The sequence below is a fragment of the Bacillus sanguinis genome (assembly GCF_018332475.1).
GTDB classification, from domain to species: domain Bacteria; phylum Bacillota; class Bacilli; order Bacillales; family Bacillaceae_G; genus Bacillus_A; species Bacillus_A sanguinis.
The window spans coordinates 1-54,240 of record NZ_BOQB01000104.1 but is presented as its reverse complement, the minus strand read 5'-3'; the positions used below and the strand labels follow the sequence as shown (position 1 = coordinate 54,240).

The 54,240-nt window shown below is 36.0% G+C and carries 61 protein-coding genes, 2 pseudogenes and 1 other annotated feature; of the genes and pseudogenes, 20 read left to right on the top strand and 43 right to left on the bottom strand.

Annotated elements, in window-relative coordinates; translation table 11 throughout:
- The first annotated feature begins 216 nt into the window (after positions 1-216).
- On the top strand, positions 217-651 hold the full coding sequence (locus tag KI369_RS13245) for an NUDIX hydrolase (RefSeq protein ID WP_212956247.1): 435 nt from the start codon (positions 217-219) through the stop codon (positions 649-651).
- Positions 652-679: 28 nt separating this feature from the next.
- Here the strand turns inward: KI369_RS13245 and ackA are convergent, their stop codons facing one another.
- From ackA to KI369_RS13220, 5 genes are all read right to left on the bottom strand, one after another.
- Positions 680-1,873 carry an acetate kinase gene (gene ackA / locus KI369_RS13240; RefSeq protein WP_000034570.1) on the bottom strand — a complete coding sequence of 398 codons (1,194 nt, stop codon included), beginning with the start codon at positions 1,871-1,873 and terminating at the stop codon, positions 680-682.
- A 299-nt stretch (positions 1,874-2,172) separates the two neighbouring features.
- Complete coding sequence (locus KI369_RS13235; protein WP_212956246.1) at positions 2,173-3,159, bottom strand: class I SAM-dependent methyltransferase; 987 nt, start codon at positions 3,157-3,159, stop codon at positions 2,173-2,175.
- A gap of 199 nt (positions 3,160-3,358) precedes the next feature.
- Positions 3,359-3,859, bottom strand: a complete 501-nt coding sequence (gene tpx / locus KI369_RS13230) for a thiol peroxidase (RefSeq protein WP_060632534.1) — start codon at positions 3,857-3,859, stop codon at positions 3,359-3,361.
- A 134-nt stretch (positions 3,860-3,993) separates the two neighbouring features.
- A complete protein-coding gene (ytfJ, locus tag KI369_RS13225) occupies positions 3,994-4,389 on the bottom strand; it encodes a GerW family sporulation protein (RefSeq protein ID WP_000350005.1) in 396 nt (131 codons plus the stop codon).
- Positions 4,390-4,401: 12 nt separating this feature from the next.
- Complete coding sequence (locus KI369_RS13220; protein ID WP_212956245.1) at positions 4,402-5,040, bottom strand: DUF2953 domain-containing protein; 639 nt, start codon at positions 5,038-5,040, stop codon at positions 4,402-4,404.
- 205 nt (positions 5,041-5,245) lie between these two features.
- Between KI369_RS13220 and KI369_RS13215 the strand changes: the two genes are divergently transcribed.
- Positions 5,246-6,049 (top strand): NAD kinase, encoded by an 804-nt coding sequence (locus tag KI369_RS13215; protein WP_000785168.1) that lies wholly within the window; start codon positions 5,246-5,248, stop codon positions 6,047-6,049.
- 107 nt (positions 6,050-6,156) lie between these two features.
- On the opposite strand, the gene KI369_RS13210 is transcribed toward KI369_RS13215, so the two are convergent.
- From KI369_RS13210 to KI369_RS13175, 8 genes are all read right to left on the bottom strand, one after another.
- Positions 6,157-7,725: an amidohydrolase gene (locus KI369_RS13210; RefSeq protein ID WP_212956244.1), complete on the bottom strand. Its 1,569-nt coding sequence runs from the start codon at positions 7,723-7,725 to the stop codon at positions 6,157-6,159.
- Positions 7,726-7,794: 69 nt separating this feature from the next.
- Positions 7,795-8,226 carry a VOC family protein gene (locus tag KI369_RS13205; RefSeq protein WP_212956243.1) on the bottom strand — a complete coding sequence of 144 codons (432 nt, stop codon included), beginning with the start codon at positions 8,224-8,226 and terminating at the stop codon, positions 7,795-7,797.
- 102 nt (positions 8,227-8,328) lie between these two features.
- Positions 8,329-9,915: an acyl-CoA synthetase MbcS gene (mbcS, locus tag KI369_RS13200; RefSeq protein WP_212956242.1), complete on the bottom strand. Its 1,587-nt coding sequence runs from the start codon at positions 9,913-9,915 to the stop codon at positions 8,329-8,331.
- 175 nt (positions 9,916-10,090) lie between these two features.
- Positions 10,091-10,288 carry an alpha/beta-type small acid-soluble spore protein gene (locus KI369_RS13195; protein WP_000124489.1) on the bottom strand — a complete coding sequence of 66 codons (198 nt, stop codon included), beginning with the start codon at positions 10,286-10,288 and terminating at the stop codon, positions 10,091-10,093.
- A gap of 80 nt (positions 10,289-10,368) precedes the next feature.
- On the bottom strand, positions 10,369-11,583 hold the full coding sequence (gene thiI, locus KI369_RS13190; RefSeq protein WP_212956241.1) for a tRNA uracil 4-sulfurtransferase ThiI: 1,215 nt from the start codon (positions 11,581-11,583) through the stop codon (positions 10,369-10,371).
- 6 nt (positions 11,584-11,589) lie between these two features.
- Positions 11,590-12,732: a cysteine desulfurase family protein gene (locus tag KI369_RS13185; protein ID WP_212956240.1), complete on the bottom strand. Its 1,143-nt coding sequence runs from the start codon at positions 12,730-12,732 to the stop codon at positions 11,590-11,592.
- 380 nt (positions 12,733-13,112) lie between these two features.
- Positions 13,113-14,825: a septation ring formation regulator EzrA gene (gene ezrA, locus KI369_RS13180; RefSeq protein WP_212956239.1), complete on the bottom strand. Its 1,713-nt coding sequence runs from the start codon at positions 14,823-14,825 to the stop codon at positions 13,113-13,115.
- Between the two features lie 207 nt (positions 14,826-15,032).
- A complete protein-coding gene (locus KI369_RS13175) occupies positions 15,033-15,875 on the bottom strand; it encodes a LysR family transcriptional regulator (protein WP_212956238.1) in 843 nt (280 codons plus the stop codon).
- 124 nt (positions 15,876-15,999) lie between these two features.
- On the opposite strand from KI369_RS13175, the gene KI369_RS13170 reads away from it, so the two are divergent.
- Positions 16,000-16,944, top strand: coding sequence for a DMT family transporter (locus KI369_RS13170; RefSeq protein WP_212956237.1), 945 nt, complete (start codon positions 16,000-16,002; stop codon positions 16,942-16,944).
- Between the two features lie 11 nt (positions 16,945-16,955).
- Here KI369_RS13170 and refZ read toward each other — a convergent pair whose 3' ends face one another.
- A complete protein-coding gene (refZ, locus tag KI369_RS13165) occupies positions 16,956-17,594 on the bottom strand; it encodes a forespore capture DNA-binding protein RefZ (protein ID WP_212956236.1) in 639 nt (212 codons plus the stop codon).
- Positions 17,595-17,741: 147 nt separating this feature from the next.
- On the opposite strand from refZ, the gene KI369_RS13160 reads away from it, so the two are divergent.
- Complete coding sequence (locus tag KI369_RS13160) at positions 17,742-18,221, top strand: free L-methionine (R)-S-oxide reductase MsrC (RefSeq protein WP_144612242.1); 480 nt, start codon at positions 17,742-17,744, stop codon at positions 18,219-18,221.
- Between the two features lie 62 nt (positions 18,222-18,283).
- Here the strand turns inward: KI369_RS13160 and megL are convergent, their stop codons facing one another.
- Entirely contained in the window at positions 18,284-19,462 is a 1,179-nt protein-coding gene (gene megL, locus KI369_RS13155; protein ID WP_212956235.1) for a methionine gamma-lyase, read from the bottom strand.
- Positions 19,463-19,862: 400 nt separating this feature from the next.
- Between megL and rpsD the strand changes: the two genes are divergently transcribed.
- Positions 19,863-20,465: a 30S ribosomal protein S4 gene (gene rpsD, locus KI369_RS13150; RefSeq protein WP_000135316.1), complete on the top strand. Its 603-nt coding sequence runs from the start codon at positions 19,863-19,865 to the stop codon at positions 20,463-20,465.
- Positions 20,466-20,698: 233 nt separating this feature from the next.
- On the opposite strand, the gene KI369_RS13145 is transcribed toward rpsD, so the two are convergent.
- From KI369_RS13145 to KI369_RS13135, 3 genes are all read right to left on the bottom strand, one after another.
- The gene (locus tag KI369_RS13145) at positions 20,699-21,199 is read right to left on the bottom strand and encodes a hypothetical protein (RefSeq protein ID WP_212956234.1); all 501 of its coding nucleotides are present in this window, start codon (positions 21,197-21,199) and stop codon (positions 20,699-20,701) included.
- Between the two features lie 306 nt (positions 21,200-21,505).
- Positions 21,506-23,251, bottom strand: coding sequence for a hypothetical protein (locus KI369_RS13140; protein ID WP_212956233.1), 1,746 nt, complete (start codon positions 23,249-23,251; stop codon positions 21,506-21,508).
- A gap of 58 nt (positions 23,252-23,309) precedes the next feature.
- Positions 23,310-23,774, bottom strand: a complete 465-nt coding sequence (locus KI369_RS13135) for a Panacea domain-containing protein (protein ID WP_212956232.1) — start codon at positions 23,772-23,774, stop codon at positions 23,310-23,312.
- 708 nt (positions 23,775-24,482) lie between these two features.
- On the opposite strand from KI369_RS13135, the gene KI369_RS13130 reads away from it, so the two are divergent.
- On the top strand, positions 24,483-25,271 hold the full coding sequence (locus KI369_RS13130) for a hypothetical protein (protein ID WP_212956231.1): 789 nt from the start codon (positions 24,483-24,485) through the stop codon (positions 25,269-25,271).
- Between the two features lie 132 nt (positions 25,272-25,403).
- Here KI369_RS13130 and KI369_RS13125 read toward each other — a convergent pair whose 3' ends face one another.
- Both KI369_RS13125 and KI369_RS13120 read right to left on the bottom strand, forming a co-directional pair.
- On the bottom strand, positions 25,404-26,462 hold the full coding sequence (locus tag KI369_RS13125; RefSeq protein WP_212956230.1) for a hypothetical protein: 1,059 nt from the start codon (positions 26,460-26,462) through the stop codon (positions 25,404-25,406).
- A 186-nt stretch (positions 26,463-26,648) separates the two neighbouring features.
- Positions 26,649-26,777, bottom strand: a complete 129-nt coding sequence (locus KI369_RS13120; RefSeq protein ID WP_000050940.1) for a hypothetical protein — start codon at positions 26,775-26,777, stop codon at positions 26,649-26,651.
- A gap of 150 nt (positions 26,778-26,927) precedes the next feature.
- Between KI369_RS13120 and KI369_RS13115 the strand changes: the two genes are divergently transcribed.
- Positions 26,928-27,230: a YjdJ family protein gene (locus tag KI369_RS13115; protein WP_000154652.1), complete on the top strand. Its 303-nt coding sequence runs from the start codon at positions 26,928-26,930 to the stop codon at positions 27,228-27,230.
- 78 nt (positions 27,231-27,308) lie between these two features.
- Here the strand turns inward: KI369_RS13115 and tyrS are convergent, their stop codons facing one another.
- The 6 genes and pseudogenes from tyrS to acsA form a co-directional block, all read right to left on the bottom strand.
- Positions 27,309-28,565: a tyrosine--tRNA ligase gene (gene tyrS / locus KI369_RS13110; protein WP_000512075.1), complete on the bottom strand. Its 1,257-nt coding sequence runs from the start codon at positions 28,563-28,565 to the stop codon at positions 27,309-27,311.
- A gap of 70 nt (positions 28,566-28,635) precedes the next feature.
- Positions 28,636-28,864: a binding site (T-box leader), on the bottom strand.
- Positions 28,865-28,941: 77 nt separating this feature from the next.
- The gene (locus KI369_RS13105) at positions 28,942-29,187 is read right to left on the bottom strand and encodes a hypothetical protein (RefSeq protein ID WP_212956229.1); all 246 of its coding nucleotides are present in this window, start codon (positions 29,185-29,187) and stop codon (positions 28,942-28,944) included.
- Positions 29,168-29,713: an RNA polymerase sigma factor gene (locus KI369_RS13100; RefSeq protein WP_212956228.1), complete on the bottom strand. Its 546-nt coding sequence runs from the start codon at positions 29,711-29,713 to the stop codon at positions 29,168-29,170. The genes KI369_RS13105 and KI369_RS13100 overlap by 20 nt, the downstream gene beginning before the upstream one ends.
- Positions 29,694-30,149: a hypothetical protein gene (locus KI369_RS13095; protein ID WP_071731406.1), complete on the bottom strand. Its 456-nt coding sequence runs from the start codon at positions 30,147-30,149 to the stop codon at positions 29,694-29,696. The genes KI369_RS13100 and KI369_RS13095 overlap by 20 nt, the downstream gene beginning before the upstream one ends.
- Positions 30,150-30,215: 66 nt before the next feature.
- Positions 30,216-30,290: pseudogene (locus tag KI369_RS29870) on the bottom strand (acetyltransferase); the annotation flags it as partial.
- A gap of 137 nt (positions 30,291-30,427) precedes the next feature.
- A complete protein-coding gene (gene acsA / locus KI369_RS13085; RefSeq protein ID WP_212956227.1) occupies positions 30,428-32,146 on the bottom strand; it encodes an acetate--CoA ligase in 1,719 nt (572 codons plus the stop codon).
- A 176-nt stretch (positions 32,147-32,322) separates the two neighbouring features.
- Between acsA and acuA the strand changes: the two genes are divergently transcribed.
- The 4 genes from acuA to KI369_RS13065 all read left to right on the top strand — a co-directional run bounded on the left by acuA (position 32,323) and on the right by KI369_RS13065 (position 35,768).
- Positions 32,323-32,955 carry an acetoin utilization protein acetyltransferase AcuA gene (gene acuA, locus KI369_RS13080; RefSeq protein ID WP_063222474.1) on the top strand — a complete coding sequence of 211 codons (633 nt, stop codon included), beginning with the start codon at positions 32,323-32,325 and terminating at the stop codon, positions 32,953-32,955.
- A 17-nt stretch (positions 32,956-32,972) separates the two neighbouring features.
- On the top strand, positions 32,973-33,617 hold the full coding sequence (locus KI369_RS13075) for an acetoin utilization AcuB family protein (RefSeq protein WP_088121031.1): 645 nt from the start codon (positions 32,973-32,975) through the stop codon (positions 33,615-33,617).
- Positions 33,614-34,780: an acetoin utilization protein AcuC gene (acuC, locus tag KI369_RS13070; protein ID WP_212956226.1), complete on the top strand. Its 1,167-nt coding sequence runs from the start codon at positions 33,614-33,616 to the stop codon at positions 34,778-34,780. Before KI369_RS13075 ends, acuC begins: the two co-directional genes overlap by 4 nt.
- Positions 34,781-34,892: 112 nt before the next feature.
- Positions 34,893-35,768, top strand: coding sequence for an alpha/beta fold hydrolase (locus KI369_RS13065; protein WP_212956225.1), 876 nt, complete (start codon positions 34,893-34,895; stop codon positions 35,766-35,768).
- 51 nt (positions 35,769-35,819) lie between these two features.
- On the opposite strand, the gene KI369_RS13060 is transcribed toward KI369_RS13065, so the two are convergent.
- The 3 genes from KI369_RS13060 to KI369_RS13050 all read right to left on the bottom strand — a co-directional run bounded on the left by KI369_RS13060 (position 35,820) and on the right by KI369_RS13050 (position 38,359).
- Positions 35,820-36,089, bottom strand: coding sequence for a hypothetical protein (locus tag KI369_RS13060; RefSeq protein ID WP_212956224.1), 270 nt, complete (start codon positions 36,087-36,089; stop codon positions 35,820-35,822).
- Between the two features lie 124 nt (positions 36,090-36,213).
- Positions 36,214-36,903, bottom strand: a complete 690-nt coding sequence (locus KI369_RS13055) for a response regulator transcription factor (RefSeq protein WP_063222470.1) — start codon at positions 36,901-36,903, stop codon at positions 36,214-36,216.
- A 1-nt stretch (position 36,904) separates the two neighbouring features.
- Positions 36,905-38,359, bottom strand: coding sequence for a sensor histidine kinase (locus KI369_RS13050; RefSeq protein ID WP_212956223.1), 1,455 nt, complete (start codon positions 38,357-38,359; stop codon positions 36,905-36,907).
- A gap of 149 nt (positions 38,360-38,508) precedes the next feature.
- On the opposite strand from KI369_RS13050, the gene KI369_RS13045 reads away from it, so the two are divergent.
- From KI369_RS13045 to mscL, 3 genes are all read left to right on the top strand, one after another.
- The gene (locus KI369_RS13045; RefSeq protein ID WP_212956222.1) at positions 38,509-39,189 is read left to right on the top strand and encodes an ankyrin repeat domain-containing protein; all 681 of its coding nucleotides are present in this window, start codon (positions 38,509-38,511) and stop codon (positions 39,187-39,189) included.
- A 79-nt stretch (positions 39,190-39,268) separates the two neighbouring features.
- Positions 39,269-40,195 (top strand): Gfo/Idh/MocA family protein, encoded by a 927-nt coding sequence (locus tag KI369_RS13040; protein WP_212956221.1) that lies wholly within the window; start codon positions 39,269-39,271, stop codon positions 40,193-40,195.
- 128 nt (positions 40,196-40,323) lie between these two features.
- Positions 40,324-40,716: a large conductance mechanosensitive channel protein MscL gene (gene mscL / locus KI369_RS13035; RefSeq protein ID WP_144612230.1), complete on the top strand. Its 393-nt coding sequence runs from the start codon at positions 40,324-40,326 to the stop codon at positions 40,714-40,716.
- Between the two features lie 48 nt (positions 40,717-40,764).
- Here the strand turns inward: mscL and KI369_RS13030 are convergent, their stop codons facing one another.
- Positions 40,765-41,037 (bottom strand): DUF3917 domain-containing protein, encoded by a 273-nt coding sequence (locus KI369_RS13030; protein WP_000636592.1) that lies wholly within the window; start codon positions 41,035-41,037, stop codon positions 40,765-40,767.
- Positions 41,038-41,185: 148 nt separating this feature from the next.
- Between KI369_RS13030 and dhp61 the strand changes: the two genes are divergently transcribed.
- The 3 genes from dhp61 to KI369_RS13015 all read left to right on the top strand — a co-directional run bounded on the left by dhp61 (position 41,186) and on the right by KI369_RS13015 (position 42,166).
- Positions 41,186-41,482 (top strand): protein Dhp61, encoded by a 297-nt coding sequence (dhp61, locus tag KI369_RS13025; protein WP_212956220.1) that lies wholly within the window; start codon positions 41,186-41,188, stop codon positions 41,480-41,482.
- 83 nt (positions 41,483-41,565) lie between these two features.
- Entirely contained in the window at positions 41,566-41,802 is a 237-nt protein-coding gene (locus tag KI369_RS13020; RefSeq protein ID WP_212956219.1) for a DUF3949 domain-containing protein, read from the top strand.
- A gap of 1 nt (position 41,803) precedes the next feature.
- Positions 41,804-42,166 carry a DUF4288 domain-containing protein gene (locus KI369_RS13015; RefSeq protein ID WP_212956248.1) on the top strand — a complete coding sequence of 121 codons (363 nt, stop codon included), beginning with the start codon at positions 41,804-41,806 and terminating at the stop codon, positions 42,164-42,166.
- Between the two features lie 34 nt (positions 42,167-42,200).
- On the opposite strand, the gene ccpA is transcribed toward KI369_RS13015, so the two are convergent.
- From ccpA to KI369_RS12990, 5 genes and pseudogenes are all read right to left on the bottom strand, one after another.
- Entirely contained in the window at positions 42,201-43,199 is a 999-nt protein-coding gene (gene ccpA, locus KI369_RS13010) for a catabolite control protein A (RefSeq protein WP_060632566.1), read from the bottom strand.
- Between the two features lie 359 nt (positions 43,200-43,558).
- A pseudogene (locus KI369_RS13005) lies at positions 43,559-43,747 on the bottom strand (bifunctional 3-deoxy-7-phosphoheptulonate synthase/chorismate mutase); the annotation flags it as partial.
- 51 nt (positions 43,748-43,798) lie between these two features.
- Positions 43,799-44,815: a CamS family sex pheromone protein gene (locus KI369_RS13000; RefSeq protein WP_212956218.1), complete on the bottom strand. Its 1,017-nt coding sequence runs from the start codon at positions 44,813-44,815 to the stop codon at positions 43,799-43,801.
- A 117-nt stretch (positions 44,816-44,932) separates the two neighbouring features.
- Positions 44,933-45,259 (bottom strand): bacillithiol system redox-active protein YtxJ, encoded by a 327-nt coding sequence (gene ytxJ, locus KI369_RS12995; RefSeq protein ID WP_001057492.1) that lies wholly within the window; start codon positions 45,257-45,259, stop codon positions 44,933-44,935.
- A complete protein-coding gene (locus KI369_RS12990) occupies positions 45,259-45,771 on the bottom strand; it encodes a DUF948 domain-containing protein (protein WP_212956217.1) in 513 nt (170 codons plus the stop codon). Before KI369_RS12990 ends, ytxJ begins: the two co-directional genes overlap by 1 nt.
- Before the next feature lie 187 nt (positions 45,772-45,958).
- Here KI369_RS12990 and KI369_RS12985 point away from each other — a divergent pair, with 187 nt between their 5' ends.
- Positions 45,959-47,074 (top strand): aminopeptidase, encoded by a 1,116-nt coding sequence (locus tag KI369_RS12985; RefSeq protein WP_000654737.1) that lies wholly within the window; start codon positions 45,959-45,961, stop codon positions 47,072-47,074.
- A gap of 36 nt (positions 47,075-47,110) precedes the next feature.
- Here the strand turns inward: KI369_RS12985 and KI369_RS12980 are convergent, their stop codons facing one another.
- The 5 genes from KI369_RS12980 to KI369_RS12960 all read right to left on the bottom strand — a co-directional run bounded on the left by KI369_RS12980 (position 47,111) and on the right by KI369_RS12960 (position 49,256).
- Positions 47,111-47,545 carry a hypothetical protein gene (locus tag KI369_RS12980; RefSeq protein WP_212956216.1) on the bottom strand — a complete coding sequence of 145 codons (435 nt, stop codon included), beginning with the start codon at positions 47,543-47,545 and terminating at the stop codon, positions 47,111-47,113.
- Positions 47,546-47,560: 15 nt separating this feature from the next.
- Positions 47,561-47,743 (bottom strand): hypothetical protein, encoded by a 183-nt coding sequence (locus KI369_RS12975; RefSeq protein WP_048544498.1) that lies wholly within the window; start codon positions 47,741-47,743, stop codon positions 47,561-47,563.
- Complete coding sequence (locus tag KI369_RS12970; protein ID WP_212956215.1) at positions 47,740-48,144, bottom strand: PH domain-containing protein; 405 nt, start codon at positions 48,142-48,144, stop codon at positions 47,740-47,742. Before KI369_RS12970 ends, KI369_RS12975 begins: the two co-directional genes overlap by 4 nt.
- A 75-nt stretch (positions 48,145-48,219) precedes the next feature.
- Positions 48,220-48,711: a GNAT family N-acetyltransferase gene (locus tag KI369_RS12965; protein ID WP_212956214.1), complete on the bottom strand. Its 492-nt coding sequence runs from the start codon at positions 48,709-48,711 to the stop codon at positions 48,220-48,222.
- On the bottom strand, positions 48,708-49,256 hold the full coding sequence (locus KI369_RS12960; protein WP_060632573.1) for a GNAT family N-acetyltransferase: 549 nt from the start codon (positions 49,254-49,256) through the stop codon (positions 48,708-48,710). The genes KI369_RS12965 and KI369_RS12960 overlap by 4 nt, the downstream gene beginning before the upstream one ends.
- 144 nt (positions 49,257-49,400) lie before the next feature.
- Between KI369_RS12960 and KI369_RS12955 the strand changes: the two genes are divergently transcribed.
- Both KI369_RS12955 and KI369_RS29650 read left to right on the top strand, forming a co-directional pair.
- Complete coding sequence (locus KI369_RS12955) at positions 49,401-49,745, top strand: PadR family transcriptional regulator (protein WP_212956213.1); 345 nt, start codon at positions 49,401-49,403, stop codon at positions 49,743-49,745.
- Positions 49,742-49,876 (top strand): hypothetical protein, encoded by a 135-nt coding sequence (locus tag KI369_RS29650; protein WP_259652770.1) that lies wholly within the window; start codon positions 49,742-49,744, stop codon positions 49,874-49,876. Before KI369_RS12955 ends, KI369_RS29650 begins: the two co-directional genes overlap by 4 nt.
- 54 nt (positions 49,877-49,930) lie before the next feature.
- Here KI369_RS29650 and murC read toward each other — a convergent pair whose 3' ends face one another.
- From murC to KI369_RS12940, 3 genes are all read right to left on the bottom strand, one after another.
- Positions 49,931-51,241, bottom strand: a complete 1,311-nt coding sequence (murC, locus tag KI369_RS12950; protein WP_060632578.1) for a UDP-N-acetylmuramate--L-alanine ligase — start codon at positions 51,239-51,241, stop codon at positions 49,931-49,933.
- 252 nt (positions 51,242-51,493) lie between these two features.
- Entirely contained in the window at positions 51,494-52,612 is a 1,119-nt protein-coding gene (locus KI369_RS12945) for a nicotinate phosphoribosyltransferase (RefSeq protein WP_000658380.1), read from the bottom strand.
- A 61-nt stretch (positions 52,613-52,673) separates the two neighbouring features.
- Positions 52,674-54,240, bottom strand: a 1,567-nt coding sequence (locus KI369_RS12940) for a DNA translocase FtsK (protein WP_238484920.1), incomplete at its 5' end; no start/stop codon positions are given.

Genomic DNA, 54,240 nt, shown 5'->3' with positions numbered 1-54,240 from the left:
ACCTTTTATTACAAAACACATTATAATTATTTATTATACAAAAATAAAGTGAAACTTTAATCAGTGGGGTTTTTGTTCATCCCCCACTGATTATTAGTTGAACCAATCGGACTTTTACGGACAGTTGATCCCCCACCTAACTTCTTTGCTTCCGCTGAATTTTGAGGTGGGGGTCTTACTGCCCGTTAAAGCGGGATAAATAAGGAGTGATTGTATATGTATCCACGTGCAAAAGCTTTTGGTCTTGCTACACATCAAGGGTGCCTCCTCGTACAAGAATATTATACAACCGATGAAACATTTTACCGACCTCTTGGCGGTTCAATTGAGCTTGGTGAAAAATCAGCACATACCGTTATTCGTGAATTTCAAGAAGAGCTTCATACAGAAGTGGAAATCACCAATTATTTAGGCTGCTTAGAAAACATCTTTCAGCTAGATGAGGGAATTGGTCATGAAATCATTCAGCTATATTCTTTACGCTTATTAGACACATCACTATATGAAATGGAAGAAATGAATATACAAGATGAGCAAACCGTATCGTATGCGAAATGGATTCCCGTTACAGCATTCATTCAAAAAGAGAAAGCACTATATCCAGATGGAATTTTGAAATATCTCCAACAGAAAAAAGACGAGATCCTATAGGATCTCGTCTGTCTTTTCATATAGTATATTAACCAATATCTCCAAGACGTAGTACGTCACGAGCGATCATAACTTCTTCGTCAGTTGGAATTACGATAATTTTTACTGGAGAGTGTGGGAAGCTGATGAATGCTTCTTCACCGAATACGTTATTACGTTTTACGTCGAAGTATACGCCCATGTACTCAAGGCCTTCTAATACGCGCTCACGAATAATTGCACTGTTTTCCCCTACACCAGCTGTGAAGATGATTGCGTCTACACCTTTCATACGAGCAGTGTAAGAACCGATGTATTTGTGGATACGGCTTACGAATACATCAAGTGCTACTTTCGCACGGTGGTCGCCTTCTTCTTCTTTCGCAATAATGTCACGTAGGTCACTAGAGTAACCAGTAAGACCTAACATACCACTCTTCTTGTTTAATACGTTAACTACTTCTTCTACTGTTTGGCCTGTTTTTTCCATGATGTATGGAATTAATGCAGGGTCAAGGTTACCAGAACGTGTACCCATTGTTACACCAGCAAGTGGAGTGAAGCCCATAGAAGTATCGATAGATTTACCGCCTTCTACTGCTGCGATACTTGCACCGTTACCTAAGTGACAAGAAAGTAAGCTTAAGCTTTCAAGTGGACGACCTAATAGTTCAGCCGCACGCTCAGTTACATATTTATGAGAAGTTCCGTGGAAACCGTATTTACGGATGCCGAACTTTTCGTAGTACTCATATGGTAAGCTGTATAGGAATGCAGATTCCGGCATTGTTTGGTGGAATGCTGTATCGAATACTGCTACTGCTGGTACGTTTGGTAATACTTCTTGGAATGCTTTAATACCAACAATGTTTGCTGGGTTATGAAGTGGTGCTAAATCGCTTAATTCTTCGATATCAGCTAATACTTCATCAGTAATTAAAACAGAGTCAGCAAATTTTTCGCCACCGTGAACAACACGGTGACCGATACCGCCAATCTCGTCTAGAGATTTAACGATTCCGTTTTCAGTTAATTTTTTAAGAAGCATATTAACTGCTACTGCGTGATCTGGAATGTTTGTAATTTCTTTTTGTTTTTCGCCATCTACAGTAATAGTGAAGATACTATCTTCTAAACCGATACGTTCTACTAAACCTTTTGTTAATACTGTTTCACTTGGCATTTCAAATAATTGGAATTTTAAGGAAGAGCTTCCTGCGTTAATCGCGATGATTTTTGACATCTAGTCTTTCGCCCCTTTTTCTCTTGGTAGTTGTGTGGATGTTTCCACAAACCGCTCGATTTTATCTAATTAAATTTACTAAATATGAAAACGTTTCATCATTAGCAAATTTTATACTCACGATTTTAATTTAAACATCGTACGACATATATTTCAAGTGAAAAAATTGTAACACCAAGAAAAAAAATATATTACAGATTTCAAAAAAATTCAGTTAAATCTTGAATATATTTAAAAATATGACATATCATATAAAACTGTACTACATAAATCACTAACCCTGTTACATATACTTAACCTTATTTATGCGTTGCAAACCAAGTATTTAATTGGTCCATAATGTCCTCCATCGCCTTCATGTTGGAGAATTTAGGTAACTCCACTAATAACGCCTGTTTTGGCATCGTTACACTAGGGCCTTTCTTTTGGAGAACAAATATACTTTTTGCATTTTTCTCGTTTTTAAACATGGAAACAGGTAGTTGCAATAGTCCTTGAATAAAACATGTTTCTTTAATAAATGCATGTAACTTTGGTGCTTGATCACTTTCAAAAATGAAGTTTGGTACTAAGAAGAATAAGTATCCGCCTTCTTTCGTATGTTTCACACTTTGTTCAATAAATAAGTGATGTGCATACGACATTCCTTCATCTGCTTTTAACTTATATTCGCTTGCACCGATTTCATTTGGATAGTAACCAATCGGCAAGTCTGAAACGACTGCATCAACTGGATCAATATAAAGTGGCGCTAGTCCATCTTGATGGAAGAATTCGATTGCATGCTTTTGTAAATTCGCATTTACTAAAGCAAGTTTAATTAGCACTTCATCCACTTCTACACCAAATCCACTCATTGCTAGTCCTTCTTTGGCGCTATTAAACAATGTAGTCATTAAGTTACCTGTTCCAATTGCAGGATCTAACACAGTAATTTCGTTTTGACCTTGCATAAATTTATGGAATAAGTAGCTCATGAACATGCCAACTGCGTCAGGCGTCATTTCGTGATTCGCTTGTACGCCTTCTTTCATTCCTTTTAAAATGGCTAACTGAAATGCTTTACGAATTTCTTCACCTTTATATGTTTCTTCATTAAACGTACTATATTCACGATTCAGCCTTTCAATTGCTGATTCGGATAATTCCTCTTGTAAAATCGCTCCTTCAAACAAGTTATCACCTGTTTCTACAAGCGCCTCTAAATATGTTACATCTAATTCTTTACGTAAAACTACCGCAGAAGAATCAAAAATAGAAAATAATGTTTCTACTGTCTGACTCACGTACATTCCTCCTTCTCTCTTTTACACATAACTTATATCATACCACAAAGTGTTTTTTTCCAAAAAGAAAAAGCGACCTCCTGCAAAGAGCTCCCCTTTCAATTATATATGATATAACGTTTTTTCTCATATATTGATACCATTACGCAGCAATATATGAGAAAAAACGACCTCTTTATAAGAGGTCATTTTCTTCACATTACTTCGCAGATTTTGCTGCTTCTAATGCTGCTTCATAGTTTGGATGGCTTGTACCTTCATTTACGTATTCTACGTAAACTACTTTGTCGTTGCTATCTACTACGAATACTGCACGAGCAAGTAAACGAAGTTCTTTCATTACTAAGCCGTAAGCTTCACCGAATGAAAGGTCACGGTGGTCAGAAAGTGTTACAACATTTTCTAAACCGTTTGCTGCACACCAGCGTTTTTGAGCGAATGGTAAATCAGCGCTAATTGTTAATACTTTCGCGTTTTCAATACCTGCTGCATCTTGGTTAAAACGACGTGTTTGTGCATCACACACACCTGTGTCGATTGAAGGTACAACACTAATTAATTTTACTTCGCCTTTGTATGTTTCTAAACTTACTGGAGATAAGTCATTTGCTAATACTTGGAAGTTTGGCGCTTGATCGCCAACTTTAACTTCTGTTCCAACTAAAGTCATTGGATTACCTTTAAAAGTTACGTTTGCCACTTGAAAATCCTCCCTTATTTAAACAAAATATGTACAATGTAAATGATAGTTTGTCCCTATCGATAATGCAAATAAAATCGCTTTATTTACAAAAAAATTAAAGAAGCTAATCCATTGATCAGCTTCTTTATTCGTTAAATTTGAAATTCAGGATCGTCTTCTTTTCGTTTATCCATCATTTCCTTCACTTTATCAACAGCTTGTGGCGCTAATTCAATTATTTTATCAATGACATGTGTTTGCTTATCTAAATGCAACACTTTTACACCTTCTCCATTTATAACAAGAAAAGCAACAGGATTAATAGAAACTCCTCCACCGCTTCCCCCGCCAAATGGATGACGGCCTGAATGTTCTACTTTACCAAATTCACTTCCACCAGCGGCAAAGCCGAAACTTACTTTCGAAACGGTAAGAATTACACTTCCATCTGCCGCTTTAATTGGGTCACCGACAATTGTATTTACATCAGTCATTTGTTTTAAATGCTGCATTGCGGTTGTCATTAAACCTTGAATTGGATGGTCCATTCTATATCCCCCCTATGCTTGAACAGATTTTTCTGTCGTACCAGATCTTTGTCTTCTCATAAATACGAGTAATTTTACCGCTGTTTTTATAGTACGGAATATACGAAAAGATGCCGTTAACTCACACCTTGACGCAAATCCTTTCCCTTGAAAAACAGGGGTAATTTCAAACTCTGGTACGTCGACAATATGCATATATTGTCCTACAACTCCAGCAGCCATTCCTTTTGTCCCCCATGCATATCCAGTGACAATTCCAGTACTAGCTGCGTCGCCTGCTCCAATTTGCGTATGCCATTTCCAACCATTGATTTTCACTCGTTTGAGAAAATCTTTAACAATAGTATGAACTTCTTGCAGCTTTTTTATCAGCTCACCCATACTATCAAGTTGCGCTATAATTTTATTATCTAATCCGCCATCCTCTTCAGCTTTTTCGATTTTTTGTCCTGTTTTCTTCTGCTGTTTTTCAATTCTTTCCAACACATCAAATGTATATCGAATCATCCATATTTTCACTTGAAGCAAACATTGCTTTTCCATTTCTGAATATAAAAATGTCACCTTAAGCTTTATTTTCGACAATAGTATAAACAAAATAAAAAGGAGAAGAATTATTATTCCAATTGCGAGCCACTTCATACGTATCATCCTTTCACTCCGTACCCATTATCGACAACTTTATTCATCATTAAACAGAGTCCCATAAGATTGAATATAAAAATTTTTCTAAAAATAAAAAGGTATTTTGACAATTTATATCGAAATATATTATTTGAACATATCGTTAGGGAACGGACTCTAATGATATGTAGCACGAAAAACAGAAAATTTAACTGCAGTGGAGGGATACATAATGGCAGATCGTCGCAATTTATTTTTCTTTTATGGTGATGACAAAGCAAAGCTCGTTGAAAAAATGAAACCAATCTATCGTATTTTAGAAGAGAATGGATTTACCATATTAGATCATCCAAAAAATGCAAACGCTATCGTCAGTGTTGGAGATGATGCAACTTTCTTACAAGCCGTTCGTAAAACTGGTTTTAGGGAAGATTGTTTATACGCAGGGATTTCTACGAAAGATGAAATTTCATTCTACTGCGATTTCCATATTGATCACGTTGATACAGCCCTTCAAGAAATTACAAAAAATGAAATTGAAGTGCGAAAATATCCAACAATTGAGGTAGATGTGGATGGTAGCACATCTTTCCATTGTTTAAATGAGTTCTCATTACGTTCTAGCATTATTAAAACATTCGTTGTAGATGTTCACGTTGATGATTTATATTTCGAAACATTTAGAGGCGATGGTTTAGTTGTTTCTACCCCAACAGGAAGTACAGCTTACAATAAATCGTTACGTGGTGCAGTTGTTGATCCGCTTATCCCGTGCTTCCAAGTAAGTGAATTAGCATCTTTAAATAACAACACATACCGCACGCTCGGTTCACCGTTCATTTTAAATCACGAACGTACATTAACTTTAAAACTAAGACCAGACGGTAACGATTATCCTGTTATCGGTATGGATAATGAAGCGCTTAGCATTAAACAAGTGGAAAAAGCTGTTGTACGCTTAAGCGATAAACAAATTAAAACAGTTAAATTAAAAAACAACTCTTTCTGGGAAAAAGTACAGAGAACGTTTTTATAAGATTAAAATAACCGCAGAATTATGAGATCCCATAATTCTGCGGTTATTTATTTCTCTCGCTATCGGCCAATATTCTTGTTAGCTGTTGTCGGTAAGTCGATATATTTTCACTCGTCTTTCCTATACACAATCTTCCCATCAATTACGGTCATTTCTGCTTGTACTTTCTTTATTTCTTCTGCCTCAATTTCAAAAACATTGCGGTCTAATATCGTAAAGTCTGCTTCATATCCTTTTGTAATTTGTCCTCGCTTCGCTTCTTTTCCGATTGCATAGGCACTTCCTGTTGTAAATAGAGAAACAGCCTCATATACCGTTAATCTTTCCTCAGGCATATAGCATACACCGTCAATAAAACTTCTGCGTGTAACAGCGCTATATATGCCTAAAAACGGATTTACTTGTTCAATTGGTGCGTCAGATCCACCGTTGCAGTGTAATCCTGCTCCCAGTAATGTCTTCCAAGCGTACGCATAACGAAGACGGTGTTCCCCTAGTTTTTCAATGACTGACGGAAAATCTGACGAAAGAAAGACTGGCTGTATATCGATAATGACTTGCAAATTTTTCATTCTTTCAATCAACTCTTCACGAGCAAGCTGACAATGAATAATGCGGTCGCGTAATCCTTCTGCTGGTGGATACAATTCGAGTGCATCAATGACATATTCAAGCGATAAGTCACCGATAGTATGAATCGCAACTGGCATATGTAAGTCTCGTGCCTTCTTCACTAATTCTGCAAGTTCTTCACGTGAGAAGATTGCAACCCCATTTGTTTCCTTCGCATCTTCATACGGTTCACTTAATAAAGCTGTTCTTCCGCCAAAAGAACCATCAGAAAAAATTTTCATCGCCCCAAATTCAATATAATGTTCATTTTCATATTCTTTTCGTTCATATGCTACTTCATGGTGAACGAGTAAATGCGCTTTAAATGGCATTTCCTTTATAACATGAGAAAACGCATTGTGCGTTTTTCTAAAGCCACCGTAATAATTTAAATCTTCTGTATGCCCACCAACAAGACCATATTGCCAGCAGTCTTTAATTGCTGTTTGCAGGGCTCTTTTTAAATAAACTTCATCAATTTCCGGCTGCACATATTTAATTAATTCTTGCCCTTGTTCATATAAAAGGCCTGTTAACATATTTGATGAATCACGGCCAATTTTCCCGCCTTTCGGGTCTTGCGTCTCTTCTGTTATGTTCGCTTCTTGCAGTATGTATGAATTCACCCATGTCACGTGACGACAAACACGCTTTAATAAAATCGGATGTTCTTTAGAAATCTCATCTAAATCACGTGCATGAACTTGTTTTGTATCTTTAAAATTATTTTCATTCCATCCTTCCCCAATAACCCAAGAGCCCTTTGGAGCTTCTTCCACTCGCTTCCGCACGAGAGTCAGCACTTCGCTATAAGATGTGCAGTTTGATAAATCTAGACGGAGTAACCTCTCTCCATGCCCAATAAGATGCATATGACTATCAACGAGACCTGGAATCATCGTTTTGCCTTCTAAATCGTGCAATTTAACCGTAGCATATCGGTCTTCTAACTCTTCTTTACTCCCGACATCAACGATCATACCGTTTGCAACATAAACAGCGTCCACTTTTTCATTCTCTTCTCGCATTGTATAAATGGTGCCGCCATACCAAATTTCTCCCATATATCCCATCTCCTTTTTTTTATTGTATAAAAAAAAGCACCATTTCAAAACATGGTGCTTTTCTAAAAATTACTTTTGTTCAGTGGGGTTCGTTGTGATTTGCCATTCAATGCTAAATTTATCTTTTAGTTGTCCGTATGCTGGGCTCCAGAACGTTTCTTGAAGTGGCATAATAACTTCTCCACCTTCTTGTAACTTTTCGAATACTTCTTTCGCTTTTTCTGCATTACTAATTTGAATTGCGATCGTTACTTGAGATCCGATTGCATGCCCTTGACCTGGGAATGTATCAGAAATCATAAGGTCCGTATTACCAACTTTTAAAGTAGCATGTAAAACGCGCTCTTTCGCCTCAGCTGGAATCGGATATTCTGGATTTTCAGGCATGTCACCAAAAGTTTGCATGACTTCTACATTTGCATCTAACGCTTCTTTATAAAACTGTACAGCCTCTTGCCCACTACCATCTAAAACTAAGTACGGATTAATACCTAAAATCATACGGACACCTCTTTTTTTAATTTATAAAATCGAACTTATGTTCGTTTTCATCTTATCATTGTTTGCCATTTCATTCAACTATTTCCTTCACTGTTTTCAAAATTATTTTGACGGAATCTCCATCTCTTGTTTTCTAAGTTCAATACGGCGAATTTTTCCAGAAATCGTTTTTGGTAGTTCATCTACAAATTCAATTTTGCGAGGGTATTTATATGGTGCAGTGAGGTCTTTGACGTGTTGTTGGAGTGCTGGAATTAATGTTTCTTCGTTCTTGTCTATATTCTCTCTTAATACGATAAATGCCTTCACGACACTTCCGCGAATTTCATCCGGACTTGCAACAACCGCACACTCTCTTACGTAAGGATGTTTTACAAGTGCATCTTCTACTTCAAACGGTCCGATTGTATAACCAGAGCTAATAATAATATCATCACCGCGCCCTTCAAACCAGAAATAGCCGTCTTCATCTTTCTTCGCTTTATCACCAGTAATATAATAATCACCGCGGAATTGCATCGCTGTGCGCTCATCATCTTTATAATATTGTTTAAATAGGGCTGGTGTTTCCATGTGAACTGCAATATCACCAACTTCTCCTACCTGTACCGGAATACCTTCCTCATCTACAATATCAACGTGGTTGCCTGGCGTTGGTTTTCCCATTGATCCTGGTCTAATATCCATTCCTTTCATTACACCAACAAGCAATGTATTTTCCGTTTGCCCATAGCCGTCTCTCACTGTAATATGAAAGTGCTTTTGGAATGTTTCAATGACTTCTCTATTTAACGGCTCACCTGCGGATACAGCGCTATGTAACGCTTCTAAATTGTATTCACTTAAGTCTTCTACCTTTGCCATTAATCTATACTCAGTAGGCGTACAACAAAGCACATTCACCTTATTATTATCTAATAAATTTAAATACGTTTTTGGTTCAAATTTACCGTTGTATACAAATCCTGTTGCCCCTGATCCGAGAGTTGCTAAAAATGGGCTCCAAATCCACTTCTGCCACCCTGGACTAGCCGTTGCCCATACAACATCATTTTCTTCAATTCCGAGCCAATTCGGAGCGCTCGTACGTAAATGAGCGTATGCCCACGCATGCGTATGAACAACACCTTTTGGATTTCCTGTCGTTCCTGACGTGTAAGATAAAAAGACCATATCTTCTTTATCTGTCTTCGCCATTTCTAACATGTCACTTTCTGTTTCTAACGCTGTTTTTAAATTGATCCATCCATCTACTGACTGCTCGCTCAGAACGAACTTTCGAAGGGATTCCATCGCTTCTATATCATCAAACTGTCCAATGTAAGGTTCATAACTTACAATTGCTTTTACTTCCCCGTGTCCAATACGGTATTCAATATCTTTTTTACGTAACATTTCCGAACTCGGAATTACGACAAATCCTGCTTTAATCGCAGCGATATACGTCATGTACGCTTCAATTAAACGCGGCATCATAATAAGAAGCTTGTCCCCTTTTTGTAGGCCACTCTTTATAAAAGCGTTTCCAATTTTATTCGCACCTTTCATTAACTCAGCGTATGTAACTTCTCGTCTATTCCCTTTATCATCTTGCCAAATTAAAGCTAATTTCCCTTTATCACCTGTATATTTCTCTATTTCAGAAACTAAATTATAAGACGGCGGCGCCAACAATTCCTCTCTCTTCATAAACATCCTCCTTTTTCTTTATGCCTCCCTTATATAATAAAGAATTTTCTGTCTATTTTGAACCCTCTTCTTTTGACAAATTTTTTATGTCTATGTCGAAATGAATGTATAACGGTGCAAACAACAAAAAGAAAGAGCGGGAGAACCCGCTCTTTCTAAGCCATCGTATATGGGATTATTTTTGGTAACCGCCTAATTGTTGCTCAGCTAGTGAAACTAGACGTTTAGTAATTTCGCCACCAACAGAACCGTTAGCGCGAGCTGTTGCATCCGCTCCAAGTTGAACACCAAACTCTTGAGCGATTTCGTATTTCATTTGGTCTAATGCTGATTCAGCACCAGGAACCGCTAATTTATTTGTGCTACGTGCCATGTTATATCACCTCCTTGTGAGTATAGAGTGTGATAAATAACATGACTTCATACACGTTTTAGATATGGTAATTTATGGTTTTAGAAAAGTTCTTCGAATTTTTCTTCTTCCGCCACTACTTCTACTGTTTGTAATACCATTGTTTCTTTATTTGCTACAGCTTCATCGATTAATGGTGTGAAATCGTATTTCGCTTCAAAACGATTCGCTTTTTCACGCTTCGGCTTCGTCGCTGGGCTTGCTGGCGTGAATACTGTACAGCAATCTTCGTACGGACGAATTGAAATATCATATGTGCCGATTTCTTCAGCGATTTTAATAATTTCTAATTTATCCATCGTAATAAGTGGACGAATAACTGGATAGTTTGTTACTTCATTAATCGTATGCATACTATCTAATGTTTGGCTTGCTACTTGTCCAAGACTTTCACCAGTCGTGATTGCAAGTGCATTACGCTCTTCTGCGATACGCTCTGTAATACGCATCATCATACGGCGCATAACTGTCATTGAATAGCTAGATGGAATTTCTTTATTAATCGTTTTTTGCACGTCTGTAAATGGAACAAGGTGAAGCGTTACACGTTTACAGTACTTCGTTAACTCTTGTGCTAAATCGATTACTTTTTGTTTTGCACGCTCGCTTGTGAAAGGTGGGCTATGGAAGTGAACTGCTTCCACAGATACGCCGCGTTTCATCGTTAAGTACGTTGCTACCGGGCTATCGATACCACCAGAAAGAAGTACCATTACTTTTCCGCCAACGCCAACTGGTAAACCGCCAGCTCCCATACGCTCACCGCACATAATATATGTGTAACCACTGCGAATTTCTATACGTACATTCACATCTGGATTATGAACATCTACTGTGATATCCTCTGTGTTTTCTAAAATGTGCCCACCGATTTCTGGAAGTAACTCCATCGTCTTCATCGGGAAGCGCTTATCAGAACGGTGCACTGTAATTTTAAATGTTTTCACATCGCCTTTTACTTGTAAGAAAGCTGCTAATGCACCTTTTTTAATATCTTCTAATTCTGATGGTACTTTCATCGCTAAGTTAAACTTATGAATACCAAATACATCTTTCAATCTTTCAGAAATTGCTTCATGGTCTTCGCCATTTAATTGGATGTACATACGATCATGTGTTGCATCGATTTTAATATTTGGGAACTTTTTCAGTTTGAACTTTACGTTATCTTTTAATGTGCTTACAAATTTAGAACGGTTCTTACCTTTAGTCGTCATCTCTCCATAACGAACTAAAATATATTCATATGTCATCATATTTCTTTACCTCATCACTTCATATAATTTTGGCATCGTCTCTTTCACAATACCTTCAAATTGTTTTACTTCTTCCATCGTGTTTTCTGGTGCCAAACTAATGCGAATAGCACTTGCAGCAGCGGCATGCGGTACTCCCATTGACACTAACACTCTGCTCACTTCATTTGCTTTTGAAGAACAAGCAGACTTCGTCGATACATATACACCGTGCTCTTCTAAAGCATGAACGACCACTTCTGGTTTTAAACCAACAAATGATACATTTAAAATGTGCGGTGCTGCATATGCAAGCGACGTATTAATTGTTACATCTTCCATTCCTTTAAAGAAACGGACAAGCTCTGTTTGTAAATTGTGCAAATGAGCTATTTTTTCTTTCACTTGTTCCATTGTCATGCGAAGTGCTTTCACCATCGCTACAATGCCAGGCAAGTTTTCTGTACCAGAGCGATACTTAAGCTCTTGTTGACCACCTGATAAAATTGGATCTAACCTTACGCCATCACGCACATAAAGAAGACCTGTTCCTTTTACACTGTGGAATTTATGTCCAGATATTGAGCAAAGATCAATATGAGAAGCATATAAATCAAGCGGTACTTTTCCTATCCCTTGTACATGATCCACATGGAATCTTATTTTCGGATAATTCGATAATAACGTTCCAATTTCAGCAACAGACTGAATTGCTCCAGTCTCGTTGTTCACGTGAATAATTGAAACAAGAATCGTATCTTCACGAAGTGCTCGTTTTATATCCTCTACCGATACAACACCATGCTCATTAACCGGTAAATATGTTACATCAAAACCGAGATCTTCTAATTGTTTATATGCTTCAAACACAGACGCGTGTTCAATATTTGTTGTAATGATATGTTTACCGCGCGAACGATTCCTCATCGCTATTCCTTTAATCGCAAGGTTATTCCCTTCCGTTCCACCTGATGTGAAAATAATCTCAGAAGGTTTAACGTGAAGAAGCTGCGCTGCAATCGTTCTTGATTGTGTTAATAGACGCTCTGCCTCTCCTCCAAGCGAATGAATAGAAGAAGGATTCCCAAAATATTTCCCTGCAACCGTTACATACGATTGAAGAGCTTCTGGATATGGCTTCGTCGTCGCACTATTATCAAAATAGATCATCGTTCTTCCCCTTTCAGCGCTGTCACATCATATAATCATATCACAAATACGTGTAATTACGCTAAGACTACTCAAAGGTTCCATTTTATCCCGCTTTAACGGGTAGTAAGACCCCCACCTCAAAATTTAGCGAAAGCAAAGAATCTAGGTGGGGGATCAACTACCCATAAAAGTCCGATTGGTTCAACTAATAATCAGTGAGGGATGAAGAAAACCCCCACTGATTAAAGTTTCACTTTATCCCGATTGTGAAGGTCAATAATTAGTGAGGATGGCTCTACCGATTACAGTTTCACCTTATATTAAAACGAATAACCTTACTGTATTCCGCTATTCATTATAGCAACATCGTCTGCAAAATTACACAAAAAAACAAACCCTTATGAAAGGGTTTGTTCATTGTCTACATATTCAGCTATTTTTTGAACAACGCCAGGTTCAAGTTGCTCTAGTATAGAAGCCGCTTGTTCTAAAGCTGCATCGTATTGATATTCACGGAATAATTTCTCCGCATAATTTAAGCTCTCTGCAAGGCTCTCATCATGACTGCGGTAACGATTACCGTATTGAATTAATTTTTCAACTAAATACGCTTGTCCAATTAACTCTTCTGTCATTTCAGCTACACCATTAACAGTTGTGTACGCTTCTTCTAAACTGCTATTTACAGCGTTCATATTTAACGGCTTCACTTCTAACTGTTCATATACAGCTTGCATTGCCATTTGTCCTCTTTTTAGATCTTCCATAATGCTCTCTGGAAGACCTGGTAAATTCGACTTTTGCATGAAGCGTTTCGTTTCGAAAATAGTATTTCGCATTTCTTGTAACTTCTCACGTGCTTCAAATTCTTCTTTACGCATCGTTTGCAGCATTTCTTTATATTCTGCATGAAGTACTTTTAAAGTTTCACATTGCTCATAAACCTCTTCTAGTTCCTCACGAATAATAGAGAAGGCAATATCTTGTTCAGCAACGCGTAATTGCAGCATTTCAAAACGTTTCATTAAAATGTGCATTTGCTTTTCAATTACTTTTTGAGACTCAATGTCCTTATCTTGTAACTGATAACTTTGTTTCACAAGTTGTGTTTCTGCTTTTGTTTCAATCGTTTCAGTGCGAATTTCTTCTAAGTCTTCATAAACAGAAAGTGTTTTTTGCTCCACATAATGTCTCGCATGTACTTCTTGTTCCAGTTGATCATAGAAGCCATCTAAACGCATTTTTAAGTTTTCTACTTTTTCAGCCGCTTCCGTTATATGAAGCTCCTGTATATCCATTAAACATGTTTGTAGTTGTTTCGTCATATCACGAACTTCTTTAGGGATTTCCAAATACTCTAATACATAACCTTGTCTTACCATATCATTATGTCCGTGCAATAAATCTTCCAGCTGCACTGGTAACGTCGCTTGACACTCTACCAATAAATCTGGAATTTGGTGAATAATGATTTCTAAGCTTGCCAAACCTTCTTCTAAACTAATAACAATTTCTCTCGCTTTTAAATAGTCACCATTATCTGTTGCCTCTTCAAAGCTTTTAAATTTATTAGATTCGGCGTCTAGCATCTCTTCAATTTTCTGCTCTGCTGCTCCATACATATGTCTATGAGCAAGAACACTCTTCTTCATACTACGATATGTATCACGTAACTCTTCAATTTCCGAGCTATTTTTTTCATGGCTTTCTAACAATTGCTGTAATTCATTTAAAATATCTGTAATACGATTATCAGCGTCATCTAAACCACTTATGGATTCATTCATCGCATGCTTTGCTTTGCGGAAGGAGAATTGCGAGGCGAATTTTCGCGCTTGCGCTAAATCTTTGTCAGCTTTCGGAAGGGTTGTTGATACAATTTCATCCCATTCTTCACGCCATTTACCAAACAGCTCTTCTGTTTGACCCGTCATATTTAAATCTTTTACCCGTTTTAGTTCATCTGCCACAGGTTTATCTTTTATCTCTTGTTTCCACTGCTCCAGTGCTTCAATATCTTTATATGAACGATTTCTTATCACAAGCTCTATCATGAGCAGCACTAGAATAGAGCTTACTACAATGATAACGATCGTCAGGATAGAATCCATGCAAAAAAGCCTCCTAGTTATATCTCTTTTTTTGTCCGTTCCGTTTATGAAATGGAAGGCATTATGTATAAAAAGGGAATTCCCCTATATTTAACAACTAACAATGTACTAATCATACCATGTAATGGCTTGTTTTTGACCTAGTTTTTTTTAAAATTTCATGTTTCTTTCAATGCAATTGTAATCTTTCTCAATATTCCGTTTGGATTATCTCTCATCGTCAAATGATTGTAATAATAGGTACTCTTCCATATGAGATGCGAAATAAATTTTGCGTACAAGTGGTGGCTCAATAGAAATCGCATGCACATTTCCTTGCCTTACTGCTTGCTCTACTGACATTTCTGGAAGTAACGTAATACCAAGTCCAGCACTGACCATCGCAAGCATCGGTTCTGCATAAGAAGTTTCAAATGCAATGATTGGTTTCGCACCTATCCCATGAAACATATTTGTAATCATTTTTCTTACATCACAGATTTCTGGATATACGATTAACTTTTCATTTTGCAAATCTTCCATTCGAATTACTATTTTCTCTTTATAAAGATGATCATTTGAAACGACACAAACAATTTTTTCTTCTCGTATTTCTTTTATACACACAGCGTCTTCTACTACCGAATCGATGAACATCGCTTCAATCTTTCGTTCTTTAAAGAGCCCCATTAATACTTTCGTATGTTCAATTTTCCATTCTACTTCGAACCCGTCACCTAATACATCTTTACATTTTGATATATAATGCGCTGCTAAACTTGGCAATATGCCTATAGAAATTTTCCGCTTTTCTTGAAAATTCTTCATTTCGCTTTTCACTTCATGTATGTGTTCCAAAACCGGTAACATTCTTGTTATGAATAACTCTCCAGCACTTGTTAACTCTACTCCTTGCGCGGAACGCTTTAGTAAAATAACCTCTAAATCCGCTTCTAACCTTTGAATTTGCTTACTAAGCGCCGGTTGAGAAATATGTAAAAGCTTACTTGCCTTTGATAAGCTTCGCGTATTCTTCACTTCAATAAACGATCGTACTGCCTCTAAATCCATCGTACACACCTCTAACAAAAAGTTATAACTGTCATAAAAAATCGATATTTCCTTCTATAAACAATTACTCTTTATACTTATTTCATCAACTTACTATAACGAAATGTAAAGGGGAAAGATACTCTTGGACAAAAAACAAATGCTACTCGGATCCCTCCTATGCTTACTTGCTGTAACGGCTTGGGGATTTATGTTTCCTGTCATGGCAAATGCCCTGCAGTTTATCGATCCGTTCTTCTTCACAACTATCCGATACGGATCAGCAGCTATTATTTTTCTTATTTTGCTATTCATTACTGAAGGAAAAGCTTCACTCCGCCTAGAAAAAAGAACACTTTCTTTATTTTTTTACGGAACTGTCGGTTTCGCTGGATATGGTTTCCTCATTTTTTACGGTCAACAACTTGCCGGACCTGCTGGAGCCATCCATGCCGCGATGATTCAATCTCTTATGCCACTCATCGCTTTATTATTGCAGTGGATAACGAAAAACAAACGCCCACAAAACTACACATTCCTTTGTATGTTTGTTGCATTGCTCGGTGTTATGCTTGTCATTTCAAAGGGAAATATTCACTTATTATTTGGAGCTGCCAGTCACCTCTCAACAAATATACTTATGCTATGCGGCGTTATTTGCTGGGTCATTTACACAAACGGCGGTGCTCGTTTTCAATCTTGGTCACCACTCAGGTATACGACGTTAACTTGTTTATTCGGCTCGATTTCACTCATCGTTATTGTCACTTTCTTCACTTATACAAACATCGTTACTGTGCCGTCACTTCGTACAATTATGAACGTTCGTTTTGAACTCCTTTATATGTCGATTATTGCAGGTGTTATCGCTGTATTTTGCTGGAACACAGGAAATCGCTATATTTCATCTATTAACGGTATATTATTTATGAATTTAGTTCCTGTACTTGCACTTATCGGTTCCGTCTTTCGAGGTTATACAGTCGACAAAATTGAAATTGCCGGAGCCTCATTAACAATTATCGCGCTATTATGCAACAATGTATGGCAAAGAAGAAAAAGCACAAAAATCCCCACCTCAGTTCGTTAGGTGGGGATTTTTCACATATGAACAGCTCTTGGCCATTCCTGATACATATTCGTTATACATAATGTTTGTTCCATCCATTGTTCAATTTCTTTCGTGTACATTTCTAAGAAAAATGTCTCAGACGGAAAAGAATGCAGCACTTCTGATATATATTGCGGGTATAAAAAAGGCATATTCATCATGCCTTTTAATTGCGTCATAAACATTGTAAAAGATACCTTCTTAAACTCTTGTTTCATTTGTCCCTGTCTAATCACTTGCTCTATATAATATCTTTCTTTAGAAAAATAAACGGTCATCACTTCGCGAATTAATGTCGTATCTAGTGAAAGCTCTCGGTAGAAGAAACGTGTCAGTTCCCTATTATCAAATTGATATCGTAAAATTCCCCGCACCATTTGCACCATCACATCTTTAGCCGACAAATATTCTCTCTGTTCAAAGGACGTTTCAATCACATGAATATACCCTTCTAAAAAATCAGTAATAAGCTGCTCTAATAGGCCTTGCTTTCCAGCAAAATAATATGAAATATTCGCTACATTCACATCCGCTCGCTTTGCAATGTCTCGCACCGACGTTCCATCATAACCTTTCGTGTTAAACAACGATATTGCCGCATCAATTACTTTTTGTTTCGTCTGTTTCATGCGTTCACTTCCTCTCACTGAACAGCTATAGTTTAAATTTCTTGACTTTTAAGACAAATTCCTTTAATTTTCTATCGACAAAGTCATGTGAAATACATCGTATTTTGCTAATATTTTACACATCTCGATAAAAAAGGAGCTGTTTCCATGTTTACTAAAGAAAGTTATGCAGGATCTCGCGTGCAGCAATATGAGACAGTAATTAAACAACTGGATGCATTATTAACTGGCGAACCAAACGTAGTCGCAAACTTATCAAATGCGTCCGCATTATTAAACCAATTTTTAGATCGTGTAAATTGGGTTGGCTTTTACGTAACAGAAGGAAATCAGCTTGTTCTTGGACCATTCCAAGGAATGCCAGCTTGTGTGCGCATTCCATTTGGACGAGGCGTTTGCGGCGTTGCAGCTGAAACGAAAACAACGCAGCTTGTAGCAGACGTTCACCAATTCCCAGGACATATCGCTTGCGATAGTGCTTCGAATTCAGAAATCGTTGTACCAATCGTGAAAGAAGAAACTGTCATTGGTGTACTTGATATTGATAGCCCTGAAAAAAATCGTTTTGATGAAGTAGATCAGCGCTATTTAGAAAAGTTTGTGGAAACACTCCTAAAACATATTTAAAAAAGAAAAGAGCGAGTTATCGATTGCGTACATCACGTACGAAACCGATAGCTCACTCTTTTTTATTGATTACTAACAGTAGATATTTTCTTTAGTGCCTGCTCTAAATCAGAAACGATATCTTCCCATGATTCTAAACCGACAGATAAACGTATTAAATTATCGTAAATACCCATCTCTTGTCTTAACTCAGCTGGAATCGCCGCATGCGTCATCGTTGCTGGATGCTGAATTAACGTTTCTGTATCCCCTAAACTTACGGCAATTGTAATAAAGTGAAGGTCATTGATAAACGCTTGCGTCTCTTCTTTCCCGCCTTTAATTGAGAAAGAAATTACGCCGCCGCCCCGTTTCATTTGGTGAGATGCTAACTCTCCTTCTGGATACCAAACACCTTCTACCGCATCATGATTTTTCAGAAACGATACAATTTTTTCTGCATTATCACAATGACGGTCCATTCTTACCGCTAACGTCTTTAATCCGCGTAACAATAACCACGCATCAAACGGTGCCATAATACCGCCGATATCTTTTCGCATCGGGCGAATTTTCTCAGCTAACGCTTTCGTTTTACAAATTGTTACACCCGCCACAACATCGCCATGACCACCAATATATTTTGTCGCACTATGAACAATCGCGTCACAACCTAGCTCAAGCGGTCTTTGTAAATAAGGTGAACAAAACGTATTATCAACAACGACAAGTAAGCCATTTCGCTTCGCAACCCGAATAACTTGTTTTAAATCGATTAATTTCATTGTTGGATTAATCGGTGTTTCAACGAAGATAACCTTTGTATTTGGACGAATTTTATTTTCGACATCAGCCTCTGTCTTCATATCACAAAACGAATGCGTAATCATAAATTTCTCTTCTAGCACTTCTAAAAAACCGTACGTGCACCCGTATAATCCATTTGAACAAATAATATGATCTCCAGCTTTTAGAAAACCAATTAACGTTGCTGAAATAGCTGCCATACCGGATCCAAAAGCAAGAGCTTCTTCCCCTCCTTCTAACACCGCCATACGTTCTTCAAATAATTTTACAGTTGGATTTCCAAGCCTTGAGTAAATATAAGACGGATCCACTCCCGCAAAACTCGCCTCTCCTTGCTCCGCGGTCTCAAATGTAAATGTAGACGTTTGGAATAAAGGTGGTGTCAAACTTCCCTTATGTTCCTCAGATGTATACCCGTGATGAATTAACGCTGTCTCCATATGCTTCTTTTTCATAAAAACATCCCCTTTTATGTTTTTACTGCCGCATATTCATCAACAAAAAATTAATGAACATTTTTTACTACATTTTATGTAAGCGTTTTATTTGTGTTTCTATCACTTCTTTTATATCGTTTTAAATTCCTTCTTGTTCATTTCCAAAATTTATATGCATAAAACAAAAACGTACTCGCTTGACGAAACTCTGGGTAAAAGATATAATAGCGTTTGTGTAAAATAAAAAGGCAGCCTTGTAATGTGAGTTTATCGTTTGTATTTTGTTCCTCTACGGAGGTGTATCTCGTAACTCCCTGCTGCTGGAGCGAAGGTACATGAAAACAAAATGCCCGTAAATATCGATTACGTCTGTTTTTATTTTACGTAAATAAAAACATTTTTAAAGGAGGAGTCAACTATGGCTCGTTATACAGGTCCAGCTTGGAAACTGTCTCGTCGTCTTGGAATCTCTCTAAGCGGCACAGGAAAAGAATTAGAAAAACGCCCTTACGCACCAGGTCCTCACGGTCCTAACCAACGTAAGAAACTTTCAGAATACGGTTTACAATTACAAGAGAAACAAAAACTTCGTCACATGTACGGCATGACTGAGCGTCAATTCCGTCGCACATTTGACCAAGCAGGTAAAATGCCTGGTAAGCACGGCGAAAACTTCATGATCCTTCTTGAAGCTCGTCTTGACAACTTAGTTTACCGTATGGGCTTAGCTCGCACTCGTCGTGCAGCTCGCCAATTAGTAAACCACGGTCACATCATGGTTGATGGCGCTCGCGTAGATATCCCATCTTACCGTGTAAAACCTGGTCAAACAATCAGCGTTCGCGAAAAATCTAACAGCCTTGTTGTTGTTAAAGAAGCGATCGAAGTTAACAACTTCGTACCAGAATACTTAACTTTCGATGCTGATAAATTAGAAGCTACTTACACTCGTCACGCTGAGCGTTCTGAGTTAGCAGCTGAAATCAACGAAGCATTAATCGTAGAGTTCTACTCTCGTTAATCTTGGTACTCTGAAAAGAGTCGTATTAAAAGCCTTAGGAACCTTGTTTATCAAGGGGCCTGGGCTTTTTTTATTTATGTATAATCATAGAAAAGAATACACAAAATAAAAAAAGAATGATACCACTTTAATATTATATTTCTTAATAAAATTTTTTCCGTGACAGACTTTAACCTATCTCACGTCAATAACACCTCAAAACACAACAAAAAGGACAGTAAAATTAACTATCCTTAAAGAGATTGTTCTATTTCTGCATATTCAATCCTTGAATACTCACCCAGAGCTTGCTCAATATTTATCTGTATCTCAATCAATTGATCAGTATGGTTCAAATTTAATACTAAGAGTTGATTATATGATATTTTAACCTGCAATTCCAAATTTTGCGATGTATGTCTATATAGTTTTGAAGATATTCTATTGAGTTGCATATCTAACTGATTAATTATCGGATCTATATTCAATATTCCGCTATCGGCATTCATCCGCATCTTTTTTTCATTCATAAAATTTTTTATTAATGATATCAAAGTTCCTCCCTCTTCTCTTATTTCCTTTAATTCTTGAATTCGTAAATTTACTAAAGTAGTGGATTTCCTATTTTTAGTTCCTTGTACCCATGTAACTGCCAGAGAAGTCAAAGTTGAAACAAATGTTAAAAATGATACAACCGCAGCTACACCAGCCCATTGAAAAATACCACTTTTATCAAAAAAAATGTCATACCACATAATATAATCACCGCCCTTTTATAACTTATTATAACAAAATATAGAAAAACAAATATAAAATATTCACTTTTTTATTTTGAGCATTTCTATCCATTCTCTACTATTCCTAACATTACAGCAACATCTATCATAAATCTTAAAACCATAATATTTACAAATAATACATAAAATCAATATAATTTAGAGGTTATTTCAAGGAGTCTTTTCATGAGTTATAACTTTTATCGGATAGAATTTCTATGATTTTATAAAAAACAACTAAATAAAAAGCCAATTCCATAAAAAAGAATCGGCTTTTTTGGTTAATTAAATTGAAATATTCCCCACACGTTTTAATTCACTTTTTAGGGACCACATAAACTTTTTATTTTTTATAAATAATAACCCATAACTAGATTCCCTATTCTCTATTTTTTTCACAATATATTCTATGTGACTACAATCATCTAGCACTGTCGCAATATCCATGTACTCTGCATCTGTATCCTTAGCTCCAGCTCCATCTAACTTTAATTGCTTTTTCACTGAATATTTTTGTTGTCCATAGAGAAGTATACACATTTTGTGAAAACAGTAGTCGAAAGTATCTGTATTAAAATGAAAGCCTACATTTTGTTCTGATGTTTGTTCGGCTGTTCTTTGCTCATCTTCTGTAAAATCTAAAACTAAATTTGCACTTACACTATTAAAACTCTCTATCGCTCTTTTAATTTGATAATCTTCATACCTTGTAACTAAAAACTTAATTAAAAATCCCGTACAAGCATGATGTCCTAACTCTATACTCTTTAGAATTGATTTCATGATTAAATGTATATCTTTTTGCACTATACTAAACTTTATAAATTGAAGCATTACGGATGATGGATCTTTTTTTGTAGAACGTTTAAAGACCTCTATCCTTTGTGTAATCGGATAAACAATATTACAGAGCACTTTTATATTTTGAGTTTCAATAATTATACGCATTAAATTTTCATAAATCTTTTCAATTTTATCTCTATCCAGATCTTTTAGCACCCGTAGCAAAATCCTAACCTTTTGCATATCGTCCATTTTATAATTTAAAATCAGTTCATTTAAACTCATATTGAATCGGGTATTCAAAGCTTGATTTTCCAAACCTGGCTTCAAATGATTCACATAAATTTCTAATGCCAATTTTGCTTTACTAATTTTATTTTCATTAAATAACATTGGAATTAATGAGATATGATTAACACAGAAAGTATTGTACACTCTTTCCATCACTTCAATTTTCTTTCTATCTATGTAGTTCCCTTCTTGAGCTTCCAAAAAAGCACCGTTATTAAATTTGATTATAGGGGCTTTAAGAGCCTTCAAATTTTCTATGAACATCTGATTCATATTGTTTTTGTTCATATACCCTAATATTTGATAAACACTCTCTATCTGCGCATGGATCCTTTTTTCTTTCTCTATAATCAATTTATATACTCTATCACTTGGATTATCTGAAGCATTAATAACATCTTTTAAATCATTTATCTCCTTTTCCAACTGCTTAATCGTGATATGCGACATTTGAGTTACATTGATGTTATTAAATGCTTGTAATAAAACAAAACCTAGCAACAAACTCGATAACAATACCGAAACCCACCAAATATCAATCAAAAAAACACTATATTCCCTTATGTCAACTTGATCTTTGATAAATACACCATATACATAGGTTGGAATAGCCAATCCAAGAAATAAATTCAATTTTATACTTTCAGATATTCCATTGATACTGGAAGGAGCAATTTGCTTCTTCTCTCTATATGAAAAGATGTACACCGTTAACGTTAATGGTAAAACATATTTAAACATATCAATAATTTTTTGCGCATTAAAAACTTTTTGTATATCTGTAAATACTCCTTTTAACCATACATAGTTTTCTAAGACTACGTAAAAAGGTGTTATTTTTGATAACTGAAATATCATTATACAAAGAACTAAGTATGCTAATATTAAAAATATAACTGTACCTCTTAATTTTGTTAACCACTCTAAGAATGTATGTCTGATTGATGTCAACTTCATTTTCTTTTTCGTATTCCCCTTCTACAAAAAAGCAGACAAGAAAATCTTGTCTGTTTTTTTAATGTTTTTTATAAAATTTCTCCATAGATTCATGAGAAATTTCTACGTCTCCGGATTCATCTTCTTTATATCCTTCTCTAGCTTCTATCCATGGAAGTTCTTGATGTGTTAATGCTTCCAAAAACTTTCCATCGTATCCCCCATAATTCTGCCAAACCATATCTAAAGTTTCTTTTTTCTTTTTGTTCTCACTGCTATTTAGTTCCTCAGGGAATTCTTCTGGCTGTATTTCAAAACGTCCAGCCCCCTTAAACACTGAATATAAGGACGGACAAACCGGACCATGAACCCATGCTTCAATTTTATCTTTGAATAAAGGTTGATCAATCCCGTTTAAAGCCAAATGCCAAGCTTGTGCATAATATGCGAGTTTTTGTAATTTTAAATGTGTTATGGAACGATCTGTATTAGGAGTACTTCGACTTAAAAAATACTGCGCAACCATTCTCGCATCGACTGTCATAATAAAGTCTCCCTTCTCTATTATATTTTCCTGCTATCTATATTTTACAACATTATTACAATAAAATCATGAAATCCATTTCTTTTTTCCAAGTATTACAAAAAACGCTATATCTTGTACTGTTATTTTAAAAACACTCTATATAAGGGAATAGTTTGTTATCTTCTCCAATAATTTCACTACAAAGTGACAACAAAAAAGAACACCGAATGAACTATATTCCCATTCAGTGTCCTTTTATAATTTATACCATTCTATTCGATTTAGTATTTCTTGTCAGTTCTAACACAACATTAGATCTATCATTTCTAAAGTTAGCTAGTGTACCTTCTTCTAAACCCTTCAATGCTTCAAACATCTCTTCACGTAAGCTTAATTGATACTCACTTGAAAGTTCTTCTAAAATGCTATTGCCATCAAAAACATCATTTTCAAGCAATATAAGAATTGATTTTTTAATTAAAACTGGACTTGCAAGCTTAGCTTAGATTAGCTACCTAATAATTCTTTTTCTCCAGCCATTATTTATTTAGTTATTTATCCATATTGATTATTTCTTGCATTCCATAATTAACAATACATATATTTTAAACGTTATATTTATATGATAAAAATTAATTTAAAGGCTTCTAGTATTGCAAATTCATATGAATGTATTTGTTTTCTGGATTTATTTGCTATAATTAAGTTGGTTAGGAGATGAATATTATGAACAATCCTTCATATTCTTTTCAAGAGTATTTAATTGCTGTCATCATACTTTTATTACCCAGTTTTATTATTTTCGCGTGTTTATTTCCAAAATTTCTTTTACTCTCTATTCTATTGTTCGCAATATTATTTTCATATTACGGGATCACTATACGAGTTTTAACAAATAAACTCAATTTACAATCGATGACTCCTATTTATCGATTATTAGCTTTTCTGCTTTCGCTATCATCATTTTTCCTTTTTTTAGGAGCAATACCCTATCACAAGGATACTTTTTTATTCTTACCAGTAACAAACCATATGGAAGAAATACTTTATTTAACAATTACGTATACAATTTTTGTTTTTTTGTTTTTTTTATTTGAAGTAATATTTTATCTTTATAAACATATAAAAAAACCAGAAAATATTACGAATAAACTTGACTGGATAGGATTCGCTATACGTCTTTTTGCAGCTCTCTTTATTACATTAATACTACCTGATATAGTTTTTGGAATACTTTACAATTTCACATTCAGTTTTTATGATAATACACTATTCGAAGGGGATATTTGGGAATTTATATACTTTAGTTTCCTTATCCACTTTGCATTACCTATTAATTCGGATAATCTCCAAAACTACGTAAAATTACTTAATGAGCACACATTAGCTAGGGTTCTTCAAATGATACATATTACTACCTGTAAATTCCTTGACTTAACATTCTTAGCTATTTTAATACAATACTTTTTAGGCTTTATAAATTTATTCACCATTAAAAACAATAAAGATTCATAAATAATTTTGCTTAGGTTAATTGATCTAAGCAAAATTATTTATAAACCATAACCCTAATCTTAAAAACATTGTCTGATGTTTACTCAAATAAAAACCTTCCTGCAATCACAACTTCCCTTATTTTTAAACATGTTATGTTGATTTAATTTGTAGCCAATCCGTAATAATTTTTCGTACTCTTAACAAGATTTTTTCCTGATTTTGAACAAACTCACATACTGATATATCAATCTTTTCTTCAACTAATCCAAATAGAAAAGATATCTCCTTACGAATCATCTTTAAATCATTTTCCCTTATGCCATAATGGAAAATATTATTTCGTAAGCTAGATGTATATAGTTTATTTATTGAATCAATTATAATAGTGATCTCTTCTTTTCTCTCAACTGCGCCATAATATCTTGAACTTTGTTCATCTGTTCTCATTAATTTCCCCAACGCTTGTACACTTGAATAACAACAGATAGACACTATCCTTTTATAAAGATTTGTTTCTTTGGATAATACTTGTGGTAAAATGGCCAGAACGTAATTTATGCCACATAAAATATTAAACAAAATAATATTAATATCATTGTCTACATCATTTCCAAACAACTTCATCCTATTTTCCAAAGAAAATCTATAGTCTTCATCCTTTATATTTATTTCTACCATCGGAATATTTGTTGGAATTACAAATCCATTCTCTCTCAAATACGTGCAAATAATTTGAGCCATTATTTCACCAAAACCTTTGAGTTCTTCTCCATTATCTAACTCATGCATTAAATTATTTACTATCATATTTGCCCTAAAAGTATTACCTACATATACATTTTCAAATTTATAACACCCAAAATTATCCTGCCCAAATACATTGATAAACATGTTTTGAAAACTGTTATAATCCTTAGTTAAATAATCAGCAAATAACGAAATTGATTCAGATACAGATTCAACTGTTTTATTGACCTTATTTATGACTTTTGTTTCAGCCCTAATCTTCATAATTTTACTAATTTCTTCTGAATGCCACCTTACTTGTTGATTCTCATCAAAGGAATCCAATACTCCAGAAATAATAATGCCTATATACGGAAGGAATTCAAATATTAAGCTACCATTATTACCCAACTTTTGGATAGTAATTATAGAATCCATGCAATCTGAAAGTAACAATCTTTGAGATGCCTCACTATGTTCCATACAAATCCTCCTGTTTATAACGGTTTATTTTTATCAATTTATCAGTTCACATTAATTATACTTGTTTCTTCTACAAACCCTCTATCAAATAGCTCACTTACTAAATTTGAATCCCATGCATACAAAAAAGCTACCGAAGACACCAAAACAGTTACTTCGAGTAGCTTTTATTTATATATATTAAAGTTATTTATTTTCCTCTTTCTGAACATATACATAAGCATCTTTCTGCTCTTTATGTATATCTACCTTCGAATTCTCTGCAAGCTGACCCGCATTTAGCAAAGAAAAAATAATGAGCGCTTCTAGTGACATTTTGTTTTACCACTCCTTTCTAGTTGTTATACATTTATCATACCGCTTACATGTGATTTCCGTATGAACTCGAAAAGGAGATTACAACAAAAAGGTTACAGGCATGTGAATGCACGCTATAATAACCATTAAATAGGAGGTGGATTCTTTTTGACAATAAACCAAATGGTTCAACTCGGAAGTTCATTTATGCTATTTATTACTTCCGCACTGATGAGTTGGTATCAGGGAAGTAATTTAATAGATAATCCTGATGAATGGAAATATAGCGCTAAATTTACGAATTACTTTAAAGGCACCGTTTCAAATTACGAAGATATTTATCAAATCGATTTCTTTATATATGCAGCAAAATTTTATCCAACAGCATTTATCGTTATGGTCATTAGCTTACTTTATATGCTTATATTAATTCTTTATACTCTATTTAAAAGAAAAGATCCGGCGATTTAAATCCATACATAAAAACCCCGAATCATAAACTTTTCAGCCTACAATTCGGGGTACTATTTGTTTTATATTCGTTTCTGATTAGTAACGAATTAAGAAATATTTCTTCTTACCGCGGCGAATGATTGTGAATTTACCTTCGATGCGGTCGTTTTCTGTTACAACGTAGTCTAATGCTTGTGTACGCTCACCGTTTACGTAGATTGCGCCGTTTGTTACATCTTCACGCGCTTGACGTTTTGATGGAGAGATTTTGCTTTCTACAAGTAAGTCGATTAATACTGTATCTTCTGCAGTACGTTCTACAGATGGTACGTCTTTGAATCCTTGTTCGATTTCACTTGCAGTCAGTTCTGCTACAGAACCGCTGAATAACGCAGCTGAAATTTTAATCGCTTGCTCTAATGCTTCTTCGCCGTGAACAAGTTTTGTCATTTCAGAACCTAATGCTTTTTGTGCTGCACGTTTTTCTGGTGCTTCAGCTACTTGCTTTTCAAGCTCAAGAATTTCTTCATGAGATAAGAATGTAAAGTATTTTAAGTATTTAACAACGTCACGGTCATCTGTGTTAATCCAGAATTGGTAGAACTCATAAGGAGTTGTTTTCTCTGGGTCTAACCAAATTGCGCCGCCTTCTGTTTTACCAAACTTCGTACCGTCAGATTTTGTAACAAGTGGAATTGTTAAACCGAATGCTTTCGCATCTTCTTCTGATTTACGGATTAATTCAAGACCAGCTGTAATGTTACCCCATTGGTCACTACCACCGATTTGCAGGCGGCAATTATGATTTTGGTATAAGTTTAAGAAGTCGTATGATTGTAAAATCATATAACTAAACTCAGTGAATGAAATACCAGTATCTAAACGAGACGCTACTGTATCTTTTGCTAACATATAGTTTAAACCGAAGTTTTTACCGATATCGCGTAAGAATGAAATGACATCTAAGTTACCAAGCCAATCATAGTTGTTAGCCATTGTTGCTGGGTTGTCCACGTTTTCGAACTCTAAGAAGTTTGAAAGCTGGTTTTTAATGCTTTCTGTGTAGTAAGCAACTGTATCTTTCGTATTTAATGTACGTTCTGCTTTTTTACCACTTGGGTCACCGATCATACCAGTACCACCGCCAACAAGTGCGATTGGTTGGTGACCAGCTAATTGGAAACGACGTAACATTAATACTGGTAACATATGACCGATGTGTAAGCTATCCGCTGTCGGGTCGAAACCACAGTATAATTTAACGCTTTCTTTTTCTAATAATTGCTCAAGTCCCTCAGCATCTGTTTGCTGATTAATTAGACCGCGAAATTCAAGATCTTGTAAAATACCCATATCCTACATACTCTCCTTTAAGTTCATTACTGGCGTGAAGGTTGAAAACATAAAAAAATCGCCCCTTCAAATAAGGGACGATTTTGATTATCGCGTTACCACCCTAGTTGCAGACAAAAAAAGCCTACCACCTTATTTACATAACGGCTTAGCACCGTCTTTTCCCTTTTGAATACAATTCAATCGAAAAAAGATGCTCTAGGGGCGTAATTCGCGATCATCTATGTGCTGATTTCCACCGACCATCAGCTCTCTAAAACAGGGAAATGATCACTACTTCTCCCTTTCCACGCTCAATTATTCATATACTTTTCTTTATACCATCATTTATATAGGCGTGTCAAATAAGGTCTGGATTTCTCTTCTTGCCAATCCTTTACAACGCCATAAAGAGTATCGTAATAAGAGAAAGAATTGGAACTCCAACTAATAGCGAGACATGAAACACAACTGATAAATCATTCCCAATCGTCGCCTCCACAGGATCTTTCGCCGGGGAACCAAGAAATCCGATTAATCGATCGAAGCGACTTACCGTTTTTGGAAAGTCCGGTACTTCTACATGGTCACTATCTAAATGTTGCTGCAATTTATATTCATTCTTAAAGGGATTTTCGCTCAATTTCATCCACCTCCAGCAATTGTTTCAATTTCTTTATTCCGTTATGAAGTCTCGACTTCACCGTTCCGACTGGAATATCTAATACCTCTGCAATTTCTTTTTGCTGCATGTCATGATAATAAGACAGGATTAGGACCGCTCTTTGCTCTTCTGGAACTTTCAAAATTGCTTCTCTTACTGTGAGCCGATCTTCGTGAGAAAATTCTTTTTCCGGAATCGGCACTAAAAATGGCAAAAGTGTACGCCACTTTTTTCTTCTATTTAATTTATTAACCATAAGACGATAACCAATTTGAAATAAATACGTTTTTATTTTTCCTTTTTCAAGTTCATACATATGTTTCTTTCGTTCTAACGTCAAAAACGTATCTTGGACAAGATCGATACTCAATTGTTCATCTCGATTAAATCGATACAAAAATGTGTATAGTGCTGGTTTGATTAAAACATATAGTTTTTCTCCCGCCTGTTTATCTCCATTTTTGTACGCAAGCATGAGCTCTTCCTCAATCCCAATCTGCGCCATGATTTTTGATCTCCTTTATTCCTTTTAACGTTAACGAAATACGGGAAATTAAATAGCAACTTGCGACAATAATCCATACTTGCGATTGATTCGTAAAAAATTGTACATATGGGTTTTGTATTGTCTCGCCGGTTGAAACTAAAATATTTAACGCTTGCACACATATACATGCATACACTGCCAAGCAAGCCGAAATCGTATCAAATACATTCCAGCGAAAATATACTTTTGTTTTCGTAAAATCAATTTTATATCCATTTTTTCTTACTATATGTTTTCTATCAAATGGAATAATGATTGAAAACATAACAATCATCATAACGCCAGCTGTAATCATTGATACTTTAAATCCGATTGGCATCGGTAATAGCAAACCACAAGAAAATACGACTATAATTCCAATTAAAGCAAAAGTAAGAAGTAATTTATTAGACATAAAAAAGCCTCCCTCATCTATTCTTTCATAAATGTATACAGACGAGGAAGGTGCTTCGTTCAAATATTATTTTATTTTTTTAATAATCTTCGCAGGATTCCTGCCAACTACTACATTGTCCGGCACATCTTTTAATACAACTGGATCAGTCGGTATATATATTTCTCCTAGTATCATTTTTTCTTTTTCTGTTTTCATTTTCTTCCCTCTTTATATGTAGGTTAAAGAGGGAAGAAAAAAGAAAGGTCTGAACGTTATTTCGTTCAGACCTTCCTCTCTTAATCTTCCATCGTTGATAAGTCACCTGTTGGTAAGTTTAACTCCCACGCTTTTAATACGCGGCGCATAATTTTACCACTTCTCGTTTTCGGTAATTTATCTTTAAATTCAATTTGTCTTGGCGCTGCATGAGCTGCTAGGCCTTTCTTTACAAATTGACGAATTTCTTCTTTTAATTCTTCTGATGGCTCGTATCCTGCTCGAAGCGCGATAAATGCTTTAATGATTTCTCCGCGAACTGGATCAGGAATACCAATTACACCAGCTTCTGCAACAGCAGCGTGCTCGATTAATTTACTTTCTACTTCAAACGGTCCAACGCGCTCACCTGACGTCATAATTACATCGTCAATACGTCCTTGGAACCAGAAGTATCCGTCTTCATCCATATAAGCTGAATCACCTGATACGTACCAATCTCCCGGCATGAAGTAAGACTCATATTTTTGCGGATTATTCCAGATTCCGCGCATCATGGCTGGCCAACCTTTACCAATTGCTAAGTTACCCATTGTGTATGGTGGCACTTCATTTCCTTCATTATCAACAATCGCTGCTTTCACACCTGGAATTGGTTTACCCATGGAACCTGGGCGGATTTCCATACAAGGGTAGTTACAAATAACTTGTCCACCTGTTTCCGTCATCCACCATGTATCATGAATACGAAGTCCAAATGCGTTCATACCCCAGCGAATTACTTCTGGATTTAATGGCTCACCAACGCTTAATACATGGCGCACTTGTGATAAATCATATTTTTTAATTGCATCTTGTCCAGCACCCATTAACATACGGAACGCTGTTGGTGCACTATACCAAACTGTTACACCGTAATCTTGCAGTGCTTCATACCAAGCTTCTGGGCTAAAGCGTCCACCTAAAACAACATTTGATGCTCCGACTAACCACGGTGCGAAAATGCCGTAAGCAGTTCCAGTTACCCAGCCTGGGTCAGCAGTACACCAATATACATCGTCTTCTTTTAAATCTAATACCCATTTCGCCGTTTGGTAATGCTGAACCATTGCGTTTTGCGCATGAAGCACACCTTTTGGCTTACCAGTAGAACCAGACGTATAATGAAGAATTAAACCATCTTCACGGCCTAACCATTCGATATGTAATTCTTTTGAAGCTTGTTCAAATAAAGGATTGAACGCTACCGTTTTACCGCCTTCTTCTACATTATCTCCAACAAGGAAGATTGTTTTTAAAGCTGGTAAATCATTTAATGGTACACGCTCTAGCAATTCAGGCGTTGTAATTAACACCTTCGCTTCGCTATCTTCTAAACGATCGCGAACTGCACCTTCCATAAATGCTTCAAATAACGGTCCAACAATTGCTCCTAATTTCACTGCACCTAAAAGTGCGAAATATAACTCTGGAGAACGTGGCATAAAAATAAAAACGCGATCGCCTTTTTCTACATCGCCATAGTTCTTAAGGACGTTTCCTGCTTTATTAGAAAAATCCTTCATTTCCTTAAATGTATATTTCTCTTTTCGCGATCCATCTTGATAATAAAGAGCTACTTTATTCTTTCGATCGGATTTCGCATGCTTATCAATTGCCTCATACGCCATATTTACTCGGCCTGTCTCATTCCAAGTAAAGTTTTTATTAACCTCTTCCCAGTTAAAATTCGCGTATGCCTCATCATAATTCGGCAAATTATTTTCTCCTTTAATGACAGGAAGCGTTTCTACTTTCATACTTTACATCCCCCTCCTATGTATTCTATTATCTATTATAATGACATTATTTAAAATTTTCAGTATATTTGTTGATTTTTAGACAAATTTTTAATGACAAATTTCGATTCACATCGCATATATTATAAAGTACGATATTAATAGATTCACAAACCCTCAAGGTGGTGAGCAATACATTGATTCATAAAAAAATATATAATGCTAGAAACTTGAAAACAGCGAAAGGCACTTTAATTATTGAAGGTCCTGTCTCTACACATAACTTAGAAATGTATGAATTTCATCCAGATTTAGTTGCGTTTCGTCCTGCCGAGCAGCAATATAAAGCAATTGTCGAAATTTCTAAATTACCAGAAGCTCGTCTCATTATTGCTAGACATGACCAAACGATTGTTGGATATGTTACATACTTGTATCCTGATCCACTTGAACGATGGTCAGAAGGAAAGATAGAAAACTTAATTGAACTCGGGGCGATTGAAGTTGTCCCTGCCTTCCGCGGTTGCGCTGTCGGAAAGAACTTATTAGAAGTTTCAATGATGGACGATTATATGGAAGATTACATTATATTGACGACTGAATATTATTGGCACTGGGATTTAAAACAAACAGGCTTAAATGTTTGGGAGTATCGAAAAGTAATGGAAAAAATGATGAATGCTGGCGGGTTACAATGGATGGCTACAGATGATCCTGAAATTTGTTCGCATCCTGCTAACTGTTTAATGGTCCGCATCGGTAAACGCGTTGATACGGATTCTATTCAAGCATTTGATCGTCTACGTTTTCACAATCGTTTTATGTATTAATAAAGGGGGCAACTGGAATGATTGTAGAAGAAATTATGAATCAAGATGTGGTGACACTACACCCAAACGATACAATCGAAACAGCAATCCGAACGATACGCACGAAAGGCATTCGGCACATTCCAATTGTCGATCAAAATAATCATGTCGTAGGTATTATTTCTGATCGGGATGTAAGAGATGCAAGTCCGTCTATTTTAGATGAACAAGTTTCACTCGATATGCTGAAGCAACCACTTGAACTTATTATGAAACACCCTGTTATGACTTGCCATCCTCTTGATTTCGTTGAGGAAATTGCTACTTTATTTTTTGAAAATAAAATTGGCTGTCTTCCTGTTACCAAAGCAGGAAAGTTAGTAGGAATCATCTCTGAATCTACTGTACTGCACACGTTAGTGAAATTAACAGGAGCACATCAACCAAGTTCACAAATTGAAATTCAAGTAAAAAATGAACCTGGCATTCTCGGAAAAGTCGTTGCCATTTTTAGTGAGTTACAAATCAATATCGTGAGCGTTCTCGTCTACCCAGCAAAAGATGAGAATGATAAAGTACTCGTTTTCCGCATTCAAACGATGAATCCGCTAAAAGTGATTGATGCACTTGAAGAAGAAGGCTACCGCGTATTATGGCCGAATATCATGGGGATGCAAGCATGAGTAGCGCGTTTATTTATTCGGATGACTTTCGGGGCTATTCGTTTAGCCCTGATCATCCTTTTAACCAACTGCGCGTCACACTTACGTATGATTTATTACAAAAGGGTGGCTTTATCTCTCCTTCCCAAATCATCTCACCACGGATGGCTACAGATGAAGAGATTGCCTACGTTCATACAGAGGAATACATAAATGCGGTAAAATGTGCTGGAGAAGGTAAGTTAGAAAAATCAATTGCAATGACATATGGACTTGGAACAGAAGATACACCGATGTTTCCAAATATGCACGAAGCAAGTGCATTACTCGTTGGCGGTACATTAACAGCTGTCGATGCTGTTCTTTCCGGGAAAGTAAAACACGCGCTTAATTTAGGCGGTGGCTTACATCACGGCTTCCGCGGCAAGGCATCTGGATTTTGTATTTATAACGATAGTTCCATCGCAATGAAATATATTCAGAAGAAATACGGTTTACGTGTTTTATATATTGATACAGATGCTCATCACGGTGATGGTGTACAGTGGTCCTTTTACGATGACCCTAACGTATGCACCATTTCATTACATGAAACTGGACGTTATTTATTCCCTGGAACTGGCGCTGTAAATGAACGTGGACAAGGTAATGGCTATAGTTATTCTTTTAACGTTCCACTCGATGCTTTTACAGAAGACGAATCGTTTTTAGATTCCTATCGAACTGTCGTAAAAGAAGTTGCCGCATACTTTAAACCGGATATTATTTTAACGCAAAATGGCGCTGACGCTCATTATTACGACCCACTTACACACCTTTGCGCAACGATGAATATTTACCGTGAAATACCAAAGCTCGCTCGCGAAATCGCTAATGAATATTGTGACGGTCGCTGGATCGCTGTCGGCGGCGGTGGCTATGACCACTGGCGCGTCGTCCCAAGAGCTTGGGCACTTATTTGGCTCGAAATGAACAACATCCAAAACATCTCAGGTTATCTCCCTCCAGAATGGATTGACGCTTGGAAAGGACAAGCTGAAACAGAGCTTCCCCTCACATGGGAAGATCCAGACAACATGTATCAACCTATCCCCCGTAAACCAGAAATTGAAGAAAAGAACGCATTAACTGTAGCGAAATCCCTTGAAATAATTCGGAATAATATGACAAAATCTTTGTACTAAACGAAAAGGAGGCTCGTTTTTGAATAGCCTCCTTTTATTTATTGTCGACTTCTGTCGGTAAGTCGATATATTTTGAAAACCGCTGATATATTTATTAAGTGGTCTAACTTTTATGAGAAAAGGTCGTGCTATTATGTGGAAGCAACAAATAATCAATATAAAACGCGGCACATTTGAACTCTTTACAAAAGGAAGTGGCGAACCACTTTGTATTACACATCACTATTCACAATTTAATGAGACTGGTGATTACTTTGCGGATGTTTTCACTGCTACGCATCGTGTATTCCTCATTAATTTACGAAACGCTGGTAACTCAGCAAAAGCCAATTCAGAAAAAGAATTAAGTATGATTGAAACCGTTCACGACTTAGAAGCAATACGGGAAGCTTTACAACTACCAACATGGCATTTCGCCGGTCATTCAACAGGTGGTATGCTTGGACTTTTATATGCGATTACATATCCAAATTCCTTACAATCATTAGTTGTGGCCGGAGCTGCAGCAAGTAACTATACCGAAACACTATTTTGCATTTATCACCCAGCACATCCACAGTTTCATTATATGCAACAGCTCATCGAAAACTTAAAAACCCCTCACCTTACAAGTGGAGAACGAAAAGAACTATCCACTAATAGAACAAAATTATCATTGTATAAACCGGAAAAATACAACTCTTATTTTTGTAAACCAATACAAAAAACAATGTCTGCTAGCCGGATGAACGCTTTCGCCAATGAATATCCGTCATTTGATTTAAGAGAATCTTTACCTTCCATCCAAACAAAGACACTGATTATATGCGGAAGACATGATGTACAGTGCCCGATTCGGTATTCTATCGAGATGCATAAGAGTATACGTAATTCTACCTTCATTCCATTTGAGGAGAGTAACCATTATCCTTTTTTAGAAGAAGCTACTCTGTTTACTTCTACTACTCAAACATTTTATAAATCATTACGCCAGTACCGTTATTATTAAGGAAAGCTCACAGTCTCTATAAGACTATGAGCTTTTTTTAAAAGAAATATTTCACACTAGAAACAACAAGCAGAACAAAAAAATCATTAAGCCTACATCAATGAATATCGACTTTTTATCTCCTTCTTTTATACTCATCATAAAATTAGAAATTATTTTAATTCCAAAAAAGACCATCATAAATAGCCCACCGAAATGATCATTCGTAGAATCTTCATCATAAAACATTTGTATTGCACCGATAATTAATAAAATAAGTACGATATTCGTTCCGATCTTTAAAGCCTTGTTTGATTTATTCTCTTTTAATGTATCTCCCAAAATGTAGCACGCCCTCTCATGCTCTCCTATGTTTTATCTCTCTTTATATTTTAACATAAATTACCTATCATTCCCTTTTTGTTCGAATAACATAAAAAAACCTGCCAATTACTCGGCAGGTACATTACACGTTAAACCGATAACCAGCTCCCCACACCGTTTCAATATATTGCGGGTGAGCAGGATCTCTTTCAATTTTTTCACGTAACTTTCTAATATGAACGACAACAGTTGCTAAGTCACCAGCGGAGTCTAATCCCCAAATACGTTCAAATAACTGTTCTTTATTTAATACTTGGTTTGGATGCGTTACAAAGAATGTTAATAAATCAAATTCCTTCGTTGTGAACGCGATTTCTTCATTGTTTATAAAAACTTTTCTCGCTCGCTGATCAATAGAAATTCCGTGAATGTATAACGTATCGCGTTGCTTACTCACATTTCCTGATAATCTTTCATAACGAGAAATATGCGCCTTTACCCTTGCGACTAATTCACTTGGACTAAATGGTTTCGTTATATAATCATCCGCTCCTAAACCGAGTCCGCGAATTTTATCTATATCCTCCTTCTTTGCTGAAACAAGTAAAATCGGAATGTCTTTTATAGCACGTATTTGTTTACAAATTTCAAATCCATTCATTTTTGGAAGCATAATATCTAAAATGATTAAATCGTAGTCTTCTTGCAGAGCCATTTGTAAACCTGTTTCTCCAGAGTGTTCTACATCAACTTGAAAATCACTAATTTCTAAATAATCTCGCTGTAATTCTGCAATGCTTACTTCATCTTCTATTAGTAAAATTCTTTTCAATTTACTCACCACATTTCTCTACTTTTTCCAATGAGAAGAAAATGCTTGTACCTTCCCCAAGCGCGCTTTCCGCCCAAATTTCTCCGCCATGTTCTTCAACAATTTGCTTCGCTATCGCTAAGCCAAGTCCACTTCCACCTGTGCTAGAATTTCGCGATTTCTCTGCACGATAAAAACGTTCAAAAATGTAGGGAAGTGTATCCGATTCAATACCTGATCCGTTGTCCATCACTTTTACAATGACTGTATTGTTATCACTTAATACTGTTACAGTAATTTTCTTCTCTTCTTTATCCATGTATTTCACACTATTATGAATTAAATTGGATATAACTCTATTTATCTTTTCGCAGTCGGCCGTTACATATAGTGGTGATGAATGTAATTGTAAGTAAACTTCTATACCTTCCTCACTTAAATCCATTTGCATCTCTTCTAATAATTCCTGCATAAACACGTTTAATTCTATCGTTTCAAACTGAAAGGGAACTCGATTCAAATCTAGCTTCGAAAACAAAAAGAGCTCATCAATAAGTGTATCCATATGTTTTGCCTTCGTATGAATCGTTGTTAAATACTTATCCATTTTTTCCGGCGTATTTGCGACTCCATCTTTTATTCCTTCCACATATCCGATAATAGATGTAATCGGTGTTTTTAAATCATGAGATATGTTTGAAATGAGCTCTTTTCGATTTTCTTCATACTGTGTTTGCACTTCAATCGATTCTTTTAATTTCTTTCTCATTTCCTCAAACCCTTGATTTAATTGTCCGATTTCATCATGGGATGTAACTGGAATTTGAAAATCTAAATCCCCTTCTTTAATTCTCCCAGTCGCATCTTTCAATACAAAGATTGGTTTTATTACACTTCTTGAGACTAAATAACTTAATAGTCCTATAAGTAAAACGGCTAGCAGTAAAAGCGCTCCGAACAAAATCGGAAATAACTTTTGTGTAAGATCGACAAATGAACTTTGCCTTTTTAGTACAAATATACTCCCTTCTTCATCCCCTGGAAAATAAAAATCAAATTTTACATATCGATAAAATGTATCGCCTAGTTCTGTTGTACCACGGCTATTAATATTGGCTGATTCAAATTTCGGAAGGGCTTCTTTTAAAGATACACTTTCAAATACTTTTGTAGCATAAGAAATGGTTTCTCCCTTTCTTACAACTATTTTCACACCTTCTTTTTCAAGTGACGAAACGAACGATTCATCTAATAGTTGTGATTGATTTTTCTTTGCCGCTAATTTCAATTCAATATACGTATTCTCTTCTTCTGGCGTAAGCGGCTTTTGAATATAGGAACTTTTATAGAAATTTTTCACTGACTCCAAGTCTCCTGTTATGGAAAAAACAATTAAAAATCCCGCGACTAATATGAGCGTGATGGAAACGAGAATAACAGCGATATAAGAGAATAAAAATCTTGTTTTAATAGACATATGTTACATCCTCACTTTACCAAACCTTATTACTCATAAGCATAAAAATATATGTTCAAATACTCAAGCGATTTTATAGTAATTTTAGCTTCAGTTTATCAAAATTTAATGTTCTTATTTTACAGTTGAAATGAGGAGGTTGAAATTCCATGTTCAAAAAAACATTAAGTATGATTTGTTGCGTAATTTTTTTGCAAGGATGCTCGCAAGAACAAGAAGTTAAAAAGGAGATGACAAACATGGAGACAGCGCTACTAGCAGCTACTGAGAAGCAAGAAACGAATACTGTTATATCGTTACTCAAAAAAGGGGCTGACATAAATATAACGGACAGTAAAGGACGTACTCCTCTTATGATTGCTACATATAAAAATGATGTGAAAACCGCAAAGACGCTTATTGAAGCAGGTGCTGACGTAAATATCCAAGATAATATGAAAAACAATCCCTTTCTATACGCTGGTGCAGAGGGTTACTTGGATATTTTAAAACTAACGATTGATGCTGGGGCTGATCCAACGCTTACGAATCGATACGGCGGTACAGCTCTTATCCCTGCCTCAGAGCATGGCTATATCGATGTTATTAAAGAACTCCTTACGCGAACAACGATTGATGTTAACCATGTAAATAATCTCGGATGGACCGCTTTAATGGAAGCCATCGTACTAAGTAACGGAAATGAAATACAACAACAAGTCATTCGCCTTCTTATCGAGCACGGTGCAGATGTAAATATTCCAGACAACGATGGTGTTACCCCTTTAGAGCATGCTCGCGCTCATCACTTTGAAGAGATAGAAAAGATTTTGTTAGAAGGACATAAGTAAAACGCTAATTTTTGCCTTCCTCCCCCGCCCTATGCTACATTTAACCCGTTATATCAATATGAATAGGGTGGGAATACATATGAATAAGCCTAACATTGGGATGATTGGACTTGGAAGTATTGCGCAAAAGGCCTATCTTCCAACACTTACGAAAGAAACAGATTGGAATTTTGTAGGAGCGTTTACACCTAACGCTGAGAAAAGAAAACAAGTGTGCCAGCAATACCGCATTCAAGATTTTCATTCTATTGAAACGTTAGCTTCAGAATGCGATGCAATCTTCGTTCATAGTTCAACTGCTACACATTATGAAATCGTTTCTGAACTTCTGAAAAAAGGAATCGACGTTTATGTTGATAAACCGCTAGCAGCTACAGTAGAACAAGCTGAGCGACTAGTCGAGTTGAGCGAAAAGCATAACCGAAAATTAATGGTCGGATTTAATCGCCGATTCGTTCCTATGTATGTTGCGGCAAAAGAGCAAGCTCACAATATTTCATGGATTCGAATTGAAAAGCACCGTACAAATAAAGTCGGGCCATATACGTATGACTTTACTATGTTAGATGATTACTTACATATTGTAGATACTGCTCGCTGGTTAGCTAACGATGACCTTAACGTCGTTCATAATATGATGCAAACTAATGAAAAGAATGAACTTCTTTACGGACATCATACATATACAACGCCAAGTGGACTGTTGCTTTCTACTGCAATGCATCGCCATGCTGGTACAAATTTAGAACAAATTGAACTTGTAACGACAGGGAAAATCATTCGCGTAAAAAATATGAATACATTTGAAGTTGAGCAGGAGAATTCAGTTTCACAAAGCGTTTCACCATCATGGGATACGACGTTGAAACAGCGCGGCTTTGAAGATGCTGTTCATCATTTTATCGAATGTGTACACGGTGATACAAAGCCTGTTGTAGATGGATTAGACGGATTAAAAACACAACAACTGCTGCAATCTCTACTAGATGATATAAATAAAAATTAAAACGGATACATTTTTCAGAATTTACTTTCATTCCCATTTCCTCTTTATTTCTCTCGCAACTTTCTATAGAATATGTTGATAGGAATTATAAATTTCATATTGAATCGTGGAAAGGATGGGATTAACACATGTGGAACGAGTTTAAAAAGTTCGCTTTAAAGGGAAACGTAATTGATCTAGCTGTCGGGGTTGTAATCGGTGCTGCTTTCGGTAAAATCGTTAGTTCTTTAGTAAAAGATATCATTACACCATTAATTGGTTTATTAATGGGAGGAATTAACTTCACAGGATTAAAATTTACAGTAGGCGAGGCCTCTGTTAAATACGGTAACTTTATCCAAACGATTTTCGACTTCCTAATCGTTGCATTTGCAATCTTCATTTTCGTTAAAGTCTTTAACAAAATGACTTTAAAAAGAGAAGCTGAAAAGAAAGAAGAAAAAGCAACAAAAGAAGAAGTTCTTCTTAGCGAAATTCGTGACTTATTAAAACAACAAAACTCTTCTAAAGATAGAGCATAATTGAACGGATAAAAAGGCATGCCCCTCGGGACATGCCTTTTCTATATGCTATAACGTTTCCGAATTCATATGAATAAATAAAATAATACCTGCAACCATAAGTACCATAATACTACCTGCAAATAGTGTAATACCCATGAACATTAAACTTGTACTCATGTCCACTGATACACTTTCAATAAAAATAGAAATTACATACGTGATAAGGGCAATTCCTGCAAGAATACTTCCTGGAACAAATCGCTTTAAGCCATTTTGTTTTAACGTCATATATGCAAAAATAGCAGTCATACAAAGCGTAATTATCCAAAGAACGATCATCTCTTCTCCCCCCTCACAAGCCTTTTCTTTCTATTATACATCACATTGCCCTATAATAGTTGAATTTGCACTTATGTGACATATAACAAGGAATAATACCATTTTGTAGCGAAGTCACCAATAAGTCGCATACTCAGGAGGGTTTCAATTGGAAGATGATATTGTAGGATACTTTAAACAGGTAGAGCGATTCGATTATATTACAATCGACTTAGACAAAAAGTTTTTTTATATAGAAGTTGTACAAATAGAAACAAATATAACTTTACTAAAAATATCACTTAACTTAGAAAATGGTGAAACGATTGTAGATGGAAAAGCAAAGCACTATGATTCTTCTAGGTTAAAGCATTTAATACAAAGTTTTAAACGTACTGCACAAACATGTCTTGAACATAATTTACGAAGTCCTGAAGAACTTTTTGCATTTTGGAAAGCGAATTAATCCCCTCTAAAAAAAATGGTTATTTTTTCTATTAATTGATATAATTATCATATACAAATATTCTTTATAAGGGAGTGTTCATAATGATTTGGATTTCACTAATCGTATTAGCCTATTTCATCATTCTCGTCCCAATACAGTATAACTACATTAAACTACTCAAAGAAAAACAGAAGAAACTAAATGTGTCACAAAACGAACTATATGACAACATGTCTTATGAAGAATCCCAAATACATTATCATTACCAAAGTAACGTATTTACAATACCCGCTTCGCTTGTCGCAAGTATTATTTATAAGTTGAAACATGCAGCATAATATGTACGCTGTAAAATTATTGTTTGAATCTGTTCATTCTGGTGAGCCTGATCCTACGAAAATGGATGAGTATTATGAAGAAAGTCACGATACACTTTTTGAAGAAAGTATTATTCTCGTTCAAGCAAAAAGTTTAAAAGAAGCTCATGAACTAGGCGAAAAAATCGCTATGCAACCTGAAGAATCATACGACAATGTGTACGGTGAGCAAGTCACATGGAAGTTCCGAAAAGTATTGCATGTGTTTGAATTAGACGATACATCCTTTGAAACCGGAAAAGAATTGTACGCAAGATTTTTACACGTTAAGAAAAATGAAACGGTAGATACAGTAGTTAAAACATACTATCCTGAATACGAATAAAAGCTCACAGCAATCGCTGTGAGCTTTTTTATACTTACTTCGTTGAATCTCTAAATTGGATACGATGAGGTAAGATAACAGTGTGATCTTCCACTTTTTCTTTGTTCATATACTTTGTTAATAGACGCATTGCTACTGCACCAATATCGTACATTGGTTGTACAACTGTTGAAAGCTGCGGGCGTACCATTAATGCAAGGCGTGTATTATCGAAACCAAGTACTTCTACATCAGTTGGTACGTTTAATCCAGCGTCTTGTGCTGCATGGATTACACCTAGTGCCATTTCGTCAGAAGATACGAAAATCGCTGTTGGTTTTCCATCAAGGCTCCAAAGCTTTTCAAATGCTTCAATACCTGAATCATATGTGTAATCTCCATCGATTACAAGATTTTCATCATATGAAATACCTGCTTCTTCTAAAGCTTTTTTATAACCTTGTAATTTCTTCGCGCTTCCCGCTTTATCAATGAAAGGACCAGAGACGAAACCGATACGCTTATGTCCTTGCTCAATAAAGTGTTTCATTGCGTCGTAAGCTGCTTGTGTGTAATCAATATTTACTGATGGCGTTTCATTTTGCTCATCAAATGAAGCTGCTAATACGATTGGTACTGGAGACTTTTTGAATTCTTCAATATGAATGTCTGTAATATCTTCACCCATGAAAACAATTCCGTCTACTTGTTTTCCAAGCATCGTATTTAATAAATGGAACTCTTTCTCTTTGTTTTGGTCAGAGTTACTTAAAATGATGTTATATTTGTACATTGTTGCGATATCTTCAATTCCACGAGCAAGTTCTGCATAAAACGTATTTGAGATATCAGGAATAATAACACCTACTGTAGTTGTCTTCTTACTTGCTAGTCCACGTGCTACCGCATTTGGGCGGTATCCTAAACGATCAATTGCTTCTAATACTTTCTTTCTTGTTGTAGGCTTTACATTTGGGTTACCGTTCACAACGCGTGATACGGTAGCCATTGAAACGTTCGCTTCGCGCGCTACATCATAGATTGTTACGTTCATCTCATCGCACACTCCTTCTATTTTTGTTATCTATTTTTATGTATCGGTTACTTGAATGAAAAAAAGACATCAACTCTATTTGCAGATGCCACCAATCGTCCCGAGTTCTTCCTTTTACTAATGATACGATAAAAACGCAGGCTCATACAATATTTTCCCGCAAAAGTTTCGAAAAAATTCGCTTCTTTTCTCGTATTTTCGTATTTTTTATGAAAAAAAGGGCATTTTTTGTAAAAAAATAGATATCTCATGGCTAGAAACTGTATATTAAGCCGTACGTTAGTAAATGAATTTTATATCAGCGATTTTTTAAATATATCGACTTACCAATAAAAATCGACAATGATAGTCATTTGATTTGCTTGATCTGGAAGTACTTCAGCAATAATCGCATCTGTATCAATTGTCATCATTGCTTTTGCAACTCATAATAGAAGGTCACATTGCCCTATAGAATACGTTACATCGGCAACGACAGGTAAATGTGTTTCTTTCTTTAAAATCGGTACGGCGGAAATATAAAGCGTATTACGCGTCGTTCTGTTCCAACATACACTTTCATTTACAATAAAAAAAGACAGTTTAAACACTGTCTTTTTTTATAAGAAGGAAACAAACGGTTTATCGCTGTTTTTCTCTTTTATAATAATTGCCTCGATTTTACTCTCGGACTTGATCTGCAATTGCACTTTTGCATCTTTAGGTAATTTTTCTAGCATACTTTGAGCAGCCATTTGAGTAAGAGCCATTAATTCTGTTTTACCATTGTATTTAATAACAATATTCATATTCAATGCATCCATTTGATTTTTCTTATAAGACACTTTAGCATTTACTGGAATAAAATCTCCAGGAGAAAACTCTTTCATTGTCTTAGCAAATTCAGTTATTTTTGTATTATCTTCTCCATGTGCTTGTTTAAATTCATCAGAAGGATATGAAAACGCTTGTTCATCAATCGTACTCCAATTTCCAAGGTTCGTATCATTCTTTTGAACAGTAGCACTAGCAATATATGTACCATTTTTTAAAGAACTTGTACTTTCTTGTTTAAAGATAGCAAACGTAATTGGAGATTTATTATACTTGTCATTTTTATTAATAGCTTCTACAAGTTGTCTAGCAACGTCAGCCCCTTTAGAAAGTGCTTCTTCATTTGATACACTTGACGACATTGCTAACCCAATCACAACGCCAGATAAGCTTAATTCATTTGAATTCTGTTTCCCGAAATAGTCTTGTTCTATAATATTTGTCAAAACTGGCGCTTCTACTTTCGCAACTAGTTCATCAACTAATTTCTCAGGGATATACTGATTTAATTGTAGTACATGATTTTCTGTATCAAATTGCTCTTTTGCAATATTCATTAAACCATTTTCATACTCTGCTAAATCTAATTTAGAATTTGTTTTTATATTAGCTGTATTAATAACCTTTTGTTCTTTTAAAGGAATTACAGTTCTATAATAATCTTTAGAAACAGCAGTTCTTGGAATCATACTTTTTTCTTTCGTATCCTTTTGTATAACTTCATCCTTCTTACTAATCGTATCATTACTACAAGCTCCTAGTAATAAACTTACGACCGCGAAGGATAATGCCATTTTCTTCATTACTTAAAACCTACTTTCAACAATCTAATTATTTAATTTGAACTAATAACAGTGTACCATTAAATATATTTCAACAAAAACAAAAAAAAGAAGCAAGCACCTTTCGCTTGCTTCTTTTTACTTAATATTCTCTTCTAAAGCGCCTTTTTTAATGTTCCAATGAGACGTATTCCATACTACCATCCCATCTTTTATGTATAACACTTGCGGAGATTCATGTTTAATGCTGTACTGTTCTGCAACACGATTCGAAACATCTCTTGCATCTTGTACGTATAAGTAATACGCTGGCACTGCCCTTTCTTCACTACAATACGCTTGAAATTCTGTATAGGCACCATGACTAATCGGGCATGTCGTACTATGCTTAAAAAGAACATAAGGTTCGTTTTTTTCTACTAATACTTCAAGCTCTTCAATTGTTTCAACTTTTGTCATATTCATCACGATTCACCTCTCATACGAAGTCTAGAGCGCTTCTCTTTCTTTTCAGCTTTTTTCTCAAGTCTTTCTAATTTACGCTCTTCTTTTTCAACCTTTTTCTCTTGTCTTGTCGCACGATAATGATTGTATACTTCAATTGCTGCGCTACTCCACTGTACAACTTGCGCTACTTTATCAGCATTGTTTTCAATTTCGTCCGTAACAGACTCTGATACATCACGAAGTTTCGTATTTAAAGAATGGATTGTCGTTCCAATCCCATCTACACCTGATACTACTTTATTTAATGATTGTGACTTCTGTTGAATGTCATCAGCTAATGCATTTGTTTTATGTAATAATTGCTCCGTCTCTACGCTAATCCCTTGCATTTGCTTTTCTAAACCTTCTAACGTGCTTGCAACGTTTTCTAACGTCTTCTGTACCGATAACAACGTTCTGCATACATATACTACTAATACAGCGAAAGCAACCGCGATAATAGCCGCACTTACATATAAAAGAACTTGCATTTCATCACTTCCTTTATCTTTTTCATACTTTCCCCTATTATACAATCATTTTCCGTTTCGTTCTAATCCCTATCTTTTCATTAGAATTTTCATACTTATTCGTTAACTTTAACATAAATGATTCAACAAATTCCACTAAGTAGGTTACAATAGGAGAGGATACATAATTAGTAGGGAGGCTTTACATATGAAAGATCCACGCATTGAAAAGTTAGCATACAATTTAATTAACTACTCTATCCGCTTACAAAAAGGCGAAAAAGTATTAATTGAAAACTTTGGCTTACAAAAAGAACTTGTAACTGCACTTGTAAAAGAAGCATATGCAGCTGGTGGTTTCCCATTCGTTTCTTTAAAAGATCATCAAGTAGATCGCTCTTTATTAATGGGTGCTACTGAAGAACATTTCGAACAAATCGCTGCGTATGAAGCAAGCGTAATGAAAGATATGGACGCTTATATCGGTCTTCGCTCTGGCGATAACATTAACGAACAAGCTGATGTGCCAAGTGAAAGAATGCAAATTCACGGCCAAACAGTTGGTAAGAAAGTTCATAGAGACATCCGCGTTCCGAAAACACGCTGGGTTGTTCTTCGCTACCCAAATGCTTCTATGGCGCAGCTTGCTAAAATGAGCACAGAAGCTTTCGAAGATTTCTACTTCGAAGTTTGTAACTTAGACTATGGTAAAATGGATAAGGCGATGGATAGCCTTGTTACATTAATGAATAAAACAGATAAAGTTCGTCTAACTGGCCCTGGAACTGACTTAACATTCTCTATTAAAGACATTCCAGCTATTAAATGCTCAGGTCATTTAAACATTCCAGACGGTGAAGTATACTCTGCACCAGTTCGCGATTCTGTTAACGGTACAGTTTCTTACAACACACCATCTCCTTACAACGGTTATACATTTGAAAATGTACAACTTAAATTTGAGAACGGTCAAATCGTTGAAGCAACTGCAAACGATACAGAGCGCATTAACAAAATCTTCGATACAGACGAAGGCGCACGCTTCGTTGGTGAGTTCGCAATCGGCGTAAACCCATACATCTTACATCCAATGGGAGACATCCTATTCGATGAAAAAATCGATGGCAGCTTCCACTTCACTCCTGGACAAGCTTACGACGATGCATGGAACGGCAACAACTCGAACATTCATTGGGATTTAGTATGCATCCAGCGCCCAGAATATGGCGGCGGCGAAATTTACTTCGACGACGTACTAATCCGTAAAGACGGACGCTTCGTTGTATCTGAATTAGAAGCTTTAAACCCAGAGAACTTAAAATAATAATAAAAGCGCTCGGAGCACATTCCGAGCGTTTTTTTAATACTTTAATAACTCTTTCGCCACATCTTCTGGCACTTTAAAACTCATCTTCTTATTTTTCATTTCAACTTCAACATAAGGGACATCTTTATATACTGTCATTGTACCAATTTCATGTAACTTTTTTGTATCTTTACTCGACTCTGATAATTTTGGTGTATCTTCTTGATACATTTTAAATGTTTTCCCTTGCGGAGTATCTAAAGGAGCCGATTGCATTTCCCACTTATCCATTTTCATGACTTCAAACAGCTTTTCAATTTCTTTCTTATCGGTAATTACTTTTTTATCACTTGAATCTGTAAGTGATTCAATCTCAACCTTTTGTGCCTTTTCAAAGTTCATATCAGCCTTTTCCTTCTTCGCACTACACCCTATTAAAAGAACGGATGCGGTTAGCAGAAGTAAAAATAACATAAGGACTTTTTTCATTTCTAATCCTCCTAACTACATAGAGCTACTTTTTTCGTTTTTTGTTTGCTGAAAATGAAAATAATACAACAGCGCCACTGCGATAGTACCTATTAATATTGGTTCATATAAGGGCAGATCCCATTTCATATATACTCTAGTGCAAATAGCAAGCACAAGCAAAATTTCCAAACAAAACAAAGGTTTTACATATTTCATTTCTTACCCACCATTTCTATTTTCACATGTGGATTTTCTTTTTCTACAAGTGATAAAAACTGCTCCATATATTGCGGCATCGCAACCATATGTACTTTATATGCATTCGTCGTAATTTCAAGAGATTTCCCAACTTGGCGAATGATTCTTATCTCTTTCAATACAATATCGTCATTTAAAATGCCATACTTTAATACACCATTTTCTACTTTATGCTTTTTAATAAATACTTCCCAAACGAGTGGGACATTTACAAGGAAACATAGTCCCATTCCAATTAACGCTGACATCCACTGCTCTTTATTTGTGGCAATCATGACAATCGGATATACGAACATAAAAACTAATGTGAGACAAACGAAAATGACTACCGATTTACTTCTTTGAATCGGAATGTTCATACACGCACCCCTAACCTAAATTATACCACTTTTTCCATTTTAGTTCATAAAAAAAGCCATTTCGGAATGACCTTCTTAAACGATATATCTATAAAATTTCTTATCCACTTGTAGCACTGGAAAACTTTTTGGCAAACCTTCTATATCCACACTTTGAAAACCATTCTTTTCATAAAAGCGATGGGCTGCTAGAAATTTCACTGTCGTTCCTAAGTAAATATCTTTCAGCTTTTTATTCTCAGCCCACGAAATTGCTTTTTGGAGCAACTTATGTGATGTGCCCCACTCTTTTCCGCGAAATTCTTTTTTTACGAACATTTTCCTTAGCGCTACTTGATCGTTCCCAATATCTAATAAAGCCACTGTTCCAACTACTTTATCATCATAAGTTGCTACCCAAAAGTTGCCATGATTCCTTTGATAAAATGTCTCTATTTCAAGCAAGTCTGGCTGCTCTTCTTTCGTAATGGGGACATTGTACTCTTTTTGCTGAATATGAACGATAAGATCTACTACTTCATCTTGAAACGTACTTTCATACGGAATAATGCGTATCTTCTCGTTCATCGAATCTCCTTCCATTCTGAAGCTAGCAAACTATATACAGCGATATCGTGAAAATGATCGTATAGCCATTCATCATCTCTTAAAATACCATCTAACTTAAAGCCTAAACGCTCTGGAATAGCACGGCTTTTCACATTTTCAACACCGCATCTAATTTCCATTTTATTTAATTTTAAATTCTCAAATGCATAGTGAAGTACAGCCTTCACGCTACGCGTCATAATGCCTTTCCCGCCAGCATCTTCTGCAAGGTAATATCCGAGACTTGCCGCTTTCTTCCCCCAACTTACCGGATGAATACCTACCATCCCAACGAGCTTTCCTTTATAACGTATACCACTTTCAAAACCGTCTCCCTCTGCAAACTTCTTTAACCACATCGGACAAATCTCATCATAAGCATCTGCTGATTTCGTCCCATCTACCCAAGGAAGCCATCTTCTTAAATGATTACGGTTTTGATTTATTAATTGATATAGTTCCTCTTTATGATGCTTTTCTAATAACTGTAATTCGATTTCGTCGTCTACTCGAAGTGTGAACATTTTTTTAGCTCCCTTTTAATTTTCTTATTATTCTAATACTTACAGATGGAAATTGTTAAATATTCACACTTCCTTTTGAATTTTATATATGAACAACCACTATATATGATTGATATCTAGATATGAATCATATATAGTTAAAGTATGGAAAAAAATGATAATTTTATAATTCAATTACGTAAAGGTGTTTTTGATCTCGCTATTTTGTCTTTAATAAGTAAACAAGCTATGTACGGATACGAAATTACAAGTGCACTACAAGATATCCCTGTGTTTCATATCCCAAACGGTTCGATTTACCCTATATTAAATCGGATCACAAAAAACAATTGGGCTGTTTCCTATTGGGAAGAATCCGGTGATGGACCAAAAAGAAAATACTATCGCATTACAGACGAAGGGAGAGAAATTTTAAATAGTCGCTTGCATGATTATGATGCAGTGTATCATGCTCTAATGTTACTAGCTAAAGGAGAGGATAAAAAATGAACAAGGAACAATTCGATATGTTTTCATTCTATTATTTAATTGGATATGTACTTTTTAGTTTACTATATATCGTTTTCTTAAAACAAAACTACAAAAAGAACAATTCGCACCAACATATCAACGCTCTTTAACATATATCAAACACAACAAAAAAGACGCACAGCCACCGCTATGCGTCTTTTCTATTACTTCTCTGCAACTTGAACTTCTTTTACGTAAGCTGCTTCGAATTTTTGGATGTCTCCTGCGCCCATGAAAATGAGAACGCCGTTTTTATGTTTCTTTAATACATCCGTTGTTGTATCTGTAATTAGTTCTGCACCGTCAATACGCTTTTGCAGATCTTCGATTGTTAATTCACCTTTGTTTTCGCGCGCTGATCCAAAAATATCACATAAGTATACTTGGTCAGCTTTGCTTAGGCTTTCAGCGAACTCATCTAAGAACTTTTCTGTACGTGAGAATGTGTGCGGCTGGAATACAGCGACAACTTCACGCTCTGGATGTTTTTGACGAGCTGCTTCAATCGTTGCATTAATTTCTGTCGGATGGTGTGCGTAGTCATCAATGATAACTTGCTCTCCCATTGGCTTTTCATTAAAGCGACGTTTTACGCCTTCAAAAGTTGTTAGCTGATGCTTAACTGCTTCTACATCAACGTTTTCATAATGGCAAAGCGCGATTACTGCTAATGCATTTAATACGCTGTGGTTGCCGTATCCTGTAATTTTGAACGTATCATAGTACGTATTACGAACGAATACATCGAAAATAGTACCATCTGTTCTCTTTTGAATGTTACGTGCTTGGAAATCATTATCTTCTCCAAATCCATAGAAAATAACAGGTACTTTCGCTTGAATTTTTTGAAGTTCCTCATCATCTCCACATGCAATAATGCCTTTTTTCACTTGCAATGCCATCTCTTGGAATGCACTGAATACATCATTGATATCTGTAAAATAATCTGGATGATCAAAATCAATATTTGTCATAATCGCATAGTCTGGATTGTAAGACAAGAAATGACGACGATACTCACAAGCTTCAAATACAAAATACTTACTATTTTCTACCCCATGCCCTGTTCCATCTCCAATAAGATAAGATGTAGGGTGTGCACCTTGCATTACATGGGCTAACAAACCAGTTGTTGATGTTTTTCCATGTGCACCAGTTACAGCAACACTTGTGTATTGGTTCATAAGGTCACCTAAGAAGTGATGGTAACGATGTACTGGGATGTTTAATTCTTTTGCTGCTACGATTTCTTCATGCGTATCAGGAAATGCATTTCCTGCAATAATCACTTGTCCTTCTTTTACATTACTTTTATCAAAAGGAAGAATCGAGATACTACGCTTTTCCAACGCTGTTTGTGTAAAGAAACGCTTTTCATAATCAGACCCTTGAACAGTATGCTTCATGTCATGAAGAATTTGAGCTAATGAACTCATTCCTGTTCCTTTAATTCCTACAAAATGGTAAACTGTCATCTTAAAGAACCTCCAACATTTCGAACTAATACAACGGCCTATCTATAAGACAGTATATGAATCTTTTCTTATTTTGGTAATCATCATACATTTTTGATGTAGTGAAGTTATTCTTCCCTTCACTTATCAGGATAAACTCGTACGTACTTCTTTTTTATGTCCATAACAAATCCATTATAGCAAAAAAGAAGCCGCTATACTATGATAACAGAAAAACTGATAGGGTCAATCACCTATCAGTTTTTCTCTCTTTTACATATCTTCTCTTTTTTCTAATTGAACACGCTCTAGACGTGGGTTTGGACGATATTTACGACCAGCTTTTGCTTCTGGTTTTCCATTTAATTCTACGTTATCACCAGTAAAGCCAATATTCATTTTTAATAAGCTACTTCCTACACCGTATATATCAACAGGTACGTTTTGAGCTTCAAATTCACGAATACGCTTCTCATCAAATCCACCAGTTACAACGATGTCTACATGCTGGAATCCTTCTTCATCAAGAGCTTTACGAAGTGCGAATACAAGCGATGGATTTACACCACGTGGATCGAATGTTCCAAGTACTTCTGGGTGGCGAATGAAGTATTGATCAATCATCGTACGAGACGTATCTACACGTACACCTTTTAATGTTGATCCAAATTCACGTGCTACGCGAAGTGCATCTGTAATGACATCATTGTTGTAATCAATTAATACAACTAATTCATCTTCTGGGAATTTCTTATGATATGCTTTTGCCGCTTCCACAACATCACCATTAAACATTTGAATTAATGCGTGAGGCATTGTCCCCATACCACTTCTGCCCCACCATTCATTCATCGCATGCGTCGCTTGTGCGCTCATACCGCCGATGTATGCTGCATAACCGTCGCCAGCTTGTTGTGTATAATGATCGTCACGGTCTCCCATGAAAATAACTGGTTTTTCTTTATCTACGCTACGCGCAGCTTGGACAACGTTATATACGTTTGTCGCAACCGATGTACGACGAGCTAAAATCCCATCAATAACACCTTCTAAAAATCCGAAATTTTCATAAGGACCATGAATTGTTAACACTGTTTCAAATGGACTAATATTATCGCCATCTTTTAAAGAGTTAATTTCAAGTTCCTCAGGATTTTTAGCGAATGTTTGTAGCAATGCAATCACTTCATCTGTTCCGCAAAGAACTGCATTTTCCTTTTGGAAAAATTGCATTGTCACAACACTTTTCGGGCGAAATTCTTCAATGATTTCTCTAGTCTTTAAAAAGTAAACGGCAGAGAACCAACCTTCTCCAACACGTTCGTCAAATTTAAATGTTCTATTTGTTAGTCTATTTATTTCACCTTTTAATTTTAATTCAATTTCTTTCATGTCGCTTTACTCCCTACTTTACTATCCAACATTTTCTCTTAGTATACAGCAAAACCGTTTACTATACATTTGTTTCCTGCATAGCAGCGAATTCATCCTCAGAAATAAGGACGTCTCTTGGCTTCGTTCCTCTTGCTTCAGAAATAATTCCTTGCGATTCCATCTCTTCAATGAGACGTGCCGCGCGATTATAACCGATGCGGAATTTTCGCTGTACAGAAGATGTGGACGCTCCCCCTTGTTCTACAACAAATTGACATGCTTCAAAGAACAATTCATCTTCCGACTCAGCTTGTTCTGTTTTCGCTAATAAATCCTCTTGCTTAAATAAGTAATTTGGCTTCATTTGCTTTTTCACATGATCAACTGTCTTTTCAATCTCATCATCCGATACATATACACCTTGTACACGAACTGGCTTAGATGTACCGTTCCCTAAGAATAACATGTCACCACGGCCAAGTAATTTCTCCGCGCCCCCAATATCGATAATCGTACGCGAATCAACTTGAGATGATACAGTAAACGCAATACGCGTTGGAATGTTTGACTTAATTAAACCGGTAATAACATCTACAGATGGACGCTGCGTCGCTACTAATAAATGAATACCACAAGCACGTGCTTTTTGTGCAATACGACAAATCGCTTCCTCAACATCACCCGGTGCTACCATCATTAAGTCGGCTAACTCGTCAATGACAATAACGATATAAGGTAATGTCTCACCCGGAATTTCTCGTTCACTTACAATCGTATTGTAACGAGTTAAATCACGAGCTCCTGCGTGCGCAAACAATTCATAACGGCGCTCCATTTCTTCAACCGCCCACTTTAATGCCGCTGTCGCTGCTTTTACATCCGTAATAACAGGTGCTACAAGATGTGGAACAGAATTGTATGGTGCAAGCTCAACCATTTTCGGATCGATTAACATTAACTTCACTTCATGCGGTTTCGCTTTATATAAAATGCTCGTTAAAATCGCGTTAATACACACACTTTTACCAGAACCCGTTGCACCCGCAATAAGTCCATGCGGCATTTTTCGAATATCCGTTACAACTGGATCACCTGAAATATCAAGTCCTAGCGCAACAGTAAGCGGTGATTCACTCTTTGTAAACACAGGGCTTCTTAAAATTTCACGAAGAAATACTGGCTTACTTTCTTTATTTGGAACTTCAATTCCAATCGCACTCTTCCCTGGAATCGGCGCTTCAATACGAATATCTTTCGCTGCTAAACTTAATTTAATATCATCACTTAAATTTGTTATTTTATTTACTTTTACACCTGGGTCTGGCTGCACTTCAAAACGAGTTACTGCTGGACCTTGCGATACGTTAATAACATGTGCACCAACATGGAAATTATTAAACGTTGTATCTAATAATTCTTTCTGTTCATCCAACCATTCCGTATTATCTAACGCCGCTTGTTGCGGAATCGATAGCAATGTTAATGGTGGAATCGCATATGTCGGTGGTGTTTGCAATACATTTCGCATATCGTTCTCTCTTTGATTTACAACATATGCTTTCTCTTGTACTTCTGTACTTGAAATTGGCTGTTGTACTTGCTCTGCCACTACTTGCTGCATTGGACGTTCTTCCACTTGTGGTTCT

Coding starts and splice junctions, on each gene's coding strand:
- KI369_RS13140 (WP_212956233.1), bottom strand. CDS start 23,251: ATGAAGTTGACATCAATCAGACATACATTCTTAGAGTGGTTAACAAAA.
- KI369_RS13245 (WP_212956247.1), top strand. CDS start 217: ATGTATCCACGTGCAAAAGCTTTTGGTCTTGCTACACATCAAGGGTGC.
- KI369_RS13050 (WP_212956223.1), bottom strand. CDS start 38,359: ATGTCTATTAAAACAAGATTTTTATTCTCTTATATCGCTGTTATTCTC.
- KI369_RS12985 (WP_000654737.1), top strand. CDS start 45,959: ATGAAAGATCCACGCATTGAAAAGTTAGCATACAATTTAATTAACTAC.
- KI369_RS13160 (WP_144612242.1), top strand. CDS start 17,742: ATGTTTACTAAAGAAAGTTATGCAGGATCTCGCGTGCAGCAATATGAG.
- KI369_RS13130 (WP_212956231.1), top strand. CDS start 24,483: ATGAACAATCCTTCATATTCTTTTCAAGAGTATTTAATTGCTGTCATC.
- KI369_RS13125 (WP_212956230.1), bottom strand. CDS start 26,462: ATGGAACATAGTGAGGCATCTCAAAGATTGTTACTTTCAGATTGCATG.
- ytxJ (WP_001057492.1), bottom strand. CDS start 45,259: ATGAATATGACAAAAGTTGAAACAATTGAAGAGCTTGAAGTATTAGTA.
- KI369_RS13100 (WP_212956228.1), bottom strand. CDS start 29,713: ATGGCGCAGATTGGGATTGAGGAAGAGCTCATGCTTGCGTACAAAAAT.
- thiI (WP_212956241.1), bottom strand. CDS start 11,583: ATGATGACATATGAATATATTTTAGTTCGTTATGGAGAGATGACGACT.
- KI369_RS13185 (WP_212956240.1), bottom strand. CDS start 12,732: ATGATCTATTTTGATAATAGTGCGACGACGAAGCCATATCCAGAAGCT.
- KI369_RS13120 (WP_000050940.1), bottom strand. CDS start 26,777: ATGTCACTAGAAGCGCTCATTATTTTTTCTTTGCTAAATGCGGGTCAG.
- KI369_RS13215 (WP_000785168.1), top strand. CDS start 5,246: ATGGCAGATCGTCGCAATTTATTTTTCTTTTATGGTGATGACAAAGCA.
- ezrA (WP_212956239.1), bottom strand. CDS start 14,825: ATGGATTCTATCCTGACGATCGTTATCATTGTAGTAAGCTCTATTCTA.
- KI369_RS13075 (WP_088121031.1), top strand. CDS start 32,973: ATGATTGTAGAAGAAATTATGAATCAAGATGTGGTGACACTACACCCA.
- ccpA (WP_060632566.1), bottom strand. CDS start 43,199: ATGAACGTAACAATCTATGATGTAGCGCGCGAAGCGAACGTTTCAATG.
- mbcS (WP_212956242.1), bottom strand. CDS start 9,915: ATGAAGAGAGAGGAATTGTTGGCGCCGCCGTCTTATAATTTAGTTTCT.
- KI369_RS12945 (WP_000658380.1), bottom strand. CDS start 52,612: ATGAAAGAAATTGAATTAAAATTAAAAGGTGAAATAAATAGACTAACA.
- KI369_RS13195 (WP_000124489.1), bottom strand. CDS start 10,288: ATGGCACGTAGCACAAATAAATTAGCGGTTCCTGGTGCTGAATCAGCA.
- KI369_RS29650 (WP_259652770.1), top strand. CDS start 49,742: ATGAACAAGGAACAATTCGATATGTTTTCATTCTATTATTTAATTGGA.
- murC (WP_060632578.1), bottom strand. CDS start 51,241: ATGACAGTTTACCATTTTGTAGGAATTAAAGGAACAGGAATGAGTTCA.
- KI369_RS13175 (WP_212956238.1), bottom strand. CDS start 15,875: ATGGATTTAGAGGCAGTACGATCGTTTATTGAAGTGAAGAATACGCGA.
- KI369_RS12990 (WP_212956217.1), bottom strand. CDS start 45,771: ATGCAAGTTCTTTTATATGTAAGTGCGGCTATTATCGCGGTTGCTTTC.
- KI369_RS13220 (WP_212956245.1), bottom strand. CDS start 5,040: ATGATACGTATGAAGTGGCTCGCAATTGGAATAATAATTCTTCTCCTT.
- KI369_RS13045 (WP_212956222.1), top strand. CDS start 38,509: ATGTTCAAAAAAACATTAAGTATGATTTGTTGCGTAATTTTTTTGCAA.
- acsA (WP_212956227.1), bottom strand. CDS start 32,146: ATGAAAGTAGAAACGCTTCCTGTCATTAAAGGAGAAAATAATTTGCCG.
- KI369_RS12955 (WP_212956213.1), top strand. CDS start 49,401: ATGGAAAAAAATGATAATTTTATAATTCAATTACGTAAAGGTGTTTTT.
- KI369_RS13000 (WP_212956218.1), bottom strand. CDS start 44,815: ATGAAGAAAATGGCATTATCCTTCGCGGTCGTAAGTTTATTACTAGGA.
- mscL (WP_144612230.1), top strand. CDS start 40,324: ATGTGGAACGAGTTTAAAAAGTTCGCTTTAAAGGGAAACGTAATTGAT.
- KI369_RS12980 (WP_212956216.1), bottom strand. CDS start 47,545: ATGAAAAAAGTCCTTATGTTATTTTTACTTCTGCTAACCGCATCCGTT.
- KI369_RS13210 (WP_212956244.1), bottom strand. CDS start 7,725: ATGGGAGAAATTTGGTATGGCGGCACCATTTATACAATGCGAGAAGAG.
- KI369_RS12965 (WP_212956214.1), bottom strand. CDS start 48,711: ATGAACGAGAAGATACGCATTATTCCGTATGAAAGTACGTTTCAAGAT.
- KI369_RS12975 (WP_048544498.1), bottom strand. CDS start 47,743: ATGAAATATGTAAAACCTTTGTTTTGTTTGGAAATTTTGCTTGTGCTT.
- KI369_RS13065 (WP_212956225.1), top strand. CDS start 34,893: ATGAGAAAAGGTCGTGCTATTATGTGGAAGCAACAAATAATCAATATA.
- KI369_RS13095 (WP_071731406.1), bottom strand. CDS start 30,149: ATGTCTAATAAATTACTTCTTACTTTTGCTTTAATTGGAATTATAGTC.
- rpsD (WP_000135316.1), top strand. CDS start 19,863: ATGGCTCGTTATACAGGTCCAGCTTGGAAACTGTCTCGTCGTCTTGGA.
- KI369_RS13145 (WP_212956234.1), bottom strand. CDS start 21,199: ATGTGGTATGACATTTTTTTTGATAAAAGTGGTATTTTTCAATGGGCT.
- KI369_RS13030 (WP_000636592.1), bottom strand. CDS start 41,037: ATGATCGTTCTTTGGATAATTACGCTTTGTATGACTGCTATTTTTGCA.
- refZ (WP_212956236.1), bottom strand. CDS start 17,594: ATGAAACAGACGAAACAAAAAGTAATTGATGCGGCAATATCGTTGTTT.
- KI369_RS13040 (WP_212956221.1), top strand. CDS start 39,269: ATGAATAAGCCTAACATTGGGATGATTGGACTTGGAAGTATTGCGCAA.
- megL (WP_212956235.1), bottom strand. CDS start 19,462: ATGAAAAAGAAGCATATGGAGACAGCGTTAATTCATCACGGGTATACA.
- KI369_RS12960 (WP_060632573.1), bottom strand. CDS start 49,256: ATGTTCACACTTCGAGTAGACGACGAAATCGAATTACAGTTATTAGAA.
- KI369_RS13135 (WP_212956232.1), bottom strand. CDS start 23,774: ATGACAGTCGATGCGAGAATGGTTGCGCAGTATTTTTTAAGTCGAAGT.
- ytfJ (WP_000350005.1), bottom strand. CDS start 4,389: ATGGACCATCCAATTCAAGGTTTAATGACAACCGCAATGCAGCATTTA.
- KI369_RS13020 (WP_212956219.1), top strand. CDS start 41,566: ATGATTTGGATTTCACTAATCGTATTAGCCTATTTCATCATTCTCGTC.
- KI369_RS12970 (WP_212956215.1), bottom strand. CDS start 48,144: ATGAACATTCCGATTCAAAGAAGTAAATCGGTAGTCATTTTCGTTTGT.
- tyrS (WP_000512075.1), bottom strand. CDS start 28,565: ATGGGTATTTTACAAGATCTTGAATTTCGCGGTCTAATTAATCAGCAA.
- acuC (WP_212956226.1), top strand. CDS start 33,614: ATGAGTAGCGCGTTTATTTATTCGGATGACTTTCGGGGCTATTCGTTT.
- KI369_RS13205 (WP_212956243.1), bottom strand. CDS start 8,226: ATGATTTTAGGTATTAATCCGTACTTAGTTTTAGATGGTAGTGGGCAA.
- ackA (WP_000034570.1), bottom strand. CDS start 1,873: ATGTCAAAAATCATCGCGATTAACGCAGGAAGCTCTTCCTTAAAATTC.
- KI369_RS13015 (WP_212956248.1), top strand. CDS start 41,804: ATGTACGCTGTAAAATTATTGTTTGAATCTGTTCATTCTGGTGAGCCT.